Source organism: Nitrospira sp., assembly GCA_030653545.1.
Taxonomy (GTDB): Bacteria; Nitrospirota; Nitrospiria; order Nitrospirales; family Nitrospiraceae; genus Nitrospira_D.
This window is the reverse complement of the sequence record JAURZE010000032.1, coordinates 1-50177: the sequence shown is the minus strand read 5'-3', so window position 1 is coordinate 50177 and position 50177 is coordinate 1. Positions and strand designations below refer to the sequence as shown.

Below are 50177 nucleotides of genomic sequence, written 5' to 3'. Positions count from 1 at the left end.
GCCGTCGGACTCCGGACGCAGCGGCATCCAGTAGTCGGCACGATAGGCGGTTGGATTGTATTCGGGCGTGATGACGACCACGCGGGCGCCGCGCTCGATACATTCCAACTTCCAGTGCGCTTCCGGCATCTTGTTTTCGACAAAGTTCTTCCCCCAGCTGGTGTTCAGCTTGGAGAAGCGCATGTCGGACAGGTCGATGTCGGACCCCTGCGCCCCGGACCACCAGGGGTGGGCGGGGTTCTGGTCGCCGTGCCAGGTGTAGTTCGACCAATAACGGCCGCCCTGCGCCTGTTCCGGGCTGACCTTCCGAATCCAGGTGTCCAACAACGCGTTGATCCCCCCGTTCATCCGGGTGTTGCCCATCTTACCTATGATGCCCAGGACCGGCATCCCCGCGCGATGCTTGAAGCACCGGGTCCCGGCGCCCTTCATCATTTCGATCATTTCCGGCGCATAGCCCTGCTCGCGCAACCTCCGGGCACCGGCTTCACCGCTATACCGCGTGGCAACGATCACCATCGCCTTGGCCGCATAGGTGAAGGCCGTATCCCAGGACACGCGGAGCATGTCGTCCAGGAAGCGGCTGTCAAACTTGTATTTCCGCTTGGTGTCTGGCGTCAGCTCGGGGGAGCCGTCGTCCATCCACGCCTTCCAGCCTTTCCGCATCAACGGACCCTTCAAACGATAGGGGCCGTACACGCGGCGATGGAAGGTGAACCCCTTCAAGCACATGCGCGGATTGTGGGCGAACGTGCCGCGGTTGCCGTAGAGGTCTTCATAGGTTTGGTGGTCGTAGTTCTGCTCGACGCGCATCACCACACCGTTCCGGACGAAGGCCCGAATGCGGCAAGCGTGCGTATCGTTTGGTGAACAACACCACGTAAAGGATGAATCGTACCGGTATTGATCGTGATAGACCCGCTCCCACGACCGATCCGGGTAGTCACCCAGCGGGTTCCCGACTTCGATGACCGGCTGGAGCGCGGTCAACGCCAGGACCTTGTCGGCCACCGCCACCGCGGCCACCGTTCCCGCAGAGACTTTCAAAAACTGTCTGCGTGACAAAAACATATGAATAACCTCCCTGCTAAAAAGACCACTCTCTGTCTCCTTCTTCACAACCGGCTTCTCTCACCTCCCTTCACGGAAACGTTCGGCAGCAAGTTTCAAACAACAGACCAGGCCCACGCCAGCAGGTATGGATAGAGCAAGGTCGTTGCCAGAAAACATTTCTCGTGATCAGGAGGATTGAGGACTGACTAACCCATTGAGAATGCTTGCAAACATTGGCGTCGGATAAAACTTCATGGCGGAAAACACAATCGTATAAACCACTCACGAGAATACGGCGATATGCGAACCGGAAAGCACTCAGATAAAAATCTTATCGATCAATATCTTGCGATCCGCATATCCGGCTATTCGTTCGTCCAGGACAGGCAATTTCTTCTGATTACCTTCGCGGTGACCGCCTCAGGCAGCAGGCTTGTTACAGAAAGGAAATGGTGAGAACGCGGGCCGTTCGCTGCGCGATGCCGCTGCAGGGTGGACTCGTTACGAAGAGGAGACAACGGCTAGGACTCGTCCGACCCCTCGGTGCCAAGAAATCGCTTCATCAGCAGAGAGAAATGCTGGCGGGGAATACCGCTGTTTTCAGCCGCCTTGGTAATGACCCCGCCCGCGGCAGCCAGTTTGTCGCGCAAATAGACCTTGGTGAATTCCTCGATGGCCCGTTCTTTGGCCTCCGTATAGGGCAAGGCGCAGAGATCCCGTTCATGCGACAGCATACGCTCCACGTCCCGCTTCGGAAGCAAAGGGCGCACGTCGCGCTCTGTGACCGTGTCCCCGGCCGCGAGCATCACCGCGCGCTCCACCACGTTGCGCAACTCCCGTCCGTTGCCGGGCCACGAATAGGCGGAGAGCACCCCGAGCGCCGCTTCGTCGAAATGGCATCTGGCACGCCCCATTTCGCGCGAGAGGCGCGCGAGCAGGTGTCGCGCCATCACGGGAATGTCCATCGGGCGCTCGCGCAGCGGCGGCACCGGAATCGACACCACGGCAAGACGATAATACAGATCGCGGCGGAAAGTCCCCTCACGGACGCGGTCTTCCAGATTCTGATTTGTGGCGGCGATAAACCGCATGTCGACCCGCCGGACTCTGGTGCCGCCTACGGGACGCACTTCACTTTCCTCCAGCACACGAAGGAGCTTGGCTTGCAGCAGCAACGGAAGTTCGCCGATTTCATCCAGAAAGACCGTACCCCCGTTCGCCAGTTCGATCAAACCCGGCTTATCGGCGATCGCACCGGTGAACGCGCCCCGCACATGGCCGAACAGCTCGCTCTCCATCATGCCTTCAGGCACCGTGGTGCAATCGATCACCTGGAAGGGGCGATCCCGTTCAGGGCTCTGGTGATGAATCGCTCTCGCGATCATCCCTTTGCCGGTCCCGGTTTCACCCGTGATCAAGACCGTCGAGCGCACCCGCGCGGCTTCCTGGATGGTCCGCATCACCCGTTCAAACGAAGCGCTCTCACCGACCAGGCTGTTGGCTTCGCCTTCCTGGCGTTCCTGATATTCGTAGACGGCATGGCGCCTCAGAATCTCAGAAATCCGGATCGCCCGGTGCAGTCGCATACCCAGATCCTTCGCGTTGACCGGTTTCACCACATAGTCAAACGCACCTCGACGCATCGCATCGACGACCATCGACACGCCGTTCATGCGCGTCACGACCAGGACCGGCAGGTTGGGATCGATCGACTGAATGCGGCTCACCAGATCCAGTCCGTCCATGGCGGGCAACATCATATCCGTCAGAACCAGATCCACCGCACGCTCCTTGAGCAGATCGAGCGCTCCCTCCGCGGTCGCACGGACTTCCATCTCGAAGTCTCCGCCGAGGGGCTTGAGGTCGGCGTCTTCCAGCGCGTGCAGCATCAATTCCACATCCGTGGCATTGTCTTCGACGATCAAGATCGTAAACGGGATCTTGGATCGCTTTTTCATCGTACGAATGTCGAGAACTCCGCTCTGTGCCATGATTGACCTCGTTAGATTCCTCGCTCCGCCACCTCAATAGTGCCAGGGGTTCCCGGCATCGCAAAGGCCTGCCCACCGAGACACGGCACCGTAAATTTCACCGTGCAGCCCTCCCCCTCATCTCCCTCGATCCACACCTGGCCTCCGTACAGCTCGACAATCCGCTGAACGATCGTCAACCCAATGCCGCTGCCGGGCGCCGATCCCGCCGCCAGCCGGATAAACGGATGAAAGACCCGCTGTCGCAGGGCAAGGGGGATGCCGATCCCGCGATCGCTCACCGAGATACACACCATTCGGTCCTGCATCACCGCGCCGATATGAATCGACGGCGGTTCGCCCGGGCGGGCAAACTTGAGCGCATTGGATATCACGTTATCGAATACCTGTCGCAGGTAGGACCCGTGACAGGCTACGAGCGGCAGCCCCGGATCGACCCGTACCGATGTGCGTTGACGGCTGATCTCCTCCGCGCGCTCCTTGAGCACCTCACTAATCACCATGGAAGGGTCCACCGCGGCGACGGCCCCTTGACCGGTCCCCACGCGTGCCACCTCTAAAATTCCCTCTACGCGCCGGACAAGATCTTCTCCATTCTCCTGAATCAACGCGAGCCATCGCGCGGCGCGCTCATCGACTTGACCGCTATACTGCCGCCTCAACAGCCTGGCCAACTCTTCCATCCTCGCGCCAGGCCCCTTGAGATCGTGCGCCAAGGTTTCCGCCAAATGCTCCAACTGCCGTAATCGGGCCGACAACCCCCGTTGTTTTTGCTGCGCGGCTTCATAAAGCCGCACATTCGAGATCGCCACCGCCGCTGCCTGCGCCATTCCCTTGGCTAGACGTTGATTCCACTCATGAGCCGCCCGAGGCCGTTCGCTGACCAATGCGAGCACACCGAATGGTTTTCCTTGCGCCCGAAGCGGGATCGCCAGCAGGCTGTTTCCGATGAGGTTCCGCCGTACCACCTGCGGCCAATGATCGCTGCGACACTGCTCCCCTATTGCGGGCTGGCCGCTCTCATAGGCCTGCACACACACAGGAAACTCCTCCCAGAGCATCACGGATTTCTTCAACCGCTCGTCACAGCTCCCGGATCCCGCTTCGATCACCCAGCATCCCATCGTCTCGTTTTTCAACATCACGAGACACACATCGGCTCCGACGAGTTCCGCCGCCCGATCGGTGATTCTGGCCAGGACACCGTCCAGCCCGTCCGGTCCGATGGTGTTGATTTCCATCCCGATCGCCAGCAACGCTTCCAGTTCCATGATATGCGCACCGATGCGCGATGACATTTCGAGATACGCCGCCGCCAGCTTCCCCAATTCGTCACCGCTTTCCCCCATCGCCAGGAGATGGGGCCGAACCCTGCCCGTATCGATGTCCTGGCCGAGCATCTCGGTCGCCGCCTGCAGCCGGGTGATCGGGTCCGTGATGGACCGGGTCAATACCCGCGACCCAGCAAACCCCAGGAGCACCAGGACTCCTCCCGCCATCCAGAGCCCCTTGAACGCCCGCTCTGAGATCCGGTTCGCCTCATCGTTGAAGCTTTGCATCTGACGGTCGAGCCGGTCTTCTGTCTCGCGAAAATCATCGCGCACCGCACCCGACAGATCGAACCCTTTTCCGGACTGGATATAGGACAGGGCCTGTTCCGAGCGCCCTTCACGAATGTCACGAACCAGCTCATGGCGCGACTGCAGCAATTCTCTCAACCTTCCTTCCATGCGCTGAAGATAGCTAATCACCCAATGATTGCTCTCGGATATATCCGCCTTGCCGCTCAACGCAATATCAAGTTTCGACTTGGCATCGGTGAGGAGAATCAAGAACGTCTGTTCCCGCGTGAGAACGTACCCGTGAAGAGCATCGTCGATATCGATGGCCAGCCGGCGCAGCACGTGCAGCTGCTCACGCACAAGCAGCGCATCATGCCGCTGGTCCTGAATAACGAGGAGCTGTTGGATGAAGTAGAGGTAGGCGACGATCCAGAGTAGCAGCGGCGCCAGCAGGAGGACCAGCACGGTCCACACTTTGCGTTGGACCCTGAGCGCTCTCCACCATTGCGGGCCGGCCCAGTTCAGCGGCATACGTTCCCTCACCGGCATCCGCGACCGTTGCAGGCCCGTCGGAGACCGCCTGCCTCAGCACCCGTGAATCGTAGGCCGCCGACCGACAAGGAGTCAAGACTGCCCGTTCTCCCCGGACACGGATCCTGGCATCCGGCTTCATGGCATAATTCATGGCAAGATACACAACCGCGGCACTCACGGATAGTAACTTCTCTTGCACCAGGGTGCCTTAATTCCCATTCTGAATGGCCGGCCCACCCTTTCCGCCCTATAATTCACCTTGAACAAATCAGGCTGCCTCTCACCTGTATGAGGATGTCATGAAACTCCCGCGCAAACAGGCCGTCGTGGTCCGTGATGCCATCGAACAATGGAAGCAGGACGCGGGGTTGATTCAGGACGCGCAGGCCGCGACCCTGGCCGCCACGATCGAGGTGCAATAATTCGATTGGCGGAAGCTGGCGAAATATTCGTTTTGGATCGCTCTGTTCTCGATCGTCTCATCGGTGAGTGCGGCGCTCTCCGATCGCTGGCTGATGGATCTCCTCCAACGGCTGTTCGACACGCCGCCGATCGCCCGATGCGTCCTGCTCGCCACCGCCGCGGCCGCGCTCTATCGATGGGGACTAGTCAGACGCGCACAGGCGCCGGACAAGGTCTATCGCAACGAAGCGATTTTCTTCCTCGGGGTGATTGCCACCGCCGGAGCGATTTCTCAGCTGGGGATTGCGCTCGACACAGGCAGCGGGCACTTCTCTCTCATGCTGTTGTTGTCGTTTCTGGTCTATGCGGGACTCGGCATCGCGCTGGAAGCAAATTTGATCTGGGTATTCGCCCTGGCATCGCTGGGCAGCTGGATGGGCACTGAAACCGGCTACATGTCGGGTGGGGCGCCTACTATCTCGGGATGAATTATCCGCTGTGCTTTGTCCTGTTTGGCGGACTGCTGACCGCCTGCGCGCTCTCACTGGAAACACACTCGATCGGACAGCGGTTCTTCCGCAGCACACTAGTGATGGGACTGCTGTACCTCTTTATCGCCCTGTGGATCATGTCGATCTTCGGGAACTACGGCGACCTCCCTGCATGGGGACGGGTGAAGCAAATCGAACTCTTCCACTGGTCGATCCTCTTTGCGGCCGTAGCGGGCTGGGCCATCTATTACGGGTTGCGACACGACAACGACATCACAAAAGGGTTCGGCCTGACCTTTCTCGGCATCAACCTTTATACGCGTTTCTTCGAGCTGTTCTGGGACAACCTGCACAAGGCCGTCTTCTTTGCTCTCCTCGCCGCTAGTTTCTGGTATATCGGCAGCAAAGCCGAAACGATCTGGAATCTGGGCAAAGAGAACAAGGCGCAGAAACCGACACAAGGAAGGTAGGAAACATCCAGCGGCTCCTGGCGCTCGAGCGAGAGCGCCAGGAATCCTGACTACGCTGTCTCCTGATCGCTAAACGCGCGGACCAGATCCGACACGGATAGCACCCCGATAACGCTGCCGTCGGCCGTTACCGGCAAATGCCGGATCCCCTGCTTCTTCATCAACGCCATCGCCTCAGACAGAGGCTCATCTTCCTCAATCGTGACGAACGACTTGCTCATGCAGGCCGACACGGTGGTCGTATTCGGATCCAGTCCTTTTGCGACGACTTTCCGGCTGAGATCGCCATCTGTGATGATCCCGATGTAGCGAGACCCGTCATCCACCATCAATGAGCCTACTTTATGCTTCAGCAGCAGCTTCCCAGCCTCCTTCACCGTCGCCGCGCGATGGATACTCCGCACATCGTGCGACATATAGGCCTCCACCGTGGCGCTTGATCGCTTCTTCCCGTTACGGCTGCTTTCCCGCGTGGCCTGCACCCGGCGGCGCAACTCCAGATCGGCCAGGCAACTGGCGAGCACCTGGCGGCGCTGCTGAAGCGTTTCCCGTTCCACATCGTGCATGCCGCTCTCCTGGGCCTCTTCCGGGAGCATGATCGACTCCCCGCTCTTCGCATAGAAGTAGGCTTCGGCTTCTTCCGAGGCGGCGCCGAAAACCTGCCCGATCAAATCCTCGGCGGCCTCGTCGAAGTCTTCCAAAGACGCGTTCCCCCGCTTGCGCGAGAGGAACGGCTGGAACTTGACCAACATCTGTTTGACGCGTTCAATATACCGGTCGAGAATATCGCTGCGTGTGAGCCCCGTGCGAACTCGTTTTGCCATGTGATCCCTCCTGCGTTGTACGCACGAGGATATCCCATGCGCAGCGCAGCCTCAAGTCTCCGCTCCCTATGCCGCAGGCGAAATATTTGCTTCCTTTCCCACCAGCACTTTCCTGGCTCCGCCGCCGCGGACGCGGTGCATCTTCTCACGTGTGTGGTAGGGCAGCAGGCCTTCGAGCACTGCTGGAAGTTTGTCGCAGGGCACATCTTCCATAATCTTGACTGCCAGCTTCGGATCGGGCCCCGACCGGCCGCCGACGTAAATATCCACCGCCTCGACGACCTTCCCGTCGACTTTGGCCTTTTTCCCCAACAACCCCACATCGGCCACCAAGTGATTGCCGCAACTCGCGGGGCAGCCGGACCAGTGCATGGTGATCGGCTTGAGCGAATTGCCCAGCCGCCCCTCAAGCGCCTTGGCCACCGCGACCGCCCGCCCCTTGCTTTCAATCACCGCCAGATTGCAGTAGTCGCTGCCGACGCAGCTGACCAGGCCTTTATAGAGGGCCGACGGGTTATAGGCGAATTGCTTTAAGAGCGGTTCGTCCGCCAGATCCCCGACCATTCGATCGCTGATATTGGGAATGATCAGCGCCTGGCTTGGGGTAATGCGGATTTCCCCGTTCCCATACTTCTCCGACAAATTCAGGATCTTCACGAGATCCGCCGCTTTCACCCGCCCGACGAGTACTTTGAGCCCGGCGTAGTTCATTCCCTGTTGCCGTTGACGGAAGATCCCGACATGGTCTTGCTCTCCCGTTTTCCGGGCATCTATTCCGGCCGACGCGAGCCGCTTGCCTAGACGAGCTTCAACTTCGGCGCGAAATCGAACCTCGCCCCAATCGTCGATCAAAAACGCGAGACGGGCTTGCGTGCGACTCTCCCGCGGCCCATGGTCACGATAGATTTCCAGAATCGCGCGGCACACATCCAACGCCTCGGCCGGATTGACGAACACATCCAGGGGCGTGGCGATTCGATACCCGCCCGATCCCAGCTTGCCCCCCACGAGCACATTGAATCCCGCGCACCGGTCATGCCCCAAATCATAGTGCGCCGGCACAAGCGCCAGATCTTGCGTCTCCATATGCACGCAGTTATGCGGGCAGCCGGTCACCGCCACATTCAGCTTGCGCGGCAGATTGGAGTAGGCCGGATTGCCGAGAATCGCTTCGTTGATCGCCCGCACCAGCGCCGTAGTCTCAACGACCTCATCCGGGTTGAGCCCGGCGATGGCGCAGGTCATGACGTTCCGGACATTGTCCATGCCGGTTTGCATGGAGGTCAGGCCGACCCCGTCCATCCGGGCAAAGACCGCCGGCACATCTTCGATCTTGATGTTCCGGAGTTGGACTTGTTGCCTGGTGGTCAGATCCAAGACTCCGTTGCCATAGGTCGACGCAATCTCGGCCAACGCCCGCAGTTGATACGACGACGTATGCCCGCCGGGAATCCGCACCCGTACCATGAACAATCCCGGCGTAGGATTGCGCAGAAAGAGGCCATACCACTTGAGCCGCTGGACATCGGCCTCAGGAATCGATTCCCACCCGGTCGTCGCATAGTGGGCAATCATCTCCCGCACCGCCAATCCGTCACGCTCAGCCTTGATCGCCTCGATCTTGTTCATCCCGTCCTCCTCACGGTCTAGTTGATTAACTCTACCCGATATCCAGTGACATCCCGTACTAATCGTACGATTCCCGCCCGGCTCCACCGATCGACGGTGAGAAAGATCTGCGCAAAACAGTCTCCTCCCAGCACGCCGGCGATATCGTCGAGCGTCACCGCTCGGCGGGCGCGCAGCAGGTCTCCGAGGGTCTTCTCCAATCCCATGTGTTCCCTATCACCGGCTCGTTCCATGTCCATCGTCGCCTCCTTTCTGCGCCGTGAAACACAATGGCGCCAGCCTCCAGCAGGCCCCGCTCAAGAGCCCCGGAAGCTGGCGCCATTGCCAGCCGAACGGCGCCGACAACATCGTCGGCGCCAGCGTTCCTCGATCTTGCTAGAACGTCTTATACTCGAGCCACTTCCCGTTCAACGTAATCTTGCAGCGGGCCTCGCCCTGACTGCCCGTCACCTTTTCCATCTCCATCGTATAATCGATCGCGCTCATGATCCCGTCGCCGAACATTTCATTCGCTTGTTCACGCAACGAATCCCCGTAGACTCCGATAATCTCCAACAGGCGGTACTTGAAGGGGTCTGTGGTATTGGGGAAATCCGTGCGTACCGGAAACTTGCTGAGCGACGCAGTCAACTCGGCATCCAGGCCGATCAAGTCACCGACCTTCTTGGCTTCATCAGCCGTGAACTTATGATTGCCGTTCAACGCGGCGGCAACAAAGGTGGGATTTTTCCCCACAACCTTCGCAACCTCGGCAATGGTCACTTTCTTGGCGACCCGCTTCTCCTTGATGGCCTTCCGAATTTCATCTTTCGACATCGTCATCGTCTCCTTGTAAGAATATGGATAGGTAAACGGTCTCTCTCACTACGATCCTGCCGGCACCGACACGGCCGGTACCGGGACGGTGACTGATTCCGCTGCTTCGACACGATAGGGACTCACGAGCCAATAGAGTCCGCCGACGAACATCCCTCCGCCGACAATATTGCCCAGCACCACAAAGAGTTGGTTGTACCAAAACCCCGCCCAGCTCACGGCGGCCTCGTGCGGCATGAAAAGCGCCATACCCAGGAACGATTGGTTGGCGATGCTGTGTTCAAACCCGATCCCGATGAAAGCAAACAGACACCAGAAAATCAGCATGATCTTCGCCGCGTCATTGGTCGTCCGCCCCGCCGTCCAGACCGCCAGACAGATGAGCCAGTTACACAAGATGCCGCGCACGAACAACTCCCACGGCCCCAAGGACATCTTCACCCCGGCCACTTTTTGAATCATGTCGGCCGTCGGCCCCTTGGCAAAGACGCCGGACTCCACCACGAGCCAGGCCAGCGCCAACGATCCGATCAGGTTCCCGAACCAGGACCAGAAGTTGAGCTGGAAAACTTGGCCCCACGTCACGCTACGCGAGAGCCCGCCGATCGCTCCAATCATATTGTTCCCGGTGAACAGTTCCGACCCGGCGAAAATCACCAGCGTCAGAGCGATACCGAACGAGGCGCCCATCACCAGCTTGACCACCGGCGATCCAGCCGCCGCGAGCGGCGCGCCCAGACTGAAGATCAGGGCGATGCCGAATCCCAGATAGATGCCGGCCATTGCCGACAACACAAGGTACCCACCCAATGATGTATCAAGAAACCCCACCTTCTTCTTTGCCACCCCTGCGATCCGTTCATGATCCGCGTGATGCATAGTCCCCTCCAGGTTAGGTCGTCCGATGATTGTCTAGAAACACAAAAGGCGTCCTTCTCCCTCAAGGGAAAAGGACGCCTTTGTCCATCTCACGACAGGTCTGCCACGACCTGCCTCTACGCGCAAGACTTCGACGAAGAAGCCTCACTGGCTCAGAAAATAAAAAGGCGCCCGCCATCCCTTTCAGAATGACGGACGCCTTTGTCCGTTGCCTTATGTCGAGAGCCTCGACCGTGGCGCCTTTGCCACAATCAGCTCATACAAGTACTTCTAACACGGCTTCCAGTCCACCGTCAACCCATACTTTCGAATGGGCCGGCCACGTCCTAGATGTCGTAGTACAAAAAGAACTCGTACGGATGCGGCCGCAACCGCATGGTATCGACTTCCTTGGTACGCTTGTAGCTAATCCAGGCTTCAATCAGATCTTCGGTAAAGACTCCGCCCTTCAGCAGGAACTGGTGATCCTTTTCGAGGTTGTTCAGCGCCTCGTCGAGGCTGCCCGGCATGGTCTTGATCTTGGCGGCTTCCTTCGCTTCGAGATCGTAGAGATCCTTCTCTGCCGGTTCGCCCGGATTGATCTTGTTCTCGATGCCGTCCAATCCCGCCATCAACATGGCTGCGAACGCGAGATACGGATTGGCACCGGGATCCGGGAAGCGCACTTCGATCCGCTTCGCTTTGGGGCTCGGCGAATACATCGGAATGCGGATACCCGCCGACCGGTTCCGGCTGGAATAGGCCAGCAGCACCGGCGCTTCGAATCCCGGCGTCAACCGCTTATAGGAGTTGGTCGTCGGGTTGGTAATCGCCGCCAGAGCCGGCGCATGCTTGAGAATGCCGCCGATGTAGTGGAGACACATCTGGGACACGCCCGCATACTCCTTGCCCGCGAAGAGGGGCTTGCCGTCCTTCCAGATGCTCTGGTGCGTATGCATGCCCGATCCGTTATCGCCGAAAATCGGCTTCGGCATGAAGGTCGCCGTCTTGCCGTGACGGCGCGCGACGTTCTTGACGATGTACTTGTACATCATCATTTTGTCGGCCGTCCGGACCAGCGAGTCGAACCGGATGTCGATTTCCGCCTGACCGGCCGTGGCCACTTCATGGTGATGCTTCTCGATGGAAATGCCGGCCTTCTCCATCTCCAGCACCATTTCGGTCCTGATATCCTGCTGCGTGTCGGTCGGCGCCACCGGAAAGTAGCCTTCCTTGGAACGGATCTTTCCGCCCAGGTTGACACCCTCCTGGCCCATGTTCCAGACACCCTCTTCGGAATCGATGAAGTAGTAGCCGCTGTGATTCGTCTGATCGTAGCGGGCCTGATCGAAGATAAAGAATTCGGCTTCCGGACCCCAGTAGGAGGTGTCGCCGATCTTGGTGCTCTGGAGATACTTCTCCGCCTTCTGGGCGATGAAGCGGGGATCGCGATTGTAGGTCTCGCGGGTGATCGGATCGACGACGTTGCCGATCAAGCTCAGCGTCGGCACGGCGCAAAACGGATCCATGGTCGCAGTCGAGGGATCGGGCACCACCAGCATGTCGCTGTTGTTGATGGCCCTCCATCCACGGATCGATGAGCCGTCCAGACCGGACCCGTCCTTGAAGAGGTCTTCCGTCAACTCGCCGAGCGGAATCGTAAAATGCTGCCAGGTTCCGATCAAATCGACGAACTTCAAGTCCACCACCTGGACCTTGTTCTTCTTCGCAAACTCTAACACTTCACGGACGTTCATCCCCTCCTCCTTTCAGGCTCCTCACAACAACCTGCGTGAGACCTTTTCGACGGTTATGCTGCCTTCACACCCACAAACTCTTCGATTTCCTTCCAGACCCCATGACGCACCCGCTCGATCTGCTCCGCCTGCTCCACCTTTTTCCCCTGCGCATCGGTCACGTAAAACACGTCCGCGACCTGATCGAGGCGAGTCGAAATACGCGCCGCGTGCACGGATAATCCCTGGCGGAAGATGGCGTTGGTGATGACGTAAAGCAAGCCCTGCCGGTCGTCCGCAAACACATCGACGATGGTGTATCGCTCCGACGTTTCATTGTCGATCCGCACTTCCGTGGCCTGACGCGCCGGCCCGATCGACCGCGACGCCGACATGCGCGTCCCCCGCTGCACGACCGCTTCGATCCCTTCCCTCCCCCGCAAGACGGACTCGATCATGGCCGCGATGGACTCACGCCGCTCAGCCGGAGGCGCTTCGTTGTAATCCGGGTCGGTGACCTGAAAGGTGTCGACCACCACGCCGTCCTGCCGGGTCAGAATCTGCGCGTCCAGAATCTGCAATCCATTCGCCGCCATCACCCCGGCCAGCTTGGAGAACACGCCCGGGATCACGTCGTTGAAAGTCACAACCGCGTATTCGCAGGTTCCCAGCGCTTCGTTGAACTCCGAATCGACCAGGACCTCTCCGGGACTCAACTGTCTGATGGTCGACAAATGCGCGGCAATGCGTCTCGGCGAGGTTCCGTAGGCATACCGCAATGGAAACTGACGCAACTGCGCTTCCACCCAGGACGGGGAAATATCCGCCTGTCCGCGGAACACCGGCTGCTGCATGACCTCGGCCACAATACTCTTGAGGCGCTCCGGCGCATCGGCGGCCTCCCGCTCTCCCGATACTTCCTGCATCGTGCGCACATACAGCTCGATCAGCAGCGATTCCTTCCATTTCGTCAACACACCCGGTCCTACCGCCGCAATGTCGGCCGCCGTGAGCGCCAGAAGCTTGCGCAGCACCTCGGGCGTTCCCACTTCGCGGGCGAACGGCAACACAACTTTCTCGTCGTTGGGATCGCGTCGAAAGGCGGTATGGGCCATCATGAGATGCCGGTGCACGAGAAAGGACACGGTCCGGCGCTCCAGATCGTCCAGGCCCAATCGCGCAGCCATCTCTTCGGCAATCCGCCGGCCGACTTCGCTATGATCCTCTTCCTGGCCTTTCCCGAGGTCATGGAGAAACACTGCGAGATGGAGCAGATCCTTGCGCTTGATCTCCCGATACACTTCACCCAACATGCCCTGATCCTGCGCGAACGATTCCACTTTCGCGACCGCCAACAGACTATGCTCGTCAACGGTGTATTTGTGGTACTGGTTGAACTGCATCAGCCCCCGCACGGATGAGCAGACGGGAATCAACTTTTCCAGCAAATGCGCGCGATGCATCGCTTCCAGCGTGGCAGCCGTGCCAGGTCCCGCGAGAATACTCAGGAAGATCCGGCTGACTTCCGGCGTCCGGAACCCTTCGTCCGTGAGCCCTTCCATATGGCGATGGATATCCTCGACCAACGCCGGCTCGATCACGACCCGCTTCGAACGGGCGAGATCAAACAAGCGCATCAGCAAGGCCGGGCTTTCAATCACCCGCGGCCGCAATTCGACCGGCACGGTCAAGGTCTCGCCGCTGAGAACAAAGTACTGCTCCAACTTGGCCGACGGCAGCCATCCGGTGAGGCGCGCCCAGATCGAGCGCGGCTTGCACCGCCGAACAAACCGGACCGTCGCTTCGTGCAGCCCCATGGTATGGCGATAGTACTGCTGCATGAACTGCTCGACGGCCAGGAGATGCGGACGGTCCTCGAATCCGAACCGCGACGCCAGCCACACCTGCTCATCGAAGGAGAGGATTTCCTGCGCCATGCCCGCATGAATGTGCAACAACCCGCGCACGCGCAGTAAAAACTCCCGGGCTTCACTTACGACGGCATAATCCTGCCGCGAAAGGAACCCCCGATCAGACAGTTCACGAATCGTCGGCGCCTGGTACCGGGCGATCCCGGCCCATTGCAACAGATGCAGATCGCGCAAGCCGCCCTGGCTTTTCTTTACATTCGGCTCGAGCAGATAGACCGTTTCGCCGAATTTTTCGTACTCCCGGCGTCGCTCGGCCAGCTTTTGTTCCAGATATTTGTCAACTCCAACCGTGGACACTTTGCGCGAATAGAGCGCATGGAATTCCTGAAACAGCTGAGAGTGTCCGGTGAGGAATCGGGCTTCCATCATCGAGGTGCGCACAGTCGCATCACTCAGCCCCAGGCTGATGCAGTCCGCGATGGTACGCACACTGTGACCGACTTGAAAGCCGATATCCCAAAGAGGATGGAGCACCTGCCGCACGAAATCCGGGACGATCTTCTGCGCCTCAGGACGGAACAGCACCATCAAATCGATATCCGAATAGGGTGAGAGCTCACGCCGGCCATAGCCCCCGATCGCAACCAAACAGCACTGCTGAAAGGCGGCGGTCATCATCGCCTCGCCACCCTGGCGTGCAGCATTACGATACCGGCCGACGATTAATCCGTCCGCCAGATCGGTCTGGGCCACCACCAACTCCGCCCCGGACGCTCCGTCCATCAAGCGTCGCGCAATGGCCTGCCGCTGCTCGGCCAGCATGGCGCCGACAGCTGCGCCATCGAGGTCGGTTTGCGCAAAGACCCGCTGATCGGACGAAAGACTCACAACGCGGTGTCCCCCGTTTCCCCCGTTCGAATCCGGACAGCCATACCGAGATCGCGCACGAAAATCTTCCCGTCTCCGATGCTGCCGGTCTTGGCCGTTCTAGCAATCGTATCGAGTACTCGCTGCACCTGGCTGTCCGGCACGGCCACTTCGACTTTTACTTTCGGCACGAACTCAATCGTATATTCCTGTCCGCGGTAGGTCTCTTTGTGGCCCTTCTGACGGCCGAACCCTTTGACTTCCGTCACGGTCATCCCCTGTATGCCGATCTCTAGCAGGGCATCCTTGACCTCGTCCAACTTGAAAGGCTTGATGATGGCTTCGATCAATTTCATGCTCGATCTCCTATGAGTAGGCGCGCTCGTTGTGTTGGCTCAGATCCAATCCTGTCGCCTCTTCTTCCGGCTCGATGCGCAGTTTCGTCATGCCACCGACCAGCTTGAGCAAGAGAAACGTCACGACCGCGGAAAAGACCGCAACCACGATCACCGTCAGCACCTGCACTCCGAAAAAGGCAGCGTTGCCGTACAACAGCCCGTCGGCTCCCCCGGCATTGATCGCCTTACTGGCGAACAGACCTGTCGCGAGAATGCCCAGCACCCCGCCGACCCCGTGGATCCCCACGACGTCAAGCGAGTCATCATAGCCGAATCGTCCCTTCCAGACAATTGCGAAGTAGCAGGCCAGTCCGGCCGCCGCACCGATCAACATGGCCGGAAACGGCCCGATATACCCGGATGCGGGTGTGACGGTCGCCAGTCCGGCGACGGCACCGCTCGCCACCCCGAGCACCGTCGGCTTGCCTCGATGCACCCACTCCGCGATACACCAGACGAGCGCCCCCATCGAGGCCGCGGTATGAGTCGCCACGATGGCTGTGATCGCCACCCCGTTGGCGCCCAGCGCGCTGCCGCCGTTAAAGCCGAACCACCCGAACCAGAGCAATCCCGTTCCTAGCAAGGTCATGGGAAGATTGTGCGGGGCCATATAGTCGGTGCCATAGCCGCGGCGCTTGCCCAAGACCAGCGCGCAGACCAGCGCCGCCGCGCCTGAGCTAATGTGCACGACCGCGCCGCCGGCAAAGTCCAAGGCTCCCAGCTTCGCCAACCAGCCCCCCCCCCAGATCCAATGCGCGAGCGGCGCATAGACGAATAGCGACCACAGCGCCGAAAAGAGGACCATCGCGCTGAACCGCTTCCGCTCGGCAAACGCCCCCGCGATGAGCGCCGGCGTAATGGCGGCAAACATCATCTGAAAAAACATGAAGGCTTGATGCGGGATTGTCGGCCCATATGTTGGATGAGGCTCCACCCCGACGCTGTTCAAGCCGGCCCAATCCAGCCCGCCGATCACGCCCCCTTTGTCCGGTCCAAAGGCCAGACTGTACCCGATAAGAATCCATAACAGGCTCACCACGCTCAGGATGATAAAACTCTGCATGATCGTGCCCAGCACATTCTTGCTCCGTACCAGCCCCCCGTAAAACAGCGCCAACCCAGGGACCAGCATGACCAGCACCAATGCCGACGACATCAGCACCCAGGCCGTGTCTCCCGAATCGACCTTCAATGCCGTGGCCTGCGCGCTCGCCTCTGGCATCCCGACCAGCGATGCACAGAGCATCCCCAGCCCGGCCCCCAGTACGACCGCAAAACGTGTGAACATGGTCACGATCTGCCTCCTTCGCATCGGAATGTCACAAACCCAAGGAGTGGAGCGGGAGAAATCGGCTCCCCCCGCCCCACTCCCGTTCATGCCCGTCTAGGCCCTAGAACGTCTTAGTAAACTTCAACTTGTAGAAATCTTCGTTGTTCCCCATGTCTTTTCCCGCGGTAAACCGGAACGCCATCCCGCCCGCCAGCTTCATTTCCACATACGGTCCAATCCAGCGATAGTAATCCTGCTGATAGCCGGGCAGCGATCCTCCTCCTAAGCCTGTCGCGGATGCGCGCGTTGAGAGCAGCTGTTCATAGTGTACGCCCAGTGAAAACATGCTGTTCGCCCGATAGCCCACGTTCGCCCAATAATGCAAGAAGTCCCACGAACCGCGCCCCCCCACTCCGCGTGCCGAAGTCAGCAAGCAATTGGGATCACCTGAGCCGACCTGGGTACAATTTGACGCGCCGGGCTGTCCGGCTTTCCCGCCCTCTTCCCGAATGGCTTTGTAGTACCCCATGTAAAACTCGCCCTCAAAACGATCGTCGACATAATTCATGGTCAGACTCGGCACGATACCCTCGAATGCCGTCGTCCGTTCGTTTGTGGCGCCATCGCCGTTCGAAAAGAATCCCCCGCGGGAGGACAGCAACTGTCCATGAACAAATCCAATCATGGGTGTAATAGAGAGACGCTTGTCCAAAAAGGTCAGATTCAACCCCATGTCCGTTTCCAGCCACGGGTTGTTATTGTGGACGCCGATTCCAGAAATGGCCGTCCAATAGGTCACACTGAATGCCAGCGCCACATTGTCGGTCAGGCCATAGGTCCCATAGATCGCCGGATTGAAACCGAAGAAACTGTCGGCCTGCATGGCCATCGTCACTGACACCGGATGCTTCGTGGTATCCATCAAATCATCCGTCATACCGGCCTGAGACACTCCTGGAGAAAGAACAAGCCCACTGATCCCCAACAGAGTTCCAACGACCCACCCACGCACACCTCGATACCCTACCTTTTGCATGGCGCCTCCAAATGAATAAAAGACCTGCCTCTTCATTGCTCCCAAAGCGAGAGCAACAAAATGACGAACTCTGGCGCCATTGCCAGTGAAAATGACCAACCCCTTCGTCGGTCGATGCGGCACAGGCGAAGGAGCCCCGCGAAGGCTCCCCGCAACACACACGGTTATCGATACCCGTTGGTGATCGGCATGCGCCGATCCTTCCCGAATGCCCGATGCGAAATCTTGATCCCGATCGGCGCCTGACGCCGTTTGTATTCACTGCGATCCACTAGACCGATAACCTTGGCCGCCACGGCCCGGTCGAATCCCATCGCCACGATTTCTTCCAGCGACCGGTCCTCTTCCACATAGGCCTTGAGGATCGGATCCAGTACCGGATAGGGCGGCAGACTATCTTCGTCTTTCTGGTTCGGGCGCAATTCTGCCGTCGGCGGACGATCGAGGACACGTTTGGGAATCACGGGGGTCTTCCCGACCGCATTGCGCAAATGCGAAAGGTCATAGACCATGGTCTTCGGCACGTCCTTGATCACGGCAAACCCGCCGGCCATATCCCCGTAGAGGGTCGCGTAGCCCACGCTCATTTCACTCTTATTGCCGGTGGTCAGCACGAGATGGCCGAACTTATTCGAAAAGGCCATGAGCAGATTGCCCCGGATGCGCGCTTGAAGATTCTCCTCGGTCGTATCGACCGGCCGTCCCTCAAACGACAAGGCAAGCGACTGCCGATAGGCGTCGAACGTCGGGGTAATCGCAATCGTGTCATAGGCGATGTGCAGCCGCCGGGCCAACTCCGCCACATCGTCACCGCTGTCCTGCGACGTATAGGGCGAAGGCATAAACAGGCCGAGCACGTTGTCTGCGCCCAGCGCATCGACCGCGATCACGGCGGTGATAGCCGAGTCGATTCCCCCGCTCAATCCGATGACGACTTTCTTGAATCCGTTTTTCCGGACATAGTCCCGCACCCCGAGCACCAGCGCGGCATACACCTCGTCCAATTCCTCCCGCAAAGGCTCGAGCCCCGGGAGGACGCGCGCACGCTTCGGAGCGGCGGGGAGCTTCACAGTCATCCGCTCGACGGCGCCCGCCAGCTTGGCACTCAGCGCCTTATTCCGCCGCTGCGCCATTCGGTGCCGCATCACCGCATCGGCATTCAAGTCAACCAGGAGGAAATCTTCCTGGAATGCTTTGGCCCGCGCGATGACTGCGCCGGTCTGATCGAGCACCAGGCTATTGCCGTCGAACACCAGCTCGTCCTGCCCGCCCACGGTATTGGTGTAGGTCACGATCACGCCGTTCTCCCGGGCGCGCGTCGCCAGCATCTGCTCGCGAATCCGGCTCTTCCCGATCTGAAAGGGAGACGCGTTGATGTTGATGATGACATCGGCGCCGGCAGCGGCTTGCAGACGTGTCGGGCCGTCCGGAAACCAGATGTCTTCACAGACATTCAGCCCGATAGTGACCCCGCGAAGTGCGATCACCGGCAAGGTTCGGCCGGGGTGAAAGTAGCGGCTCTCGTCGAAGACTCCATAGTTCGGAAGGATCCACTTGCTGTATTGGCACAGCACGCCCCGCTCGCCGATGAGTGCCGCCGAGTTGGTCAATTCATGCTGCCCCGCCGCGACCACCGATTGCCGGGACTTCCCGTTGCCCGCCTGTCCCTGGCCGACATGGCCGACCACCGCGAGCACGCCCTTACATTCCTTCGCAAGCTCATCCAGCGCCCGCAGATTGTCCGCTACGAAGCGCGGCTTGAGCAGCAAATCTTCCGGTGGATACCCCGTCACCGCCAGTTCCGGGAAAGCCACCACATCCGCCTTAGCCTTCCGAGCCTCCTTGATCCAGCGCTTGATCGCACGGGTATTCCCGGCAATATCGCCGACCGTGGGGTTCATCTGGGCCATAGCAATTCGAAGAATGCGCATGAACTACCCGTTTCCAAAACAATGCTCAAAACAGTCGCCCGCAAGGCTGCAGCGACGTGAAGAACCGAGGCATACCAGTCCGGTACGTCGAGGTTCTGAACTAGTGAGAACGAAGCCTGCGGCTGTGTTCAGCATTCACAACAAAAAAAAACGCCCTCAGGCTTTTCTTCCCGTAACAGGGTGAAAACGCCGGAGGACGTCATTGTCCGACCAATGCGATCAAAGCAGCCGGAGACCCCGTTGTCTCCGAATTTAGTGGGCGAGTTATAGCAATGCCACCGCGTTCCTGTCAATGGAGGAAACCGCATTTCTAACGAAGAGGTTGCCTGAAGACCTGAAGATTCGCTCAAGAACCTATGTTAGACTGCGTCTCATGATCCGGCATTCAACCAGACCCGCACTGAGCTGCAGCATACTAGTTGGATCTCTGCTTTTGGCCGGGTGCGGAGCCTTTTCCGATCAGACACTGGTAACCGACAGCGCAGACGGCGCGGTCTACCTCCAGCAGCTCTCCAATCGGGGCACGACCATGCGCTACAGCGGCCCCCTCAAAGCATTCAAAGCCAGTCACCCGATCGACCTGCCTCTCGATACATTAGCCAAGACGTTTGCCGGACTCTCCATCGGCATTTACCCATCGGACGATCACAGCGCATATGAGGGAGTGAAACCCACCCGGGTGTTCTCACCACAGCAGGTCGCTTTTCTAGCCCCGGCCGTTGCTACGGCGCTCAAACGGGCGCAACCGGACCACCGAGTCAAGTTTCAGGTCGGGAGCGGCAACGATGTGACCGATGGAACACTCTACATCGACGGCCCGGTGTTGTATCTTGCCATCAGCCATTATCATTCACTGGCGGATCGGCGTGACGAACAACTCTCGATTTACGCCCTCTCGTTCGAGCCTCGTGACTTCCAAATCCCCTCGGCCACACCGCAAACCTGGATGGAAATCGAGCAGGATCGGCCTAGAGTCGCACTCGCGTATGGACTGCTGGCAAAACTCCCGTCAGCCGTACCGCTCACCCCGACTTCCCCTACCCCGGCCATAGCCCTTCCCGTGCCGGCAAGTGGTTCCGCCCCGCGGACAGCCGAGTCCGCTCCGGCCATCAGGGCCATCGTGGATAAACAGGCACAGGAGCTGGAAGGCTTGCGTGCAGAGTTGGAGGCGCTCAAGAAGCAGCTAGCGGAACAGGAGACCAAACCCAAGCCCAAGTCAAAACCGAAAGCCTCACCCTAGCCACTCCTCCACAAACTCAGACAGGCACAATTCCAACAACCTCAACTTGATCGGAACGTGAGATGTGGATGATCAAGAGTCTATGTAGTGGGACCATCGCAAAATAGAACGCTAAGGAAGGACGGAACATCGATCAACATTTCAACCGTCCGGCACTTGAATCCGCTGCACCAGACCGGATTCGAGAACTCCGAACCTGGTCAGACCTTTCGTTTCTCGGCGCGCTCATCGATATCCCCGGCAAGCAGGATTGCTTCAGCAATCTCTCTCATGGATTTCCGCAAGTCCATACTTTGCCGTTGAATGAGCTTGAAGGATTCTTCCTCAGACAGCCTCTTGGATCGCATGAGATACCCCTTCGCACGATCCAACAACTTCCGGACGGCCAGGGCCTCTTGCATCTCGAACGATTTTTCCAACAACGTTGTATGCTCGATGGAAATTGCCGCCTGATTGGCGATCGCCTGCATGAGCCGCACTTCCTCCGACGTAAAGGTATGGGGAACCGAGGTGTAACTATTGATTACGCCCACACACTTCTCCCGCATCATCATCGGCACAGACAGCAGCGAACAAAACCCCTCCTTCGCCGCTAAGTCAGAATACATATAGTCCCGCTCTTTCGTCACATCCGGGACGATGATTGATCGTCGCTCCTGGACAGCTCTCCCGCTGATACTTTGTCCGACCTTGAGATTGGGTTTTCGCCGATACGATTCGCTCAAGCTTTGCGTGGCAGCAATCCGCAGCTCTCCGCTGGCTTCGTCCAGCAGCATGATCGAACAGATTTTCGAGCCCAACATCTGCGCGGTCATGGTCACAATCAGCTGAAGAACATCGTCCGTTATCCGGTTGGACGCAACCGTCTCTGAGACTTGCGACAACGTTTCCAACTGCAGCGCCTTCCGGCGCATCTGATCGTAGAGGCGGGCATTCTCAATTGCGCCTCCGACCTGATTGGCAATAGTGGTGAGGAGCGCGAGTTCATCTTCTCGATAGCGACGAGAGCGCTTATGCTGCACATTGATGACGCCGCTCACCTCTTTCTTGGCGAGAATCGGCACGGAGACAAAAGCCTGATACCGATCCTCGGGAAGGTTATTGAAAAACTTGAACCGAGGATCCTCACTGGCATTATTGGGAACGACCACACGCGTCCGCTCACGGGCCACCCAGCCGGTGATGCCTTCGCCCAGACCGATCGTAATGCGCCCGATCAGGCGAGGATGAGGATTTTTCGAGGCCCGAAGAATCAATTCATCCCGGCCGTCAGACAGCAGATACAGAAGACAGGCGTCCGCTTTCGTCACCTCGACCACAACATCGACAATATGCCGGAGCACGGCCTCAAGATCGAGCGTGTTACTGATCGACTCGCTAATCCGATGCAGCACATCCACCTCGCGAGTCTTTTCTCGCAATGCTTGCTCTAATTGCGCGGATGAGAGTTTTTTTGATGCCATATTTATAGATCCCGACAGAGGATGTCCCTCATTGCACGTGTTTCCCTATTCACTTTGATCGCCCTCTGGCCCCTGCAGGAACAGTGTGAAACCACTCAGCAAACGTGGCTCGCTCAAGCGGCGCAATCCGAACTCGTCCGATCGCGGACGGCCACACACCCACCACTTTCCCCTGCGAGACCTTCTTGTCGTGCTGCATCGCCGCCCACACCTTCCCCATAGAAGGACTTGTCAGACGATCAGACAAACCGGCAGAACGGACGACCGCCCTGATTTGCTCAACCGTCTGAGAGTCGCAATACCCCTGGTGCCTGGCTAAATCGGCCTCAAGCACAAGCCCAATGCCAACAGCCTCCCCATGAATCAACGACTGATAGTCGCCTAAGGCCTCTAGGGCATGTCCGATCGTATGTCCGTAATTCAAAATCCTTCGACGATCCGACTCCTGCTCATCCTCTGCCACCACCTGGGCCTTGATCTCACAGGAACGTTTCACAATCTGCATGACAGCCTGAGGCTCAAGTTTCAGAATAGCCGGCATTGTTCGTTCGAGATACGCAAAAAACCCCTTGTCGGCAATGATACCGTACTTGATCACTTCGGCCAGACCTGCAATCCACTCCCGTTTCGGAAGCGTACGCAAAAGCGCGGTATCAATCCAGACGGCCTTGGGCTGGTGAAATGCTCCGATGAGATTCTTTCCCAACCGATGATCGACGCCGGTTTTTCCTCCGACGCTCGAGTCCACCTGCGCGACCAATGTGGTCGGAACCTGGACGAACGGAATCCCTCGCTGGTAAATCGCTGCAGCAAATCCCGTCACATCCCCTACAACCCCTCCCCCAAGCGCCATCAACAACGACTTCCGCTCAAAGCGCTCCTTCGCCAGCACATCCAAAATCTTCCCAACAGTCGCAAGCGTCTTATTCTTTTCCCCTGGCGGCAATACGATTGGGACCGGGTGGAGGCCGGCCTGCTCACATTGCTCCAGCACGGCGCCAAGATAGTGCCTGGCAACATGCCGATCCGTCACAATGCCGATACGTTCGGTTGTGGCAATGGACTGAAGACGCATCGCAAGCTCGTCGATCAAGCCCGGCTTGATGACAATGTCGTAGCTTCGCGCTTTAAGCGACACCGACACTCGTTGTTCTACTCTGCCCATATTCCAACACTCTCCAGAAATCGCCTCAGTCTATGAAACGGACCTTCAGGACCTGCACAGTACTGGCTATTCGCAACTAGCTCATGCTGCTCGCATGAAAAACCGCGCGGATCGTAGCATAGGTTCGGACGAACTAAAAGGTGATCGCCTCACTGGTCGCACGGCCATTTCCCCAGCCACTGCACTGCGGAGCCGACTCCTCCAAAAATGATCGGCCCGTACTCATTGCCACCTGCAACAAGTACGGGCCGATCCAACGCCGTTCTGCTGTTTGACTATGTCGTACGAATAATCGTCGGCGTCATGAAAATCAACAATTCCTGCTTCGACACGCTCTCCGATTTATTCTTAAAGAGCCATCCCAGGACAGGAATTCGTGACAGGTACGGAACTCCCTGCACGTTATTATTCTGGGTATCCACAAACACACCGCCTATCACCATCGTCTCGCCATCGCGAACAATAACCTGAGTCGTCGCTTCACGACGATCAATACTCGGACCCGCAGGATTGCTTCGAGCACCGACCGCATTGCGAGTAGCGCGAACCTTCATAAGGATCTGCTTTCCGACTTCCTTCGGATCGCGCGACGTAATTTGCGGAGTCACATTCAGCTCAAGATTCGCATCCACAAATGTCGTCTGCGTCCCCTGGAGCGACGTGGTTTGGAACGGAATCGATTCACCCTGTGAAATCTTCGCCTCACGTTTATCCAGCGTAGTGATCTTTGGAGCTGCGATCACTTTGCTTAACCCCAGCAACTCTCCTGCAGATAGCCGCAAATCCAAGGCAAAACCAGGTGCCAGTTTACCAAACTGATACCCGATCGCCGGAACCGCCGGAAGTCCACCAACCTGGGCAGGAAGATTCACAATAAAATCACGGGGGATTGTCCCGGTCCCACTCTGCCCAGCAGCCGTACCACCCAAGGGGGCAAATGCGCCGGTAGCGTTCCCGAAGAAGTTAAACTTATTAGCACTGAAGTCGGCATTCTGAAAACCCCATTGAATGCCCATACCACGCGCATAGACCGTATCGGCCTGAACAATGCGCGCTTCAATCTGAACCTGTGGCACTTGAAGATCCAATCCATCCACCAATTGTTTCATCACCGCAAGCTTGGTTTCGGTATCTCGCACGATCAACGCATTGCTTCCGGCGCTGATATTCATGACCCCACGGGGGCTCAAATACTGCCGCAATGCTGTCTGCAGTTCCTGAGCTTGAATATTCCTGATGTAGAATACGCGATCTACCAGCTCTTCAGCTTTGGTCTTTGCTTCCTTTGCGCGGGCCTCTTCATCCTGCTGCTTGGCAATGTTCGTCAGCGTATCAACCCACACGATTGTTCCCTGACGAATCATGCCCAACCCATTCATCTTGAGCAGCATATCCAGGGCTTGATCCCAGGGCACGCTGACAAGCTTCATGGTTACCTTGGCCTTCACCCCTTCGCCCACTACGATATTAAATCCACTGACCTCAGCGATGAGACGAAGGATATTGGTGATATCGGCCTGCTGAAAATCTAACGAGATCCGGCGTCCAGCAAAGCGTGTCTGACCGGCAACAAGATCATCTCCTCTTGAATCGCTTTCAGGAGTTGCGCTCTCCGTGGCCATCTGAATGGTTCGGACCTTGAACTTCCCTTGCGCAAGCCCCATAACCTGCCCCTTCTTTGCGCGGATCTCCCTCGGCACTACCTGTCCAGGATCTGCAAACTCGCTCCCGCCTATTCCAACAGGGTCGGGGATGCTTCCTTCAGGAGACAAGGGCACGTTCACCGGAACCACATTCGCGCCCACCGCCCTCGGCTTTAACGAAACCAGAATGTCATGTCCAACAGGAGTGACCGAAAATGAGGGACGACCAAGAAGCTCGAGAACAAGACGAACCTTATCAGCATGATATCCAACTCTGACTTTTCTAAGGAGCTGATGCTGCCCCGAGACCAGGGGAGATTTAAGCGCCGACGACACTGAGATGAGATCAACAACCAGCCGATTCTCGTCCAACAATCGAGCGGACGAGAACAATTTCCCATCGCCCTTCACAAGGACGGTAACCTCGTCCCCTTCCGGACGGACTTCAATCTTTGTGACCATTTGGGCTGGAGCATCGATCGCATCGGACGCAATGGTTGCCTGGTCATGCGCCCTCTGCTCAAGGCCAACCGCCTGAGTAAGCAATGGCTCAGCTTGAACAGTCTGAGCGCTCAACAGGGCACCCACCATCCCCAGCCACCATGCCCGGCGAAACGAAGTACCTGCCACTGCCGCTAGTGTTTTCATTCTGCGCCCTCTTTCGGGTGAAGAAGCTTTACGTATTCTCGCTCCTGTTTTTTCCCATAGACATCGGTAAACCGCTCTTGCACGATGATTCCTCGCTCCGTAATAGCACTCACAACGCCATTGTTCTGCCCGAGGCGTGTCCCTCGTCTGACGGCATACCCATACCCATCAGGAGTCTGGACCATCGCCGTGTACCCGTACGCGCCCCACACAATGGCGATTAAATTCAGCTCCGTCAAATTGACCCGTTGGAGCGGAGGAAGACTGACATCCATCTTTCCTGGTTGGAGTTGCTGCACGACCGGCGCAAACGGATCTCGACGGCCTGATGGATCATATCCAAATCCGCTCCCAGTATCAGGAAGAGTAGATGGAGATGAGAGCGAGGCCTCACCTTCAACCGAAGGATTGGCCATCAAGGTCGGAGCGATGGTTTGCCGTTGGATTTCAGGAGCGGCAGGCAGCTTAATCGAATCCTGCCGTAGCGGGCTGATTTGATTCGATGGGGTCAAAGTCCCGGCGCCAACTTCCGCGCCTGCGACGAACAGCAATACGCCAGCAAGGAAGATGGTGCCCGCTGGAATTCTTGGCACACGCACTATCCGCTCCACACTAGACAGTTGCATAGCTCCTCAATCCCCTATTTGCCAACCGGAGCTGGCTTCACAACATTTGGCACCGGAATCGCGGCAGCCTGCTTCTCCGGAGGAGCCGCATATGCCACAAGATCAAATTGCGCCTGGGACACAATTCGTCCCTGCTCCATCTTTGGCGTCCCCATCTTGAGACCAGAGACTGTAATAATTCTCGGCAACCGATTAATACGATCAAAAAATAGTGCCGTTGTATGGTAGGCCCCGGTAGCTTCGACGGCGACAGGCATCTTCACAAACAGTTTCGACGCATCTTCTGCCTGAGCTCCTGGCCGCCACAACCTAATATCGAGCCCCAGGCGGACACCAAGATCGGACACTTGTTTCAACAACATGACGGCTTCTTCTTCCGGAGGAAGTCGTTCCTTCTTTTTTGCCAATTCGATCTCAAGCTGTTTATTGGCAGCGAGCAGTTCGTCGAGGTGCTTCGCCTTGATCGTGAGAGTCTGAATTTCTCCGTCCAACCGTGCGTTGTCCGCTTGAAGCATGTCAATTGCCGCGGCTTTTGGCTCTGCAATATAGAAGTAGAACCCCGCCATCAGCACCCCCACAAGCAAACCCAGGAGGGCCAGCTTCTGCGGAGCAGGGATACTGCGCAGCGTCTCTAGATTGATAGAAGGCAACGCCATGCTCAACCTTTCAGGCGAAATGCCAGTTTAAACTGGTAGATATTGATCTTATTCTCTACTGCGGCCTTACTTTCCTGGAGATTGATATTTGCGAAAAAATCGGTCCGGCGCAGATTATTAACGAACTCGACAACATCATCATTCGTCAAGGCCTTTCCTTCTACTTCTACATTTTCCGCAGATAGCTTCAAATTGGTGAGCCAGACCTTCAAGGGCTCAATACTTTGGCTCACAAAATCCAAGACTTTGACCGGCCCGACCCGCGCCGACTCAAGCTGATCAATCACCCGATTCTTATCCTCTAGCAACTTCTTCTTCTGCTCAAAGTCCTGTACCTGCTTCACCTGTTCTTTGAGCTGGACAACTTGCTTCTCTTTAGCGAGCTTCTCTTCCTGCCTCGCCTCGATGACCTCATCAAGAGAAGAAGAGTACCACCAACAACCTGCGATCGTGACCAAGAGCACGCCAACACCCAGTAAGGCCTGCGCCCGAACATCATACTGAGGTTTGGCCGTGCGCCCTTTAGGGCCAGGAAGTAGATTGATACGAATCATCGGTCCCCCACTGATCTCAAGGCCAGTCCTACCGCAACAGAAGCCAGCGGCGCCATTTCAGCCAGGGCATCCTGATCGAAGTCACTTCCCGATGTATCAATTTCACTAAACGGATTGGCAACTTCAACCGGCGTTTGCATGCGATCGCTTAATTGCTGCACGAGCCCGCTGACGCGTGCGACCCCGCCACACACTAAAACACGATCCAGCCCCACATTTGAGGCAGAGGTCTTGAAGTAATCAACCGTTCTGGCAATTTCTGAGGCCACTTCTCCATTGACGCTATCAATCACACTGTCAATAGAACCCGAGGCGGCCTTCCCGCTTCGCTCGCCTTTTTTGGTCTCTTCAGCTTCCTCGTAGGACAAGCCCATTTCCCTCTGAATCGCTTCCGTGTAGCGATTGCCGCCCAACGGGATATCCCGGGTAAACAAGGAAACGCCACCGCGGATAATGTTGACGTTCATCACGCTGGCTCCCAGATTCACCAGAGCCGTCGTTTCATCTTGCGCCAGGGGATAGTTAATCGCGTGCATATTTTCTATGGCAAAGGCATCGACGTCCATGACCATTGGCATCAATCCAGCACCCTTGACCAACTCGGTCAACTCATTAATCTTGTCCTTCTTTGCCGCCACGAGAATAACCGACATCTCCCCGGACCCCTCGCCTGAAGCATCAGCCGGAAGCACATGGAAATCGATATTCACTTCATTGATATCGAACGGAATATATTGCTCCGCCGCTAATTTCACTTGCCCTTCCAGCTCCTCATCGGGCATCGGAGGCAAGCTGATTTTCTTCACAATGACGGCATGACCTGAGATGGACACCGCGACTTGCTTATTTTTGACGTTAGATTCCTCAAACAACTCACGAATTGCCGAGACCACTCGCCCTTCGTCCATGACCGTTCCATCTACGATCACTTCCGGCTCCAACGGCTTCATGCCGAACTTCTGGAGGTAGTACCGGCCCTTACTTTCTCTCAACTGCACCAACTTAATTGCGCTCGACCCAATGTCGAGCCCAACCAGCTGACGCTTGGGAGTCAGTAACGAGACAATGTCAGTCTCAAACATGTTTTTAAATGTGCTTAGCATATCCCTCACCAGCTACTCTACAGGACAAACTTTCGAGCGCGAATCATTTTCTGAATTTCCGCTATATTCTCCTGCGTATATAGCCGCCAGTTTCGCCAGTCTCGAGGAGGACCAGAAATCAACCCTTCGCGCTCCCATCGAAACAACGTGGCTTTCGATATATCGAACAAGTCACACACCTGATTCGTCTTATACCCTGATATCTTGCGAATCGCGTTTCGTTTCTTCACGTGAAATGTGCCTGAGGGAAGCTAGGTTCTGCAGATACAAGGTAAGTATAGTCAATATGCTCGACCTGTCAAGCAACACAACCGAACTGACAGGAAGCAGCGTGGACTGCAGCGCCTGAGAATCCTCCTTAGGACTTCTGCAGATCTCGATGCTTGAGGATCACTTCATGACCGATTGCGCCAAGGCTCTCCCGGAGCCGACCTGCAATCGCGACTGAACGGTGACGCCCGCCGGTGCACCCAATCGCAATGGTGAGATAGCTGCGCTGTTCACGCTCATAGAGAGGGATCAAGAACTTCAGCATGCTCTCCAGCTGCACCAGGAGGTCAATGGCGTCTGGATCGGACAACACAAAGGCACGAACACGGGGATCATCCCCTGGAAGGGGTTTGAGGTCGGGAACAAAAAACGGATTCTTCAGAAACCGAACGTCAAACAGCAAATCAATATCGTAGGGAACGCCAAATTTATATCCAAACGTCAGCAAGGTTACCGTCAAACGCCGACTGGCAGGACCTCGGGAAAACTCCTTCGTCAATACGTCCCGGAGTTCGTGCACGGTCAGATCAGACGTATCGATAATCCGATCAGCATGGCGGCGCAACTCAGCAACCCGTTCTTTCTCAAACCGAACCCCTTCTAGGACCGGCAAATGTGGCAGGAGCGGATGCGGGCGACGCGACTCGGAAAATCGCCTGACAAGCACTTCATCTCGGGCTTCCAAAAAGAGCAGCCGAATCGCGTACCCGAGGGCTCTCACCCGCTCAAGCGTCCCGACCAAATCAGCAAAGAAGACTCGCTCACGAACATCGACGCCCAGCGCGACGTTCGATATCTCCCCCCCTTGCTGATTGCACAATTCCACAAACGTCGGGATTAACGCAGGCGGGAGGTTATCGATACAAAAATAGCCGGCATCCTCGAACGCTTTCAGCGCGTGCGACTTACCGGATCCGGAGAGGCCACTGACAATGACGAGATTAAGCTGCGCCATACGACTTAATTGGGGACAACTAGCTTTACCATGGAAGAGAAACTCACACTCACCGAGGCGATAAACCCAGACGGCCTTTCGCCGAATTCGGAACTAGATCCTGCCAGCCTCAAGCCGGACACTCATTCTCTTGCCCCTGGGAAGGAATGCCCTCGACGACCTTCAGCAAAAGGCTCAAAGACCAACACCCGCCCCCCGGTGCTCCGTTGAAGCACATGGAGATTCCCGGTCTCAATATGTGCAAACAACAGAAAGGCCTCACTGTGATCACCGAACCGATCATGTGCCTCCGCGAGGGACAGGACCGGCACAGCTCGACGCTCCACCTTGAAGGCTGGCTCCGCTTGCCACTCGGCCGCCAGCGCGCGCACCGACCGGACTCGGGTAGCCTTTGCAGGCTTATGACTGACCAATCGCTCCTTCAGCTTTCTGAGCTGCCCATCGATACGGTCCACCAAGGCATCGATCGTCGCGTACATTTCTCGCGTCGAGGTTTTCGCTTGCACACGTTTCCCGTGGACCACACAGACGGCTTCTGCCTTATGCTGCAGCTTCTCAACGCTCAAGACCACTTGAACAATCCCGACTTTCAATTCGTACCGATCCAGCCGATCGAATCGCGTCTCAAGATACCGACGAAGTGCGGGCGTCACATCCATGTGGCGGCCAGTGATTCGTAGCTTCATACGAAGTGTCTCCTTACGTGAACCGATTTCTGCGCCATGCCCAGCGGGCGCAGACTAAAAATGGCGTTTTCGCTGGCTTGCAGAAGGGATGTTATCCTCGGCGCGATACTTCGCCACCGTACGACGCGCGATCAGGACCTGCTGGAGTTTCAGACGCGCCGCAATCTCCTCATCTTTCAGCGGGCGCTGCACATCCTCCTCGGCAATCATTTTCCGAATCATTTCACGGACCGACACCGACGACATCATGTCAGAGGGCTGATCAGCGCGTTGAAGTCCTGCGTTGAAGAAGAACTTTAATTCGAGCATCCCTTGCGGGCAGTACATGTACTTGTTGGCGGTGACTCGACTAATCGTCGATTCATGCATCCCGATGTCCTCCGCCACCTGCTTGAGGACCAAGGGCTTTAGATGTTCAATCCCTTGCTCAAAAAACTGCTCCTGAAACTTCACAATACTCGTCACGACCTTGACGATCGTTTTATTCCGTTGATCGATACTCCGAATCACCCACTGGGCGGCTCTGAGCTTTTCATCGAGGTAAGACTTAGTTTCAGCCGTCCCGCCATCACCAGCCGTCATGAGTTGCTTGTAATACGGGCTGATCCGCATACGCGGCAAACCGTCGTCGTTCAGTAAGACCACCCACTCTCCTTCGTTCTTGACGACGAAGACGTCGGGCACAATCACGTAATTCTGCGTGTTCGTGAACGGACGACCTGGTTTCGGCTCCAGATCCCCGATCAGCTTCGTCGCCTCGAAGACTTCCTCAACGGTGACATTCAAGGCTTTGGCAATCTTGGCATACTGTTTCTTTTCAAGGTCCTTGAGGTGATGCAGAATAATACCTTCAACGACGGCCCCCTTGAGCGCACCAGGCCTTGCACCGAGCGACCCCATCGGGTTCTTGCCCAGATGGCCAAGTTGAAGCAGTAGGCACTCCGGCAGATCACGTGCCCCGACGCCGGTTGGATCAAAAGTCTGAATGTCCTTGAGGACCGACTCAGCCTCCACCTCCGCAAATTCGCTCCCGCTGACCACTTCGGCCAGAGTTATTCTCAAATAGCCATCGTCATCCAAATTTCCGATAAGCAAACGTCCAATGGCTTTCTCTCGTTCTGAAAGACCCGAGAGCGAGAGCTGCCAAAGCAAATGCTCTTCCAGTGATGTGGCTTTGGCTACCGTCTGCTCGTAAGAGGGAAACTCATCTTGAGACGAGGAGGGATATTCCGAGTCCCCGGCTCGACGATCCGAACCAAAGTACTCTTCCCATCCAGAGGCTGAAAACTCTTCGGGCGAGCCTCGCTCCTCAGGAGTTCCCGCCTCCTCCGCGTTATCTTGTGTGGCCGTTGCAGAGGGGTCTTCCGTTTTTCCTTCTGCAGCCGCCGCTTCAGCTTCCTCAACTTCGGCCTGCACTTCATCAAGAAGCGGATTTTCGAGCAGATGCTGGGTCAGACTTTGCTGCAATTCGAGACGAGATAGCTGCAACAGCTTAATCGCCTGCTGCAACTGCGGCGTCATGATTAGCTTCTGGCTAAGCCTCAAATCGAGACGAAGTTTCATAACTGGATATTCAACCCTCTACAGCTTGAATCGCTCTCCAAGATACACAGCCCGAGCGGTTTCACTCTTGACAATGGCCTCCGGAGAACCGGATTCCAGGATCAATCCTTCATTAATAATATAGGCACGATCGGTAATGGATAACGTCTCTTGAACATTATGATCGGTGATGAGAATCCCAATGCCCTTGTCTTTCAGTCGAAGAATAATCTGCTGAATGTCGGCCACCGCGATCGGATCAATCCCGGCGAACGGTTCATCCAGGAGCATGAAGGAGGGGCTCGTTGCTAAGGCCCTGGTGATTTCCAATCGACGACGCTCTCCTCCTGACAGCGCATACGCCATACTGCCACGAATGTGGAGGAGATCAAGGTCCTTGAGCAACTCATCAACCCGTGCCATCCGCTCACCACGAGGATAGCCTAGGATTTCCAAAATCGCCAAGACATTCTTCTCTACGGAAAGGCGACGAAAGACCGACGACTCTTGCGGGAGATACCCGATCCCCCGCCTGGCCCGTTGATACATCGGCAAATCCGTGATGGACTCGCCGTTAAACGTTATCTCCCCCTCGTCCGGCTGGCAGAGACCCACTACCATATCGAAGATCGTGGTCTTCCCCGCGCCGTTCGGACCAAGCAGCCCGACCACTTCGCCGGCACGCACTTCGATTGCCACGCCCTTGACGACTTTTCGCCCGCGAAAACTCTTCTCCAACCCTCGAGCTCGCAAGCACGAGGTGTGCGGACCGGTCACGAAACCCGACGTCCCAACCAATTCCGATTCGGCTCCCTGCGTCATTTCATTCCGCCACGTTCGCCGTCGATGAGGAGATGCGAACCTCCTTCAACGACACTTCGATCTTCATCCAGGTAAATCACGATCTTCTCACCGCTGACTCGCGTCCCCTTCTCCCAAGCCACCGGATCCCCGGTCAAGGTCACAACCCGTCGACTATTGTCGAACACCGCCTTATTGGAGGTCGCATTTCCGGTCTCTTTTTCGATGCGCACATGGCCAGTCGCCTCAATCTGCTTGACGGACCGACCTGAAGCCCCTGGCATCACATCGGCACCCTTGCCTATTGATTTGGCTGTAGAAGAGGGATCGCTCTTCTTGATTTCTCCAGGCTCCCCTTTCTTGGCATCCGCAGCCTGAGGGGAGAACGACACCACCATCTTGTCCGAATAGACCATCAACGTCCCTTGCGTCAGAATAACCGACCCTTCAAAGACGGCCTGACTATCCTGATTACGCACCGTCATTTTTTTTGCGGTAATAGTTGTCGGAGCCTGAGCGGGAGCTGACCCAGCAGAGACAGCCGCACCCACAGGTGTCACAGATTCGGCTATGACCGGGGCCAAGAGACTAAGAACCAGAAACGAGATCCACATGAACATCATCAAGTACCTCAAACTCTTCAGACTCTGTCCGTCCCAGTAATCCTTTGCCGGTAATTTCCAATCCATTGCCGACAATGCGGACAGGATCACCGGTCTGAATGATCTTTGTGGCATCGGTCCATGCCAGGTGATTGGTATAGATCGTATATCCGCTTCCCGTCGCGATGATCAGCGGCTCCGTTCGATTCGCCAAGACGAAGTTTTTCGTGGCCGTATCGAGCGCGCCTTCGTCCCCCAGAACGGTCACCTCTTTCCCGGCTTGTCCATAGAGCGTCACTTCAACCTCGCTCAGGACTGCGCGCTTCTCCAACTCGAATAAGCGTGCCTGCTTGGCCTGCACCCGCCACTGCACCACATCGCCCTTGGTCTGTGTGAAGGTAAAATCAGAGATTTTCGCATCTGCGCTTTCAATGGCACCTGGCGCAACAGGCTGATTTGTGGGAGCGGAGTCTGCGTTCACAAACAGCAGATAAATCAGGAATGCTGCCAGTGCTCCACTTACAGTAAGGAGGCTTCGTCTGGCTACTACATCCCACATGCATCACACCGGCTACCAGATAAACTAGGCGCAACTCTGGCACGATAGTAGCACTGAGGATCAAGCAAGTAAACGCCCGCTGTTCACCAAAAAGAGAAAGAGCTCCCCACGTATGACACGTGAGGAGCTCTTTCTACTCAACACACAACCGCAGATAGCGCTAGGCAGAGGCTTCCGGAGAAACGGCGGGAGTCGTCGTCGCCGGAAGGGCGGCCGCCTTGGATGAGGCCTTCTCCACCATCGTCACCAACTCGATCGCCACCATTTCCGCCCCGTCGCCGATGCGGCGGCGAGTCTTCACCATACGGGTGTACCCACCCTGCCGATCCTTGAATCGTCCCGCAACATCGCTGAACAGTTTTGAAACCACATCTTTGCTCCGGATAAACGCGAGGGCCCGGCGACGGGCCGGCAAGGTTCCTTCCTTCCCCAACGTAATCATCCGATCGGTAAACCCGCGAATCTCTTTTGCCTTCGCCTCGGTCGTCTCAATACGCTCATGCTCCAAGAGCGAGGTCACAAGGCTCCGGAACAGGGCCCATCGATGCTTCGTCTGCCGACCAAGTTGACGGCCTTTTTTTCTGTGTCGCACGGCATTCCCCTTCGCTGAAAATTACTCTGACTGCGAACTCCCGTTGCTGGAGGATCCGGCTTCAACCCGTCCTCCCAGCGTGAGACCCATCTCCAACAATATTTCCTTGATCTCATTCAGCGACTTCTTGCCGAAATTCTTCGTCTTGAGCATTTCGTTTTCCGTCTTCTGAACCAGATCACGAATGGTCTTGATGTTGGCATTCTTCAAGCAATTCGCCGCTCGAACGGAGAGCTCGAGCTCATTCACACTCCGCGAGAGATTCTTATTCTCTTCAAGCTCCGACTCATCATATCCCGCCTCGCGCTTGCCTTCGCCACGCTCTTCAGGATTGATGAAGATATCGAGGTGATCGCGCAAAATATTCGCCGCCGTCGACAAGGCATCACGTGGACTGATGGTCGCATCTGTCCAGATCTCCATCGTCAACTTGTCATAGTCGGTCATGCGACCAACGCGCGCATTTTCCACATGAAAGTTCACGCGCTTGATGGGCGAGAACACGGAATCGATCGCGATGACACCGATCGGCAATCCTTCTTCCTTATTGCGCTCAGCCGGAACATACCCACGACCATGCTTCACCGTCATTTCAATATCTAACGTGGCATCTTTATCCAGCGTCGCAATATGCAGATCCGGCGTGAGAATGGTCACATCGGCATCGTGGATAATATCGGACCCCTTGGCTTCGCCTGGTCCCTTCTTCCTCAAACGAATCGTCTTCGGCTTATCGGTATGAAGAGCCAAGCGCAGGCTCTTGATGTTCAAGATAATGGAAGTCACGTCTTCCGTGACACCGGGTATCGTTGAAAACTCGTGCAGGACGCCCTCAATCTTCACCGTCGTCACGGCGGCTCCGGTCAACGACGACAACAATACACGGCGAAGTGAATTTCCAATCGTGGTCCCGAACCCCCGCTCAAACGCCTCGGTGGTGAATCGACCGAACACTGGGGAATTCGCATCCTTATCGACTTCAACCCGCATCGGGATCTGAAAGTCTTTCATCGCTTTAATCATGACTCCCCCTTCACAACCATCGAGTGACCAGCATACCGAATAGGGAGGATGCAGAAACGCAGACGGCTCCCTACCGGCCCAATGTGCTATCGAGAATACAATTCGACGACCATCTGCTCGTTGACCGGCAGCGTGATCTGTTCCTTTGTCGGCAAGGTACGAACGACTCCCTTGAGCGTGCCCTTATCAAGCTCCAACCAATCCGGAATTCCGCGCCCATCGACACCTTCCAGTGACGTTTGGATGGAGAGCAAATTTCTGCTTCGTTCACGCACCTGAATGACATCGCCAGTCTTCACGGTGGCTCCGGCAACGTTGATTTTTTTGCCGTTCATGGTCAAGTGCCCATGGCTCACAATCTGACGGGCTTGCTTACGCGATGCGCCAAATCCAAGGCGATAGGCCACATTGTCCAATCGACATTCCAATAAACGCAATAACGCATCGCCAGTCACACCGGATTGCCGCTCGGCCTTCTCAAAGAGACCCCGAAATTGGCATTCCTGCAATCCGTAGATCCGCTTCAGCTTCTGCTTTTCCCGCAACTGCATGCTGTAGTCAGAATTCCTGGGGCGCCCCTGCCCATGTTGACCTGGAGGATAACTCCGTCGCTCAATGGCACACTTTTCGGTCATGCACCGAGTGCCCTTCAAAAAGAGCTTCTCGCCTTCGCGTCGACAGAGACGGCAAACTGGACCCCGATACTTAGCCACTGCATTACCTCCGGTTACAGGACGCCTGAATTCTGGCGCCAACATTGCTGCAGACTCGAACCTTGATACTCCCCGCGGCTACACCCGTCTCCGCTTCGGTGGACGGCAGCCGTTATGGGGAATCGGCGTGACATCGCGAATCAGATTGATGCGCAGGCCAGCGGCCTGGAGCGAGCGAATGGCTGATTCACGACCAGCCCCAGGCCCGTTCACATACACATCAATTTGACGCATGCCACTCTCCATGGCTTTACGGGCGGCCGCTTCGCCGGCACGCTGTGCCGCGAACGGGGTACTCTTACGAGAGCCCTTAAACCCCTGATTGCCAGAGCTGGCCCAGACGACCGTATTGCCGCCCATGTCAGTAATCGTGACAATCGTATTATTGAAGGATGCCTGGACATGCGCCACACCGGCCTGAACAATCCGGCGTTCCTTCTTCTTGCCCTTCTTCACACTCATAGACACTCCTTCACTTCAGAACACGAGCGATGCGCTCGATCATCTGGCTGTCGGTTTCGGTTTGCTTGTCACACCAGCACGTCGGCCCTTCCGCGTTCTGGCATTGGTCTTCGTGCGCTGGCCACGCACCGGCAACCCTTTTCGATGGCGCAGACCTCGATAGGTCCCGGTGTCGATCAATCGCTTGATGTTCAGGGACGTCTCCTTCCGAAGGTCCCCCTCGACGCGGTGATCGCGATCAATAATTTCTCTGAGCTTGACGATCTTGTCTTCGCTCAGATCCTTGATCCGAATCGCCCCATCCACACCGGCCTTCCGCAGAATTTCTCGTGCGGCGGCTCGCCCAATCCCGTAGATGTACGTGAGGCCGATATCGGTCCGCTTGTCTCTTGGCAAATCGATGCCTGCGATGCGTGCCATGATCTCTCCTCTTTCCTATTCCCTAGACGAGCACAGACCTACTCTGCTCGGCGTTATCCCTGACGTTGCTTGTGCCTGGGGTTCTCACACAAAATTCGCACGACGCCCCGGCGACGAACGACCATACACTTGGCACAAATCGGCTTGACTGATGACTTTACTTTCATGACGCGTCAGCGCTCCTACTACTTGAAACGGTAAGTGATTCGGCCTCTCGTCAAATCGTATGGAGACATCTCCACCGTGACTTTGTCGCCCGGAAGAATTCGGATAAAGTGCATCCTCATTTTTCCAGAAATATGAGCTAGTAGAATATGTCCATTATCAAGTTTCACACGAAACATGGCATTGGGTAATGTCTCTGCTACCGTTCCCTGTATTTCGATAATGTCTTCTTTTCCCACGTACTCCCATTCCTCTATCTGTACTACAATTATGCGGCGTCTAGCACTCTCTGACTGAGCACCCGCGCCGGCCCCGACGGCTGAATTGCTATTGTATGCTCAAAGTGGGCTGAAAGGCTACCGTCTGCCGTCACCGCCGTCCACCGATCCTCAAGCACACGCACCGCACTGCCACCCATGTTGACCATCGGCTCGATCGCCAGAACCATCCCGTACTGTAGACGCGGCCCCTGACCAGCCTTCCCGTAGTTGGGCACTTGAGGTTCTTCATGAAGTTGACGGCCGATACCATGGCCGACGAACTCCGTTACGACTGAATATCCAGCTGCTTCAACATGGCGCTGTACCGCATAAGAAATGTCGGTAAGCCGATTACCGACTACCGCCTTTTGGATACCCAGATCAAGAGCTTCTTGCGTCACCTGAATCAATCGAGCAACAGACTCACTGGTTTCGCCGACCGCCACAGTGACTGCAGAGTCACCATAAAACCCGCCGACAACCGCCCCCAAGTCTAGACCGATGATATCGCCGTCCTTCAGTTTCCGTTTTGAAGGAATTCCATGAACAACCTGTTCATTGACTGAAGCGCAGAGAGTCTTCGGGTAGCTGCGGTATCCCTTGAATGCTGGGATAGCCCCGCGGTCACGTATGGCTTGCTCTGCGATACGGTCAAGATCCTCCGTGGTCACGCCAGGCCTCACGGCATTCCTGACAACTTCTAGCGCTTCAGCAACTACTCGCGACGCCTGAGCCATCACATCAATTTCAGCAGGCGTCTTCAGAATGATCATACTTTCTTAAACGGAGTCAGCAGTTTCGTTAAATTCTGATACACCGTCTCGACCGCGCTGGCTCCATCTAGATGAGTCAAAAGACCCTTCGAATCGTAGTACGCAATCAATGGCAAGGTTTGCTCTTCGTAAACCCGCAACCGCGTCTCAATCGCATCCCGCTTATCATCGCTGCGTTGCACGAGCGCTTCCCCACACCGATCACAGCAATCACTCTTCTTCGGAGGCGCAAAATCCACATGAAAAGTGGCCTGGCATTTTGGGCAACTCCGCCTACCACTGAGGCGACGCACGACATCTTCACGTGACACTTGAAAGTTGATCACACGATCGAGACGAATATTACGCTGTGAAAGAACATGACCCAATTCTTCAGCCTGCGGCACAGTCCGTGGAAAACCATCAAGCACGAAACCGTTGGCGCAACTTGGATCGCTCAGCTTGTCACGCACCAATCCGATGACGACAGAATCAGGAACTAACTTTCCCTGATCCATGTAACTCTTGGCATCTTTCCCAAGAGCAGTCTGGGCCCTGACAGCTTCTCGCAGCAAATCACCGGTCGAGATTTTGGCCACTCCATATTGGGCAGCAACCTTTTCAGCCTGCGTGCCCTTCCCTACTCCAGGGGCCCCAAGAAAGACCAGCTGCATCGCCGATTACCCATTCCTGCCGCGCAATGGAGCCATCCCTTTGCCGAGAAAACCCTCATAATTACGCATCAGCATATGGGACTCGATCTGTTGGGCCGTATCCAGCCCTACTCCGATTACGATCAAGAGTGACGTACCGCCAAAATAGAACGGGACGTTCATCTTATAGATCAAAAACTCAGGGATAACGCACACAATGGCGAGATAGATAGCCCCCGCGAATGTGATCTTCGTCAGTACATTGTAGATGTAATCAGACGTCCTCTGCCCAGGTCGAATGCCGGGCACAAATCCCCCATACTTCTTCATGTTGTCAGCCATATCAACAGGATTTAGAACCACGGCTGTGTAAAAGAAACAGAAGAAGAGGATGAGCCCGACGTACATGAGCGTATAGAGCAAGGATCCTGGCGCAAGCTGTGAGCCAATCGCCTTCACCCAAGGAGTTTCGAAGAAGCCGGCAATCGTTGCAGGAAATGCGATAATCGACGAGGCAAAGATCGGAGGGATGACGCCAGCCGTATTGATCTTCAACGGAATATGCGTGCTCTGCCCACCAAAGACACGGCGCCCCACGACGCGCTTCGCATACTGAACAGGAATCTTGCGTCGGCCACTCTCAAGAAACACAATCGCAGCCACCACGGAGACCATCAACACAGCAAGGGCAACCAACAATATAATATTGAGCTGCCCGACCTTGTAGAGATCGAAGGTCTGAGCCACCGCCGCTGGAAGACGGGCTACGATTCCCGAGAAGATGATGAGTGAAATTCCATTGCCGATCCCGCGCTCAGTAATTTGCTCGCCGAGCCACATGAGAAAACCGGTACCGGCCGTGAGCGTAATGACCGTCATCAGACGAAATGCCCATCCTCCGTTCAACACGAAGGCGCCTTGATTCATTTGCTCAAGACCGATCGCAATACCAAACCCCTGAATCAGCGCGATTACGATCGTGCCAAAGCGGGTGTACTGGATGATTTTTTTGCGACCACGCTCTCCCTCTTTCGCAAGCTTGGAGAGATGCGGGACCACCACGGTGAGCAATTGAAGAATGATGGACGCACTGATGTAGGGCATAATGCCCAAGGCGAAAATCGTCAGCCTAGAGAGAGAGCCGCCTGAGAAGATGTCCAGAAATCCGAGCAGCGCGCCACCCTGCTTCGCCAAGAAATCAGAGAGTGCGTCGCCATTGATCCCAGGAGTAGGAATGTGAGCGCCCACTCGATAGACAACAAGCATCCCAAGCGTAAACAGGACACGGGTCCTCAGCTCAGGAATCTTAAAGATATTCTGGAAGCTGGTAAAAAGTCGCTCAAGCACCGCCGATAACCTCGACTCGACCACCGGCAGCTTGGATCTTGGCCTTGGCGGATTCGCTGAATTTATGCGCCTGAATGACCAACGGCTTGGTCAGCTCTCCGTTCCCCAAAATCTTAATCTGCAAGCGCTTGCGCTTGACCAACCCCGCATCAACCAATGCCTGCGGCGTCACAGTTGAAGGACCAGTCCAGGTTTCAAAGCTCTTGAGATTCAGAACGTTATATTCGGTCCTAAATGGGTTCGTAAACCCAAACTTCGGCAGACGACGGACCAATGGCATCTGACCGCCTTCAAAACCGGGCCTCTTGCCTCCGCCGGAACGCGCCTTAATACCCTTATGTCCCTTTGTAGCGGTCTTTCCATGACCAGATCCTGGTCCACGGCCGATTCTCTTCCGCTTTTTCTTCGCACCCCGTGCCGGGGATAGATCGTGCAAATTCATGGTTTCCCCACCTCAAGCAGATAACCCACCTTTTTAATCAAACCACGAACCTGTGGGGTATCAGGATGAACCGCTGTTTGTCGAATGTGGCGGAGGCCAAGCCCACGCAACACAAGCCGATGCGTCTGGGGCGTCCCAATCGGGCTCCGCCGCAAAGTCACCCGCACGGCCGGAACAGTAGACTTCGCTGCCTTGTCAGTTTTTGCAGTAGCCATTACGCACTCGCCCTTTCAAGTCGCTCCCCGGCAGCTGCTCGTCGAAGCCTGAGCACTTCCTCAGGATTACGTAGCTGACTGAGGCCCGCCAACGTGGCTCGCACAGTATTGAATGGATTGCCGCGGCCGAGCGTCTTGGCAATGATATTGTGCACACCAACCGCTTCAACGACGGCTCGCACAGCACCACCGGCAATAATACCGGTCCCGTCGACGGCTGGCTTCAAGAGGACATGCTCCGCACCAAACAACCCATGCACATCATGGGGGATCGTCCCTCCCTTAAGCGAGACATGCACGAGATTCTTCTTCGCCTGTTCGACAGCTTTGGAAATCGCCACCGGCACTTCTGCCGCCTTACCTTTTCCAATACCGACCCAGCCATGGCCGTCTCCGACCACTACCAGAGCGCAGAAATTAAATCGCTTGCCGCCTTTCACAACCTTGGCCACTCGGTTGATGAAAACGACCTTGTCCTTCAGGTTCAATTCGTCTGGATTAACTCGCACGCAATCCCTCTCTTCTTCCTTCCCGCCCGAAACAGGCAGGACTCACAGGAGTGAGCGTTCTAAAACTGAAGTCCACCCTCACGCGACGCTTCGGCGAGGGCTTTAATGCGACCATGATACATACGTCCACCGCGATCAAACACAACGGTCAACACATTGGCCGCCTTCGCCCGATCAGCCAACAGCTTTCCGACCGCCTTTGCGGCCTCCATGCTGCCGGTAGACTTCAACGTCTTCCTCAGGTCTTTATCAAGCGACGAGGCGGCAACCAAAGTTGAGCCGTTCAAATCGTTGATCACCTGTGCATAGATATGCGAGCGGCTTCGAAACACATTGAGCCGTGGGCGCTCGGTGGTCCCAATTACACGCTTGCGAACGCGCTGTCTTCTTTGCTCGAGTTGTCTTGATTTTTCTGCTGTATTCATCGTCGCCCCTATTTCCCCGTCTTTCCTTCTTTCTTACGCAAGACCTCGCCCATAAAACGGACACCCTTTTGCTTGTACACATCGGGGGGCTTGATCGCACGCAAGTTTGCCGCTACCTGACCGACCAATCGCTTATCGAAACCTTTGACATTGATGAGGGTCTGCTTGTCGACTTTGACTTCGATCCCGGCTGGAATTTGAAAGAGTACGGGATTGATATAGCCAACATTGAAGCTCATCGTCCGGCCCTGGAGCGCCACCTTGTAACCGACCCCTGTGATCTCCAGTGAGCGCTCATAACCCTTTGAGACTCCCAGAACCATATTGCTCAATTCGGCACGAGCCAAGCCATGGAGAGCCCGAACATTACGGTCTTCACTCAAGCGATTGACGAGCAGCTGCCCATTCTCAACCACAGCGCCAAGCCCCTGCTCAAGCGGCCAATCCATTTTCCCAAGTGGACCCTTGATCGAGACCTTGGGTCCCACTACTTTCACTTCTACTCCCGCAGGAATAGCAATCGGCATTTTCCCAATCCGCGACATGTTCTCTTCCTTGTCCTTTACGCTGCTACCAGACTGAGCACAATACTTCACCGCCCAGGCCATTCTTCCGCGATTCCTGGTCGGTCATGATTCCCTTAGAAGTCGACAGGATCGCCATGCCGATTCCATTTCGGACTTTGGCGATATCCTTGCTGCCAACGTACACGCGACGCCCAGGCTTGCTGATCCGCTGTAAGCCTGTGATCATTGGCTGCCCCTCGTTGACATAGCGCATCTGCACCGTAAACACCGGATGCCCATCCTGCACAGCATCAGCAATGTCATGGACATAGCCCTCTTGCTTGAGCAGCTCAAGAATGGCCCGCTTGAGCTTGGAGGCAGGGACAGACACTGTATCGTGACGGCGCTGCGAACCGTTTCTGAGTCGAACAAGAAGATCACTAATTGGATCAGTCAACATGCTATTCCCTTTTCTTTCCAGTCCTAATGTCTCAGAGCTGCCGCTACTACCAACTAGACTTGCGCACACCAGGGATATCCCCGCGGAGGCTCAAGAGGCGGAAACAAATTCTGCACATATGAAAGCGAGTTAAAAAGCCACGCACCCTACCACACAACGGGCACCGATTGTACGACCGGCACGAAAACTTTGGCTTTTTTGCCGCTTTATTCCGTAGCGCTAAACGTGACACATGAACTCCTTCTGCTCAGTTACGTGCGTAAGCCAGAAACCTCTATGCCCGGAACGGCATCCCGAGATGTTTCAGCAAGGCCTTCCCTTCGTCATTCGTCTGTGCTGTCGTGACTATCGTGATATCCATACCATGAATGGAGGCCACTTCGTCATACTTGATTTCAGGGAATATCAACTGCTCTTTGACCCCTAAGGTATAGTTGCCGCGACCATCGAAAGCCTTCGGCGAAACACCACGGAAATCTCGAATGCGGGGCAATGCCAGAGTGACGAGCCGATCGAAAAATTCATACATGCGACGGCTTCGCAATGTGACCTTCGCGCCGATCGGGAGTCCCTGCCTGAGCTTGAATCCGGCGATCGCCTTCTTCGCTCTGGTAACGACGGGCTTCTGGCCCGTAATCGTGCCCAATTCGGTGACCGCGCTCTCAAGCAACTTCACGTTTTGAATGGCTTCTCCCATTCCGACGTTGAGCACGATGCGCTCAAGCTTGGGAACCTGCATCACATTTTTATACCCAAACTCTTTCATGAGTGCCGGGATCACCTTCTCCTGATAGGCATCACGGAGTCGCGGCTTAAAACTCGACTCATGACTATTCTCGTCTAGCTGCTTAGGCGCAGCCTCCGCGTCCTTCTTTGAGGACTTCCGCTCGGAGGGTTTACCTGCCTTACCTTTTTCAACCTTCGCCATTCCGTGCTCCTCAGACTACTCGAAAGTCTCGTTCGATTTCTTACTGAACCGTGCCCGTCGACCATCCTCAAGCCTACGAATCCCCACACGGGTCGGCTTTTGCGTCACGGGACAAACATACATGACATTGGAGATCGCCAACGGAGCTTCCCGCTCAAGGATTCCACCTTGCTTGACCTTTTGGCTCGGCTTAGTATGGCGCTTGATGATATTCAGCTTCTCCACAATCACCTTACCGGCCGTCAAGTCCACAGAAAGGACCTTCCCGGACTTTCCGCGCTCACGCCCCGTGATCACGACCACCGTATCGCCTTTTCGAATTCTGCTTTTCCGAAGTGCTTGCACGACAACCCCCACCACGTGTCCCTACAGCACTTCAGGTGCCAGGGAGATGATCTTCATGAATTTCTTCCAACGCAATTCACGTGCGACCGGACCGAAAATGCGCGTCCCGATCGGTTCCCCTTCTTTGTTGATCAACACACAGGCATTGCGATCAAACTTGATGTAGGAACCGTCCTCACGTCGAACTTCCTTGGTGGTCCGGACAATCACCGCACGACTGACATCGCCTTTTTTGACGCTGGCATGCGGGATAGCCTCCTTCACCGCGACGACCACGATGTCACCCAAGGACGCATACCGACGACGCGTCCCTCCGAAGACATGGAAGCACATCGCCTGCTTCGCACCGGAGTTATCTGCCACATCCATATAGCTATAGTTCTGAATCATGCTAGCGGTCTTTCCTTACCTTAGAGTCACAACCACATCAAACTATTCTGCTCGGCCCTTCTGAATCACTTCAACCACTCGCCAATGCTTGTCTTTGCTGATCGGTCGCGTCTCAACCATGCGCACACGGTCGCCGATCTTACAAACATTCTGCTCGTCATGCGCCTTAAACTTCGAGATTCTCCGCAGGACCTTGCGATACAGCGGATGCGTCACTGAGCGTTCAACGGAGACCACCACGGTCTTGTTCATCTTATTGCTCAACACACGGCCGACCCACTCACGCTTCTTGACTGCATCAGACATAATCTGAACCCCTTACCCTTTCGTCTCAGCCTGAGAGACTTCCTGCAAAACGGTCTTTACTCGAGCGATCTCACGCTTGGTCTTCCTGATCTGCATCGGATTTTCCAGCCTTCCGGTGCCAAGCTGAAAGCGCAAGTTAAACAACTCCTGCACCAACTGCTTTTCTTTTTCGACCAACTCCGGGGCCGTCAACTGCCGCAACTCTTTCAGATCCAACGCCATGTCACCTACTCCTCGAACCGCTATGAGACCTAATTAAAATTCACCCCGGGCAACACACTTGGTGGCAACCGGCAACTTGTGCGATGCGAGCCGAAACGCTTCCTTCGCCACATCCAACGGAACGCCATCCATTTCGTACAAAATGCGACCAGGCTTCACCACGGCTACCCAATACTCAGGGTTTCCTTTACCTTTACCCATGCGAGTTTCCGCCGGCTTCTTGGTAATCGGCTTATCCGGGAAAATTCTTGTCCACACCTGCCCGCCGCGCTTGACAAAGCGGGTAATGGCAATACGTGCGGCTTCAATCTGCCGGCTGGTCACCCATCCAGGCTCGAGTGCCTTGAGGCCAAATTCACCCAGAGTAATCTGACCGCCGCGATAGGCCTTCCCACGCATACGGCCCTTCTGCATTTTTCTAAACTTGACTTTCTTTGGCGCTAACACAATGCGTTCTCCTTACCCGAGCCGCCGTTCGAGGAATGAATCTGACTTGACCGGTTGAGCTGGCAGCAACTCTCCCTTGAAGAGCCACGTTTTCACACCGATCTGTCCCATCGTTGTATGCGCTTCAGCGAAGCCATAATCGATATTGGCGCGAAGCGTATGAAGCGGAACCCGACCTTCGCGGTACCATTCGGTGCGAGCGATTTCCGCCCCACCAAGACGCCCAGCCACCATAATTTTAATTCCTTGCGCCCCAAGCCGAAGAGCAGATTGCACACTGCGCTTCATGGCCCGTCGGAAGGCTACACGCTTTTCAAGCTGGGTGGCGACATTCTCACTAACCAACTGAGCATCGAGTTCAGGCTTCTTAATTTCCTTCACGGTGATATAGACCTGTCCACCGTACTGCTTCTCAAGATCCGCCTTCAGCTTATCGACCTCAGCACCCTTTCGCCCGATAATGATGCCAGGACGAGCCGTATGAATAATGACACGAGTCTGGTCGCCAGAACGCTCAATCTCAACCTTGGAAACACCGGCGTGAAAGAGCCTTGCCTTCACGACCTTTCGAATCTTGATATCCTGGTGAAGAAGCTTGGCATAGTCCTTCCCCGCATACCACCGAGAATTCCAGGTGATGTTGTAGCCTAGCCGGTACCCGATTGGATGTGTTTTCTGACCCATAAAATCTTGCCTCAGTCTGCTCTAGCTAGATTGTGATCGTTGTTACGCTGACTTCTTCGACTCGCCGACCGATGGCGCGGCGACAACCACAGTAATATGACTCGTGCGCTTATGAATGGAATTTGCGCGACCTTGGGAACGAGCCCGAAAACGCTTTAGCGTAGGACCGCCGTTGACAAAAGCCTTCGAAATCACCATCGATTCACTATCGCCCATTTCCTTCTGTTCGGCATTCGCCACCGCTGAGCGGAGAATCTTCTCCACGACACGAGCCGCCTGGCGGGGAGTAAGCTTTAACATGGCGAGCGCCTGAGGAACCTGCTGACCGCGAATCATGTCAATGACCGGCCGAGCCTTCCGAGGAGCCACCCGAACAAATCTGAGAATCGCACGTGCTTCAGTCATGTCCTTATCCTTTACCCAATCGCTGAGCGGGCGCCAATCTGACCGACAGACTACTTGAGCGCAACAGCCTTTTCAGTCTTCGCCTGACCGTGGCCCTTGAAAAACCGAGTCGGAGCAAACTCACCGAGTTTGTGCCCCACCATATTTTCCGTCACAAAGACTGGGATAAACTTCTTCCCATTGTGCACGGCGAGCGTGTGCCCAATCATGTCGGGAATCACGGTCGAACGACGCGACCAGGTCTTAATAATCTTCCGATCTTTCGTCTCATTCATATGCTCAACTTTCTTCAGCAAATGATCATCGACGAAAGCGCCCTTACTGATTGATCTAGCCATTGCGTACCCCTGACTTACGTCTCGCGATAATGAACTTGTCCGTCTTCTTGTTCTTTCTCGTCTTGTAACCCTTGGTCGGCTGCCCCCAGGGAGAGACCGGATGAGGATTACCCTGACCCGACTTACCTTCGCCTCCACCATGTGGATGGTCGACCGGGTTCATGACGACGCCACGGACGTGGGGACGCTTCCCCTTCCATCGAGTACGGCCTGCCTTACCCACGCTCACGTTTTCGTGATCGACGTTCCCGACCTGACCAACCGTCGCCATGCACGCCGACAAGACCTTACGCATCTCGCCGGACTTCAAACGAATCTGGACATAGTCCCCATCTCGCCCCATGACCTGCGCAGATCCTCCAGCACTTCGAATAAGCTGACCGCCCTTACCAACCTTCAATTCGATATTGTGGATGGTCGTTCCCAACGGCATACTTGAGAGCGGAAGCGCATTCCCTGGGCGAACCTCCGAGTTGACCCCAGACTGCACCGTCAAGCCAACAGCCAAGCCAACTGGGGCGAGAATATACCGCTTCTCACCGTCGACATAGGCCAGCAAAGCGATACGCGCAGAGCGATTCGGATCGTACTCAATCGAGACCACCTTGGCAGGAATCCCAACCTTATCGCGCTTAAAATCGATCTTGCGATAGAGCCGCTTGTGTCCACCCCCACGGAAACGCACGGTCGTCCGGCCATCCGTATTGCGTCCACCGCTTCGATGATGGAAAGCCGTCAGAGACTTTTCAGGCTTCTTCTTTGTCAAGTCTTCAGTCGTGACGGCGGTCATTCCGCGACGCCCTGCAGACGTTGGCTTATATGTTTTCAATCCCATGCGAAGTCCTACCTTCCCTCAACCCTAAGCGCTCTCGTACATTTCAAGCTTTTCGCCCTTTTTCAACGTGACGAATGCCTTCTTCCAATCAGATCGCTTGCCAGAGAAACGGCCAAGGCGCTTGACCTTCCCCAACACATTCATCACATTGACTCGCTCAACTTTCACCTTCAGCAAAGTCTCGACGGCCTGCTTAATCTGCACCCGATTCGCATCGGGATGAACGATAAATCCAACCGTATTCGTCGTCTCACGAATCGACGTCAGCTTCTCCGTCAACAACGGCTGCACCAGCACTGCATGCATATCCAGCTTCATGACCACACCTCTGTCACACGGGCAAGCTCTCGCTCATGAATCACGACCACGCCAGCCCGAACGACGTCATAGACATTCAGCTGATCCGCGCTGACCACTTTAACGGAAGACAGATTACGAGCCGCCTGGAGCATTGCGACTTGTGTATCCGCCGCCACCAACAAAGCCGTCTCTCCCAATCCAAATTGGTCCAGCGCCTTCGCCAACAACTTTGTCTTCGGCTGCTCAAGCGCGAAATCCGAAACCACAATGACTTTTCCATCGATCAATTTAGCCGACAATGCGCTTTGCAACGCTGCCCTGTACTTCTTTTTCGGCATCGTATAGGCGTAGCTTCGGGGCTTCGGTCCAAACACGCTCCCGCCATGACGCCACACAGGCGACCGAACCGAACCAGCCCGAGCTCGGCCCGTGTGCTTCTGCTTCCATGGCTTCTTGCCGGAACCACTGACTTCGCCGCGACGCAGCGTTGAGGCCGTTCCCTGGCGCTCACAAGCCCGCTGCATGACGACAGCTTCGTGAACCAAAGACGCGCGCGGCTCACACCCGAACACCGCCTGCGGCAAGTCAACCGTCCCAACTTTCTTACTGTGCAAATCTACGACATCGACCGTGGGCATGTCCTAACCCTTCTTCGACTTTCTGACGACAATAAGACCATTCGTCGCACCGGGAATAGCACCGCGAACGAAAAGCAAATTTTCTTCAGGCCTTGAATCCACAACTTTCAGCCTTTGGACCGTGACACGCTCAGCACCCATGTGCCCCGGAAGAGTCTTTCCCTTCCAGACGCGTGATGGGTACGAACTGGCACCCATGGAACCGGGGTGACGATGAAACATCGAACCATGAGATTCAGGACCGCCGGCGTAATTATGGCGCTTTACAACTCCCTGAAACCCCTTACCCTTCGAGATGCCCACGACATCAACCCAGTCACCCTTCTTAAACATGCCGACCGTGACGGATTCACCGACCGTAACATCTCCAACCTTCTCAAACTCACGAAGCACTCGGCTGGCTGGAGCTTGCTGTTTTTTCAAGTGCCCCAACTCTGCCTTGGACAGCTTTCGCTCCTTCACTTCCCCGTACGAGAGCTGAACCGCCTCGTAGCCATCGCGTTCTTTGGTCTTGATCGTGACGACGCGGCATGGGCCAGCCTCAATCACCGTGACAGGCGTCAGACGGGTCTCGTCAAACACCTGCGTCATGCCTAATTTCTTCCCAAGCAACCCGTTTGTCATCTCGTTCAACCCTTCAATCAAACCCGATGTCACAACTTGATTTCGACGTCCACTCCAGCAGCAAGATTCAACTTCATCAGTGAATCCATCGTTTCAGGAGTAGGCTGCATGATATCGAGAAGCCGTTTATGTGTCCGCATCTCAAACTGCTCGCGGGACTTCTTATCAACGTGCGTCGATCGCTGCACGGTAAATTTCTCGATCTTGGTTGGCAAAGGAATAGGACCGACAACTTTCGCCCCGCTCCGCCTGACCGTCTCGACGATTTCCGCCACTGATTGATCGAGCACACGGTAGTCAAATCCGCGCAACCGGATCCTGATTCTTTGATCAACCTTCACGCTCAACTCCCCATTCTATCGGCTAAAAAAACTGATCTACGCCAGAATCTCGGTGACCACGCCGGAGCCGACCGTCTTGCCGCCCTCGCGCACCGCAAAGCGGAGCCCCTGCTCCATGGCGATCGGGCTGATCAATTCACCCGTCACACTCACGTTATCCCCCGGCATGACCATTTCC

63 protein-coding genes are annotated in these 50177 nt (G+C 56.1%); 4 read left to right on the top strand and 59 right to left on the bottom strand.

The window, feature by feature from the left end; all coding sequences use genetic code 11:
• From Q7U39_16830 to Q7U39_16820, 3 genes are all read right to left on the bottom strand, one after another.
• Nucleotides 1-1071, bottom strand: a 1071-nt coding sequence (locus Q7U39_16830; GenBank protein ID MDO9119627.1) for a molybdopterin-dependent oxidoreductase, incomplete at its 3' end; no start/stop codon positions are given.
• Nucleotides 1072-1574: 503 nt separating this feature from the next.
• Entirely contained in the window at nt 1575-3044 is a 1470-nt protein-coding gene (locus tag Q7U39_16825) for a sigma-54 dependent transcriptional regulator (protein MDO9119626.1), read from the bottom strand.
• Between the two features lie 11 nt (nt 3045-3055).
• Nucleotides 3056-5137, bottom strand: coding sequence for an ATP-binding protein (locus Q7U39_16820; GenBank protein ID MDO9119625.1), 2082 nt, complete (start codon nt 5135-5137; stop codon nt 3056-3058).
• A gap of 302 nt (nt 5138-5439) precedes the next feature.
• On the opposite strand from Q7U39_16820, the gene Q7U39_16815 reads away from it, so the two are divergent.
• From Q7U39_16815 to Q7U39_16805, 3 genes are all read left to right on the top strand, one after another.
• Nucleotides 5440-5562 (top strand): hypothetical protein, encoded by a 123-nt coding sequence (locus tag Q7U39_16815; GenBank protein MDO9119624.1) that lies wholly within the window; start codon nt 5440-5442, stop codon nt 5560-5562.
• A 63-nt stretch (nt 5563-5625) separates the two neighbouring features.
• Entirely contained in the window at nt 5626-6030 is a 405-nt protein-coding gene (locus Q7U39_16810) for a hypothetical protein (GenBank protein MDO9119623.1), read from the top strand.
• Complete coding sequence (locus Q7U39_16805; protein ID MDO9119622.1) at nt 6027-6503, top strand: hypothetical protein; 477 nt, start codon at nt 6027-6029, stop codon at nt 6501-6503. Before Q7U39_16810 ends, Q7U39_16805 begins: the two co-directional genes overlap by 4 nt.
• 50 nt (nt 6504-6553) lie before the next feature.
• Here Q7U39_16805 and Q7U39_16800 read toward each other — a convergent pair whose 3' ends face one another.
• The 11 genes from Q7U39_16800 to Q7U39_16750 form a co-directional block, all read right to left on the bottom strand.
• Nucleotides 6554-7327, bottom strand: coding sequence for a CBS domain-containing protein (locus Q7U39_16800; GenBank protein ID MDO9119621.1), 774 nt, complete (start codon nt 7325-7327; stop codon nt 6554-6556).
• A 66-nt stretch (nt 7328-7393) separates the two neighbouring features.
• The gene (locus Q7U39_16795; protein ID MDO9119620.1) at nt 7394-8956 is read right to left on the bottom strand and encodes a ferredoxin--nitrite reductase; all 1563 of its coding nucleotides are present in this window, start codon (nt 8954-8956) and stop codon (nt 7394-7396) included.
• A gap of 17 nt (nt 8957-8973) precedes the next feature.
• Nucleotides 8974-9195: a hypothetical protein gene (locus Q7U39_16790; protein ID MDO9119619.1), complete on the bottom strand. Its 222-nt coding sequence runs from the start codon at nt 9193-9195 to the stop codon at nt 8974-8976.
• Nucleotides 9196-9331: 136 nt separating this feature from the next.
• The gene (gene cynS, locus Q7U39_16785) at nt 9332-9772 is read right to left on the bottom strand and encodes a cyanase (protein MDO9119618.1); all 441 of its coding nucleotides are present in this window, start codon (nt 9770-9772) and stop codon (nt 9332-9334) included.
• Nucleotides 9773-9820: 48 nt separating this feature from the next.
• Nucleotides 9821-10651, bottom strand: coding sequence for a formate/nitrite transporter family protein (locus Q7U39_16780; GenBank protein ID MDO9119617.1), 831 nt, complete (start codon nt 10649-10651; stop codon nt 9821-9823).
• 326 nt (nt 10652-10977) lie between these two features.
• On the bottom strand, nt 10978-12387 hold the full coding sequence (glnA, locus tag Q7U39_16775; protein ID MDO9119616.1) for a type I glutamate--ammonia ligase: 1410 nt from the start codon (nt 12385-12387) through the stop codon (nt 10978-10980).
• Nucleotides 12388-12440: 53 nt separating this feature from the next.
• Nucleotides 12441-15125, bottom strand: a complete 2685-nt coding sequence (gene glnD, locus Q7U39_16770; protein ID MDO9119615.1) for a [protein-PII] uridylyltransferase — start codon at nt 15123-15125, stop codon at nt 12441-12443.
• Nucleotides 15122-15460 (bottom strand): P-II family nitrogen regulator, encoded by a 339-nt coding sequence (locus Q7U39_16765; GenBank protein ID MDO9119614.1) that lies wholly within the window; start codon nt 15458-15460, stop codon nt 15122-15124. Before Q7U39_16765 ends, glnD begins: the two co-directional genes overlap by 4 nt.
• 10 nt (nt 15461-15470) lie before the next feature.
• Nucleotides 15471-16790 carry an ammonium transporter gene (locus Q7U39_16760; protein ID MDO9119613.1) on the bottom strand — a complete coding sequence of 440 codons (1320 nt, stop codon included), beginning with the start codon at nt 16788-16790 and terminating at the stop codon, nt 15471-15473.
• Nucleotides 16791-16893: 103 nt separating this feature from the next.
• Nucleotides 16894-17694, bottom strand: a complete 801-nt coding sequence (locus Q7U39_16755) for a hypothetical protein (GenBank protein MDO9119612.1) — start codon at nt 17692-17694, stop codon at nt 16894-16896.
• A 278-nt stretch (nt 17695-17972) separates the two neighbouring features.
• The gene (locus tag Q7U39_16750; GenBank protein ID MDO9119611.1) at nt 17973-19739 is read right to left on the bottom strand and encodes an NAD+ synthase; all 1767 of its coding nucleotides are present in this window, start codon (nt 19737-19739) and stop codon (nt 17973-17975) included.
• Nucleotides 19740-20172: 433 nt separating this feature from the next.
• Here Q7U39_16750 and Q7U39_16745 point away from each other — a divergent pair, with 433 nt between their 5' ends.
• Nucleotides 20173-20979, top strand: a complete 807-nt coding sequence (locus tag Q7U39_16745; protein ID MDO9119610.1) for a hypothetical protein — start codon at nt 20173-20175, stop codon at nt 20977-20979.
• Nucleotides 20980-21179: 200 nt separating this feature from the next.
• On the opposite strand, the gene Q7U39_16740 is transcribed toward Q7U39_16745, so the two are convergent.
• From Q7U39_16740 to tuf, 45 genes are all read right to left on the bottom strand, one after another.
• On the bottom strand, nt 21180-22442 hold the full coding sequence (locus Q7U39_16740) for a GAF and ANTAR domain-containing protein (protein ID MDO9119609.1): 1263 nt from the start codon (nt 22440-22442) through the stop codon (nt 21180-21182).
• Nucleotides 22443-22491: 49 nt separating this feature from the next.
• Nucleotides 22492-23607 carry a 3-dehydroquinate synthase gene (gene aroB, locus Q7U39_16735; GenBank protein MDO9119608.1) on the bottom strand — a complete coding sequence of 372 codons (1116 nt, stop codon included), beginning with the start codon at nt 23605-23607 and terminating at the stop codon, nt 22492-22494.
• A gap of 275 nt (nt 23608-23882) precedes the next feature.
• Nucleotides 23883-25712: a type IV pilus secretin PilQ gene (gene pilQ / locus Q7U39_16730; GenBank protein ID MDO9119607.1), complete on the bottom strand. Its 1830-nt coding sequence runs from the start codon at nt 25710-25712 to the stop codon at nt 23883-23885.
• 182 nt (nt 25713-25894) lie between these two features.
• Nucleotides 25895-26524: a pilus assembly protein PilP gene (locus tag Q7U39_16725; GenBank protein ID MDO9119606.1), complete on the bottom strand. Its 630-nt coding sequence runs from the start codon at nt 26522-26524 to the stop codon at nt 25895-25897.
• 14 nt (nt 26525-26538) lie between these two features.
• On the bottom strand, nt 26539-27180 hold the full coding sequence (gene pilO / locus Q7U39_16720; GenBank protein ID MDO9119605.1) for a type 4a pilus biogenesis protein PilO: 642 nt from the start codon (nt 27178-27180) through the stop codon (nt 26539-26541).
• Between the two features lie 2 nt (nt 27181-27182).
• On the bottom strand, nt 27183-27734 hold the full coding sequence (locus Q7U39_16715; protein ID MDO9119604.1) for a PilN domain-containing protein: 552 nt from the start codon (nt 27732-27734) through the stop codon (nt 27183-27185).
• On the bottom strand, nt 27731-28816 hold the full coding sequence (gene pilM / locus Q7U39_16710; GenBank protein ID MDO9119603.1) for a type IV pilus assembly protein PilM: 1086 nt from the start codon (nt 28814-28816) through the stop codon (nt 27731-27733). The genes Q7U39_16715 and pilM overlap by 4 nt, the downstream gene beginning before the upstream one ends.
• A gap of 379 nt (nt 28817-29195) precedes the next feature.
• Nucleotides 29196-30062, bottom strand: a complete 867-nt coding sequence (rapZ, locus tag Q7U39_16705) for an RNase adapter RapZ (protein MDO9119602.1) — start codon at nt 30060-30062, stop codon at nt 29196-29198.
• Between the two features lie 122 nt (nt 30063-30184).
• Nucleotides 30185-30748 carry a ribosome-associated translation inhibitor RaiA gene (gene raiA, locus Q7U39_16700; protein MDO9119601.1) on the bottom strand — a complete coding sequence of 188 codons (564 nt, stop codon included), beginning with the start codon at nt 30746-30748 and terminating at the stop codon, nt 30185-30187.
• A gap of 54 nt (nt 30749-30802) precedes the next feature.
• Entirely contained in the window at nt 30803-32311 is a 1509-nt protein-coding gene (rpoN, locus tag Q7U39_16695) for an RNA polymerase factor sigma-54 (protein ID MDO9119600.1), read from the bottom strand.
• Between the two features lie 18 nt (nt 32312-32329).
• A complete protein-coding gene (gene lptB, locus Q7U39_16690) occupies nt 32330-33112 on the bottom strand; it encodes an LPS export ABC transporter ATP-binding protein (protein MDO9119599.1) in 783 nt (260 codons plus the stop codon).
• Nucleotides 33109-33705, bottom strand: a complete 597-nt coding sequence (locus Q7U39_16685; protein ID MDO9119598.1) for an LptA/OstA family protein — start codon at nt 33703-33705, stop codon at nt 33109-33111. Before Q7U39_16685 ends, lptB begins: the two co-directional genes overlap by 4 nt.
• Entirely contained in the window at nt 33680-34252 is a 573-nt protein-coding gene (gene lptC, locus Q7U39_16680) for an LPS export ABC transporter periplasmic protein LptC (protein ID MDO9119597.1), read from the bottom strand. The genes Q7U39_16685 and lptC overlap by 26 nt, the downstream gene beginning before the upstream one ends.
• A gap of 160 nt (nt 34253-34412) precedes the next feature.
• On the bottom strand, nt 34413-34844 hold the full coding sequence (gene rplQ, locus Q7U39_16675; protein MDO9119596.1) for a 50S ribosomal protein L17: 432 nt from the start codon (nt 34842-34844) through the stop codon (nt 34413-34415).
• A gap of 21 nt (nt 34845-34865) precedes the next feature.
• Entirely contained in the window at nt 34866-35855 is a 990-nt protein-coding gene (locus Q7U39_16670) for a DNA-directed RNA polymerase subunit alpha (protein ID MDO9119595.1), read from the bottom strand.
• Between the two features lie 98 nt (nt 35856-35953).
• Nucleotides 35954-36625, bottom strand: coding sequence for a 30S ribosomal protein S4 (gene rpsD, locus Q7U39_16665; GenBank protein ID MDO9119594.1), 672 nt, complete (start codon nt 36623-36625; stop codon nt 35954-35956).
• 33 nt (nt 36626-36658) lie between these two features.
• Entirely contained in the window at nt 36659-37042 is a 384-nt protein-coding gene (gene rpsK, locus Q7U39_16660) for a 30S ribosomal protein S11 (GenBank protein MDO9119593.1), read from the bottom strand.
• A 39-nt stretch (nt 37043-37081) separates the two neighbouring features.
• Nucleotides 37082-37462, bottom strand: coding sequence for a 30S ribosomal protein S13 (gene rpsM / locus Q7U39_16655; GenBank protein ID MDO9119592.1), 381 nt, complete (start codon nt 37460-37462; stop codon nt 37082-37084).
• Between the two features lie 53 nt (nt 37463-37515).
• Nucleotides 37516-37629: a 50S ribosomal protein L36 gene (rpmJ, locus tag Q7U39_16650; protein ID MDO9119591.1), complete on the bottom strand. Its 114-nt coding sequence runs from the start codon at nt 37627-37629 to the stop codon at nt 37516-37518.
• Nucleotides 37630-37647: 18 nt separating this feature from the next.
• Nucleotides 37648-37866, bottom strand: coding sequence for a translation initiation factor IF-1 (infA, locus tag Q7U39_16645; protein MDO9119590.1), 219 nt, complete (start codon nt 37864-37866; stop codon nt 37648-37650).
• Nucleotides 37867-37895: 29 nt separating this feature from the next.
• On the bottom strand, nt 37896-38660 hold the full coding sequence (gene map, locus Q7U39_16640; GenBank protein ID MDO9119589.1) for a type I methionyl aminopeptidase: 765 nt from the start codon (nt 38658-38660) through the stop codon (nt 37896-37898).
• Nucleotides 38657-39313: an adenylate kinase gene (locus Q7U39_16635; protein MDO9119588.1), complete on the bottom strand. Its 657-nt coding sequence runs from the start codon at nt 39311-39313 to the stop codon at nt 38657-38659. Before Q7U39_16635 ends, map begins: the two co-directional genes overlap by 4 nt.
• 6 nt (nt 39314-39319) lie before the next feature.
• Nucleotides 39320-40639 (bottom strand): preprotein translocase subunit SecY, encoded by a 1320-nt coding sequence (gene secY / locus Q7U39_16630; protein MDO9119587.1) that lies wholly within the window; start codon nt 40637-40639, stop codon nt 39320-39322.
• Entirely contained in the window at nt 40632-41081 is a 450-nt protein-coding gene (gene rplO, locus Q7U39_16625; GenBank protein MDO9119586.1) for a 50S ribosomal protein L15, read from the bottom strand. The genes secY and rplO overlap by 8 nt, the downstream gene beginning before the upstream one ends.
• The gene (gene rpmD / locus Q7U39_16620) at nt 41078-41296 is read right to left on the bottom strand and encodes a 50S ribosomal protein L30 (protein ID MDO9119585.1); all 219 of its coding nucleotides are present in this window, start codon (nt 41294-41296) and stop codon (nt 41078-41080) included. Before rpmD ends, rplO begins: the two co-directional genes overlap by 4 nt.
• Nucleotides 41296-41805, bottom strand: a complete 510-nt coding sequence (gene rpsE, locus Q7U39_16615; protein MDO9119584.1) for a 30S ribosomal protein S5 — start codon at nt 41803-41805, stop codon at nt 41296-41298. Before rpsE ends, rpmD begins: the two co-directional genes overlap by 1 nt.
• A 59-nt stretch (nt 41806-41864) precedes the next feature.
• Nucleotides 41865-42230, bottom strand: a complete 366-nt coding sequence (gene rplR / locus Q7U39_16610) for a 50S ribosomal protein L18 (GenBank protein ID MDO9119583.1) — start codon at nt 42228-42230, stop codon at nt 41865-41867.
• Between the two features lie 8 nt (nt 42231-42238).
• A complete protein-coding gene (gene rplF, locus Q7U39_16605) occupies nt 42239-42775 on the bottom strand; it encodes a 50S ribosomal protein L6 (GenBank protein MDO9119582.1) in 537 nt (178 codons plus the stop codon).
• 25 nt (nt 42776-42800) lie between these two features.
• Nucleotides 42801-43196: a 30S ribosomal protein S8 gene (gene rpsH, locus Q7U39_16600; GenBank protein MDO9119581.1), complete on the bottom strand. Its 396-nt coding sequence runs from the start codon at nt 43194-43196 to the stop codon at nt 42801-42803.
• Between the two features lie 46 nt (nt 43197-43242).
• Nucleotides 43243-43428: a type Z 30S ribosomal protein S14 gene (locus Q7U39_16595; GenBank protein ID MDO9119580.1), complete on the bottom strand. Its 186-nt coding sequence runs from the start codon at nt 43426-43428 to the stop codon at nt 43243-43245.
• 42 nt (nt 43429-43470) lie between these two features.
• Nucleotides 43471-44124 carry a 50S ribosomal protein L5 gene (gene rplE / locus Q7U39_16590; protein ID MDO9119579.1) on the bottom strand — a complete coding sequence of 218 codons (654 nt, stop codon included), beginning with the start codon at nt 44122-44124 and terminating at the stop codon, nt 43471-43473.
• Between the two features lie 15 nt (nt 44125-44139).
• A complete protein-coding gene (gene rplX / locus Q7U39_16585) occupies nt 44140-44469 on the bottom strand; it encodes a 50S ribosomal protein L24 (GenBank protein MDO9119578.1) in 330 nt (109 codons plus the stop codon).
• Between the two features lie 21 nt (nt 44470-44490).
• Nucleotides 44491-44859 (bottom strand): 50S ribosomal protein L14, encoded by a 369-nt coding sequence (rplN, locus tag Q7U39_16580; protein MDO9119577.1) that lies wholly within the window; start codon nt 44857-44859, stop codon nt 44491-44493.
• Between the two features lie 42 nt (nt 44860-44901).
• Nucleotides 44902-45165 (bottom strand): 30S ribosomal protein S17, encoded by a 264-nt coding sequence (gene rpsQ / locus Q7U39_16575; protein ID MDO9119576.1) that lies wholly within the window; start codon nt 45163-45165, stop codon nt 44902-44904.
• Nucleotides 45166-45177: 12 nt separating this feature from the next.
• Nucleotides 45178-45387, bottom strand: a complete 210-nt coding sequence (rpmC, locus tag Q7U39_16570; protein MDO9119575.1) for a 50S ribosomal protein L29 — start codon at nt 45385-45387, stop codon at nt 45178-45180.
• Nucleotides 45388-45420: 33 nt separating this feature from the next.
• Nucleotides 45421-45834 carry a 50S ribosomal protein L16 gene (gene rplP, locus Q7U39_16565; protein MDO9119574.1) on the bottom strand — a complete coding sequence of 138 codons (414 nt, stop codon included), beginning with the start codon at nt 45832-45834 and terminating at the stop codon, nt 45421-45423.
• Between the two features lie 12 nt (nt 45835-45846).
• Complete coding sequence (rpsC, locus tag Q7U39_16560; GenBank protein ID MDO9119573.1) at nt 45847-46518, bottom strand: 30S ribosomal protein S3; 672 nt, start codon at nt 46516-46518, stop codon at nt 45847-45849.
• A 42-nt stretch (nt 46519-46560) separates the two neighbouring features.
• Nucleotides 46561-46923 (bottom strand): 50S ribosomal protein L22, encoded by a 363-nt coding sequence (rplV, locus tag Q7U39_16555; GenBank protein ID MDO9119572.1) that lies wholly within the window; start codon nt 46921-46923, stop codon nt 46561-46563.
• Nucleotides 46924-46973: 50 nt separating this feature from the next.
• Nucleotides 46974-47261, bottom strand: a complete 288-nt coding sequence (gene rpsS / locus Q7U39_16550) for a 30S ribosomal protein S19 (protein MDO9119571.1) — start codon at nt 47259-47261, stop codon at nt 46974-46976.
• Complete coding sequence (gene rplB / locus Q7U39_16545) at nt 47254-48096, bottom strand: 50S ribosomal protein L2 (protein ID MDO9119570.1); 843 nt, start codon at nt 48094-48096, stop codon at nt 47254-47256. The genes rpsS and rplB overlap by 8 nt, the downstream gene beginning before the upstream one ends.
• Before the next feature lie 24 nt (nt 48097-48120).
• On the bottom strand, nt 48121-48414 hold the full coding sequence (locus Q7U39_16540; protein ID MDO9119569.1) for a 50S ribosomal protein L23: 294 nt from the start codon (nt 48412-48414) through the stop codon (nt 48121-48123).
• Nucleotides 48411-49034 carry a 50S ribosomal protein L4 gene (rplD, locus tag Q7U39_16535; GenBank protein MDO9119568.1) on the bottom strand — a complete coding sequence of 208 codons (624 nt, stop codon included), beginning with the start codon at nt 49032-49034 and terminating at the stop codon, nt 48411-48413. Before rplD ends, Q7U39_16540 begins: the two co-directional genes overlap by 4 nt.
• Nucleotides 49035-49037: 3 nt before the next feature.
• On the bottom strand, nt 49038-49658 hold the full coding sequence (rplC, locus tag Q7U39_16530) for a 50S ribosomal protein L3 (protein ID MDO9119567.1): 621 nt from the start codon (nt 49656-49658) through the stop codon (nt 49038-49040).
• A 29-nt stretch (nt 49659-49687) separates the two neighbouring features.
• Nucleotides 49688-49999 (bottom strand): 30S ribosomal protein S10, encoded by a 312-nt coding sequence (rpsJ, locus tag Q7U39_16525; GenBank protein MDO9119566.1) that lies wholly within the window; start codon nt 49997-49999, stop codon nt 49688-49690.
• A 36-nt stretch (nt 50000-50035) separates the two neighbouring features.
• The coding region (gene tuf / locus Q7U39_16520; protein MDO9119565.1) for an elongation factor Tu at nt 50036-50177 on the bottom strand (142 nt) is incomplete at its 5' end.

Bases quoted from the DNA above. Each gene is read 5' to 3' on its own strand.
- Q7U39_16820 (MDO9119625.1), bottom strand. From the start codon at position 5,137: ATGCCGCTGAACTGGGCCGGCCCGCAATGGTGGAGAGCGCTCAGGGTC.
- rplR (MDO9119583.1), bottom strand. From the start codon at position 42,230: ATGAATACAGCAGAAAAATCAAGACAACTCGAGCAAAGAAGACAGCGC.
- lptC (MDO9119597.1), bottom strand. From the start codon at position 34,252: ATGTGGGATGTAGTAGCCAGACGAAGCCTCCTTACTGTAAGTGGAGCA.
- Q7U39_16635 (MDO9119588.1), bottom strand. From the start codon at position 39,313: ATGCAGCTGGTCTTTCTTGGGGCCCCTGGAGTAGGGAAGGGCACGCAG.
- rplB (MDO9119570.1), bottom strand. From the start codon at position 48,096: ATGGGATTGAAAACATATAAGCCAACGTCTGCAGGGCGTCGCGGAATG.
- rpmC (MDO9119575.1), bottom strand. From the start codon at position 45,387: ATGGCGTTGGATCTGAAAGAGTTGCGGCAGTTGACGGCCCCGGAGTTG.
- rpsM (MDO9119592.1), bottom strand. From the start codon at position 37,462: ATGGCACGCATCGCAGGCATCGATTTGCCAAGAGACAAGCGGACCGAT.
- glnA (MDO9119616.1), bottom strand. From the start codon at position 12,387: ATGAACGTCCGTGAAGTGTTAGAGTTTGCGAAGAAGAACAAGGTCCAG.
- map (MDO9119589.1), bottom strand. From the start codon at position 38,660: ATGATCATTCTGAAGACGCCTGCTGAAATTGATGTGATGGCTCAGGCG.
- rpsQ (MDO9119576.1), bottom strand. From the start codon at position 45,165: ATGTCTGATGCAGTCAAGAAGCGTGAGTGGGTCGGCCGTGTGTTGAGC.
- rpsS (MDO9119571.1), bottom strand. From the start codon at position 47,261: ATGGCTAGATCAATCAGTAAGGGCGCTTTCGTCGATGATCATTTGCTG.
- pilO (MDO9119605.1), bottom strand. From the start codon at position 27,180: ATGGCGTTGCCTTCTATCAATCTAGAGACGCTGCGCAGTATCCCTGCT.
- rpoN (MDO9119600.1), bottom strand. From the start codon at position 32,311: ATGAAACTTCGTCTCGATTTGAGGCTTAGCCAGAAGCTAATCATGACG.
- pilQ (MDO9119607.1), bottom strand. From the start codon at position 25,712: ATGGTCACAAAGATTGAAGTCCGTCCGGAAGGGGACGAGGTTACCGTC.
- lptB (MDO9119599.1), bottom strand. From the start codon at position 33,112: ATGACGCAGGGAGCCGAATCGGAATTGGTTGGGACGTCGGGTTTCGTG.
- Q7U39_16725 (MDO9119606.1), bottom strand. From the start codon at position 26,524: ATGCAACTGTCTAGTGTGGAGCGGATAGTGCGTGTGCCAAGAATTCCA.
- rpsD (MDO9119594.1), bottom strand. From the start codon at position 36,625: ATGTTGGCGCCAGAATTCAGGCGTCCTGTAACCGGAGGTAATGCAGTG.
- Q7U39_16815 (MDO9119624.1), top strand. From the start codon at position 5,440: ATGAAACTCCCGCGCAAACAGGCCGTCGTGGTCCGTGATGCCATCGAA.
- rplO (MDO9119586.1), bottom strand. From the start codon at position 41,081: ATGAATTTGCACGATCTATCCCCGGCACGGGGTGCGAAGAAAAAGCGG.
- Q7U39_16780 (MDO9119617.1), bottom strand. From the start codon at position 10,651: ATGCATCACGCGGATCATGAACGGATCGCAGGGGTGGCAAAGAAGAAG.
- rplN (MDO9119577.1), bottom strand. From the start codon at position 44,859: ATGATTCAGAACTATAGCTATATGGATGTGGCAGATAACTCCGGTGCG.
- rpmJ (MDO9119591.1), bottom strand. From the start codon at position 37,629: ATGAAAGTAAAGTCATCAGTCAAGCCGATTTGTGCCAAGTGTATGGTC.
- Q7U39_16805 (MDO9119622.1), top strand. From the start codon at position 6,027: ATGAATTATCCGCTGTGCTTTGTCCTGTTTGGCGGACTGCTGACCGCC.
- Q7U39_16790 (MDO9119619.1), bottom strand. From the start codon at position 9,195: ATGGACATGGAACGAGCCGGTGATAGGGAACACATGGGATTGGAGAAG.
- Q7U39_16800 (MDO9119621.1), bottom strand. From the start codon at position 7,327: ATGGCAAAACGAGTTCGCACGGGGCTCACACGCAGCGATATTCTCGAC.
- rplD (MDO9119568.1), bottom strand. From the start codon at position 49,034: ATGCCCACGGTCGATGTCGTAGATTTGCACAGTAAGAAAGTTGGGACG.
- Q7U39_16765 (MDO9119614.1), bottom strand. From the start codon at position 15,460: ATGAAATTGATCGAAGCCATCATCAAGCCTTTCAAGTTGGACGAGGTC.
- Q7U39_16715 (MDO9119604.1), bottom strand. From the start codon at position 27,734: ATGATTCGTATCAATCTACTTCCTGGCCCTAAAGGGCGCACGGCCAAA.
- rpsC (MDO9119573.1), bottom strand. From the start codon at position 46,518: ATGGGTCAGAAAACACATCCAATCGGGTACCGGCTAGGCTACAACATC.
- Q7U39_16755 (MDO9119612.1), bottom strand. From the start codon at position 17,694: ATGGATACCACGAAGCATCCGGTGTCAGTGACGATGGCCATGCAGGCC.
- Q7U39_16740 (MDO9119609.1), bottom strand. From the start codon at position 22,442: ATGGCATCAAAAAAACTCTCATCCGCGCAATTAGAGCAAGCATTGCGA.
- rapZ (MDO9119602.1), bottom strand. From the start codon at position 30,062: ATGGCGCAGCTTAATCTCGTCATTGTCAGTGGCCTCTCCGGATCCGGT.
- Q7U39_16795 (MDO9119620.1), bottom strand. From the start codon at position 8,956: ATGAACAAGATCGAGGCGATCAAGGCTGAGCGTGACGGATTGGCGGTG.
- rplE (MDO9119579.1), bottom strand. From the start codon at position 44,124: ATGGCGAAGGTTGAAAAAGGTAAGGCAGGTAAACCCTCCGAGCGGAAG.
- Q7U39_16685 (MDO9119598.1), bottom strand. From the start codon at position 33,705: ATGTGGATCTCGTTTCTGGTTCTTAGTCTCTTGGCCCCGGTCATAGCC.
- Q7U39_16540 (MDO9119569.1), bottom strand. From the start codon at position 48,414: ATGAAGCTGGATATGCATGCAGTGCTGGTGCAGCCGTTGTTGACGGAG.
- pilM (MDO9119603.1), bottom strand. From the start codon at position 28,816: ATGTTTGAGACTGACATTGTCTCGTTACTGACTCCCAAGCGTCAGCTG.
- rplV (MDO9119572.1), bottom strand. From the start codon at position 46,923: ATGACTGAAGCACGTGCGATTCTCAGATTTGTTCGGGTGGCTCCTCGG.
- Q7U39_16670 (MDO9119595.1), bottom strand. From the start codon at position 35,855: ATGAAAGACTTTCAGATCCCGATGCGGGTTGAAGTCGATAAGGATGCG.
- Q7U39_16760 (MDO9119613.1), bottom strand. From the start codon at position 16,790: ATGTTCACACGTTTTGCGGTCGTACTGGGGGCCGGGCTGGGGATGCTC.
- cynS (MDO9119618.1), bottom strand. From the start codon at position 9,772: ATGTCGAAAGATGAAATTCGGAAGGCCATCAAGGAGAAGCGGGTCGCC.
- aroB (MDO9119608.1), bottom strand. From the start codon at position 23,607: ATGGGCAGAGTAGAACAACGAGTGTCGGTGTCGCTTAAAGCGCGAAGC.
- rplC (MDO9119567.1), bottom strand. From the start codon at position 49,658: ATGACAAACGGGTTGCTTGGGAAGAAATTAGGCATGACGCAGGTGTTT.
- rpmD (MDO9119585.1), bottom strand. From the start codon at position 41,296: ATGGCTACTGCAAAAACTGACAAGGCAGCGAAGTCTACTGTTCCGGCC.
- Q7U39_16750 (MDO9119611.1), bottom strand. From the start codon at position 19,739: ATGCGCATTCTTCGAATTGCTATGGCCCAGATGAACCCCACGGTCGGC.
- rpsH (MDO9119581.1), bottom strand. From the start codon at position 43,196: ATGTTGACTGATCCAATTAGTGATCTTCTTGTTCGACTCAGAAACGGT.
- rplF (MDO9119582.1), bottom strand. From the start codon at position 42,775: ATGTCGCGGATTGGGAAAATGCCGATTGCTATTCCTGCGGGAGTAGAA.
- rpsK (MDO9119593.1), bottom strand. From the start codon at position 37,042: ATGAGTGTGAAGAAGGGCAAGAAGAAGGAACGCCGGATTGTTCAGGCC.
- raiA (MDO9119601.1), bottom strand. From the start codon at position 30,748: ATGAAGCTACGAATCACTGGCCGCCACATGGATGTGACGCCCGCACTT.
- Q7U39_16825 (MDO9119626.1), bottom strand. From the start codon at position 3,044: ATGGCACAGAGCGGAGTTCTCGACATTCGTACGATGAAAAAGCGATCC.